The sequence below is a fragment of the Desulfovibrio sp. genome (genome assembly GCF_009712225.1).
Classification (GTDB): domain Bacteria; phylum Desulfobacterota; class Desulfovibrionia; order Desulfovibrionales; family Desulfovibrionaceae; genus Desulfovibrio.
The window spans coordinates 333852-389361 of sequence record NZ_WASP01000003.1; the positions used below are offsets into that span (position 1 = coordinate 333852).

Consider the following 55510-nt stretch of genomic DNA (forward strand, 5'->3'; position numbering starts at 1 on the left):
ACACAAAACCGGCCTCGCCCCACTGCCCGTTTTCGGGCAGTGGGGGGCTCCTGTTTATATCTGTGGAAACATCTGACTAATCCCAACAAAAACACGTCATTTACCTATTGACGATGCGTGGCCCTGCATTACTTTTAATGGGCAGGCGGCGCGAACAGGTGTACTCTGGACGCACGTCAAGGAAACGACCCGACGGGGAGCACGCATCATGGCAGTATCGTACAAGGATTATTACAAACTTCTGGGAGTAGAGCGCGCAGCGTCAGCTGAAGAAGTATCCAAGGCTTACAAAAAGCTGGCCCGCAAATACCACCCCGACCTCAACCCCGGCGACAAGCAGGCAGAGGAGAAGTTTAAGGAAATCAACGAAGCCTATGAAGTGCTCAAAGACCCGGAAAAGCGCAAACTGTACGACCAGCTTGGCCCCAACTGGCAGCACGGCCAGCAGTTTCAGGGCGAACCGGGCTTTGAGAATGTGCATTTTACGTTCAACGGCAAAAACTTCGACGGTTCGGGCTTTTCAGACTTTTTTGAAACCCTGTTTGGCGGCGGAGGCCAGTTTGGCGGTCCCTTTGGCGGTCAGGCCGCCGGGAGAGGGGCCAATTTTGGGCCCGACCCCTTTGGCGGTTTTTCGTCGCGCCAGCGGCGTGGCCGCGATGTAGAGGCAGAGCTTGGTCTGAGCCTTGAAGAAGTGCTGCGCGGCGGCCCGCGCTCTGTAACCATCAACATGCCCGCTGGTGCAAAAACCCTAGAGGTCAACGTGCCCGCTGGCATACGCGAAGGTGCAAAGCTGCGCCTCGCCGGTCAGGGTGACCCCGCACCGGGCGGCACGCCGGGCGACCTGTTTTTGCGTGTGCGCTATCTGCCCCATTCAGTTTTCAAGGTGGATGGCGATAACCTGCAATGCGACCTTGCCCTGACCCCGTGGGAGGCCACCCTGGGCGCACGGGTTGAAGTGCCCACCCTTGAGGGCAGCGTAGAAATGCAGATTCCCGCCGGTTCCAGCTCAGGGCGCAAGTTCCGCCTGCGCGGCAAGGGCCTGGGCGCTGGCGACAAGCGCGGCGATCTGCTGGTAAAAATCATGGTTCGGGTTCCCGCCCAGGTTACTGACGAAGAACGCGAACTGTGGAGCAAGCTGGCCGAAATTTCGGCCTTCAAGGCCCGCTCGTAAGACTCGCCCCAAGGCTTGAACAGATCACATCTGGCAGCCGCCAGCGGGCACACCCCAGCGGCTGCACACAGGGTTTGCATGCGTATTCCAGCGGCGCCGCCGCAGGCGGCAACCGATACGGTTACTGGTGGAGGACACAAATGAGCATGACCCCAAAAAAATCTTCACTGCCCGTGCCTTCAACGGTCATGGTCTGGCAGGAATTCATCGAAGCCACGGGCATAGCGCCCGAACGGCTTCAGGAACTTCTGGGACTTGGCTGGATAGAAGCCCGCACCAGCGCGGCGCAAGACTTCCTTTTTCGCGATGTAGACATCTACCGGGTACGCAAGCTTGAGCGCATATGCTGCGACTTTGAGCTGCCCGTGCTTGGCGGCACCATCATCGTGGATCTTCTGGAACGCATCGATTCCCTCGAAAGACACGTGCGAAGATTACAGCATTTTGAAGAAGAATAGCCGGTTTGAGAGCATGCAGCCTCCCGGCCAGAAATAACAGAAATTTCGTCCGCCACCGCGCGGACAAGGTGGAGGAAGCTTATGGATATCAACAAATTTACCGATAAAGCCCGCGAGGCTGTAGGTCAGGCCCAAAGCATTGCCGCAGGCATGGGGCATCAGGAAACAGACGCCGAGCATCTGGCCCTTGCCCTTGTGCAGCAAGAAAAAGGCATTGTGCCCCGCATTCTGGAGCAGATGGGCGTACAGCCCAAGGCTCTCAGTGTTGCCATTGAGGGGGCGCTGCGCAAACGGCCTTCTGTCTCTGGCGGCGGCATGGATCCCAACAAGATCATGATTACCCAGAGGCTGGCAAAAATTCTGGGCGACGCGCAGAACGAAGCCAACCGCATGAAGGACGAATACGTCAGCGTAGACCACCTGTTTGCAGCGCTGACCGATGTTTCGCCCTCCTCGCCCCTTGGCGAAGTGTTCAAGGAATACAAGATCGCCCGAGCCCGCTTTGTGGCAGCCATGGAAGAGCTGCGCGGCGGTGCGCGAGTGACCAGCGCCACCCCCGAGGACACCTTCGAGGCGTTGACCAAGTACGCTCGCGACCTTGTGGAGGCCGCCCGTCAGGGCAAGATGGACCCGGTCATTGGCCGCGATGCCGAAATTCGCCGCGTCATCCGCATTCTCTCGCGCCGCACCAAGAACAACCCGGTGCTTATAGGCGAGGCGGGCGTGGGCAAAACCGCCATTGTGGAAGGTCTGGCCTTCCGCATTGTGAAGGGCGACGTGCCGGAGGGCCTCAAGGGCCGCAAGCTCTTTGCCCTCGACATGGGTGCGCTTATAGCCGGTGCCAAATACCGTGGTGAGTTTGAAGAACGGCTGAAAGCCGTACTTAACGAAGTGGAAAAGAGCGACGGGCAGATCATCCTGTTCATCGACGAGCTGCACACCATCGTGGGCGCGGGCAAGACCGAAGGCGCCATGGACGCGGGCAACCTGCTCAAACCCATGCTGGCGCGCGGCGAGCTGCACTGCATCGGTGCGACCACGGTGGACGAGTACCGCAAGTATATTGAAAAAGACCCGGCCCTCGAACGCCGCTTCCAGCCCGTGATGGTTGAAGAACCTACGGTGGAGGACGCAATTTCCATTCTGCGCGGGCTCAAGGAACGCTTTGAGGTGCACCACGGCGTGCGCATCAGCGACTCGGCCATCGTTGAGGCAGTGGTCCTTTCGCACCGATACATCACCGACCGCCAGCTGCCGGACAAGGCCATCGACCTCATCGACGAGGCCGCAGCCATGATCCGCACCGAAATTGATTCGCTGCCCGCAGATCTGGATGAAGTGAACCGCAAGGTCATGCAGCTTGAAATCGAACGAGAAGCCCTGCGCCGCGAAACAGACGCCGCCTCGCGCGAACGCCTTGAAAAGCTTGAAAACGAGCTGGCCGACCTGCGCGCGCAGCAGGCCAACATGCGCAAACAGTGGGAGAGCGAAAAAGGCTCTATCGACAATGTGCGTGAAATCAAGGAGCAGATCGAACAGACCAAGCTGGCTATCGAGCAGGCAGAGCGAGCATACGACCTCAACAAGGCCGCCGAGCTCAAATACTCCAGGCTGCTTGAACTGGAAAAGAAGCTGGCTGCCGCATCTGGCCCGGGAGCCGAAAGCGAAGGCCCGCGCCTGCTCAAGGAAGAAGTGCGCCCCGACGACGTGGCCGAAATTGTGGGCAAGTGGACGGGAATTCCCGTTACACGCCTGCTCGAATCCGAGCGCGAAAAACTGCTGCGTCTTGGCGACCAGCTGCACGAGCGGGTTGTGGGTCAGGACGAGGCCGTTACAGCGGTAGCCGATGCGGTGCTGCGTGCCCGCGCGGGACTTTCCGACCCCTCGCGGCCCACGGGTTCGTTTATCTTCCTTGGCCCCACGGGCGTGGGCAAAACCGAGCTTTCCAAGGCTCTGGCCGAAGCCCTGTTTGATACAGAAGACAATATGGTTCGCCTCGACATGAGCGAATACATGGAAAAACACTCTGTTTCGCGGCTCATCGGTGCGCCTCCAGGCTACGTGGGCTATGACGAAGGCGGTCAGCTTACCGAGGCAGTGCGCCGCAAGCCCTATTCCGTCATCCTGTTTGACGAAATTGAAAAGGCGCACCCCGACGTGTTCAACACCCTGCTGCAACTGCTGGACGATGGCCGCCTGACAGACAGCCAGGGCCGCACGGTAGACTTTCGCAACTGCATAGTCATCATGACCTCCAACATCGGCTCCATGCATCTGTTGGACGGCATCTCTGCCGACGGCACGCTCAAGGAAGGCGCGAGAGAAAGGGTCATGGAGGAACTGCGGGCGCACTTCCGCCCCGAATTCCTCAACCGCGTGGACGAAACCGTGGTCTTTCTGCCCCTGCGGCGCGACCAGATTGCACGCATTGTGGATCTTCAGGTCAACCGCCTGCGCAAGCGGCTTGAAGACCGCAAGATCAGGCTTGAGCTTACCGACGAGGCCCGCAAATTTATTGCCGATGCCGGTTACGACCCGGTGTACGGCGCGCGGCCCCTCAAGCGCTATGTGCAACAGGCCGTGGAAACCCCGCTGGCCAAGGAACTGGTGGGCGGCAAGATTCGCGACGGCCAGACCGTGGTTGTGGACGCGGCAGACGGCAGCCTGCAATTCCGCACCGCATAAGCGGCACAAGGCTGACAGCCAACCCAAAGACAAAAGGGGGATTCCTGAACAGGAATCCCCCTTTTTTAATGACAATTTCACCTTGCGGGTTTGCCCCTCGGATGTGTCTAACTTCTGTAGGCGTTGCCCAAGGCGTCTGCCGACAAGATGGCTGCGGCAATGCCTTCTTCCGTAATGGGAAAGGGCATGCCATGAATGGATTCTTCTGGCAGGCAGGCCTTGCGGGCCACCTTGCGTAGGTCTTCTGCGCTGATATCGGTAACGCCAATGTCCTTGAGGCACACGGGCAGGCCCACCGAGGTGCAGAATTCCAGCACTTCTTCAATTTCTTCGGTGGGCGCGTTTTCCAGCACCAGCTGGGCCAGGGTGCCAAAGGCCACCTTTTCGCCATGCAGGTAGGCGTGGGTTTCTTCCAGCGCGGTGAGACCATCATGTATGGCGTGGGCAGCGGCAAGGCCGCCGCTTTCAAAGCCAAGGCCAGAGAGCAGCGAGTTGGCTTCGATCACGTTTTCCAGTGCAGGGGTTGCCATCTTAGCCTGACAGGCCAGCACTGCCTTGTAGCCATCTTCCAGCAGGGTGCGGTAACAGGTGCTGGCAAGAGCCTGCGCGGCAAGGGTTCCCCTTGCGGGCGGGCAGTCGCCCGTGCGTGCGCCGCAGGGCAGCCCCGCGTTGACGGCAGAACACGAGCGCCGGGTGGCCCGCGCCTCAAAATAGGTGGAAAGCGCATCGCCCATGCCCGAAACCAGATAACGCACCGGCGAGACTGCTATGATCGAAACGTCCATCAGCACCACATCGGGATTGCGGGGAAAGTAGGCGTAGTCTTCCATTTCGCCGTTGGGTTTGTAGATGACCGCCGAGTGGCTGGTGGGCGCATCTGTGGCCGCAGTGGTGGGCACCACGATAAGCCCCTGCCCTGCCGCAACGCAGCGCGCCGTGTCCAGAGCCTTGCCGCCGCCAAGTCCAACGGTGCAGTGGCAGGAATGCTTGCGGGCCAGATCGCCCAGGCGGGCAATTTCATCGCGCGAGCATTCGCCCTGAAAGTCCGTTTCCACAAAGGTAACGCCAAATTTTGCCGCTGTGGCGTCCAATGCCTCGCGCACCCGCCTGACGCTGCTCTTTGTAGCTACCAGCAGGGCCGAAGTGCCGTACTGGCGCACAAAATACCCCAGATTGAGCAGTTCGTTTTCGCCCTGCACATACTTGGACGGACAGATAAACGCTCTTCTCATGGCATGCTCCGCTTCCGGTTTGTGGCCGGCATTGCAGGTTAGAGGCGGTTGCCCCTAGGCTTCTGTTTTCACTCCCAGCAGTGCGCGGGCGTAGTCCTCGCCGCTGAAGGGGCGCAGGTCTTCCATCTTTTCGCCCAGGCCCACATAGGTGATGGGCAGGTGGTGCTGCATGGCCACGGCAATGGCCACGCCACCCTTGGCCGTGCCGTCGAGCTTGGTGAGAATGAGCTCGTCGATGCCTGCGGCTTCCTTGAAAAGCTTGGTCTGCGAAAGGGCGTTCTGCCCGGTGGTGGCGTCGATCACCAGAATGGTGCGGTGCGGTGCCCCCGCGTGTTTTTTGCCCAGCACCTGACGGATCTTGGTCAGTTCTTCCATCAGGTTGACCTTGGTTTGCAGGCGGCCTGCCGTGTCCACATAGAGCACGTCAACGCCTTCCTGAAGAGCGCGGTCCATGGCCTCGTAGGCCACGGCTGCGGGGTCGGAACCGGCGGTACGCGCATGGAACAGCGCGCCCACGCGCCCCGCCCATACCTGCAGCTGCTCAATGGCGGCCGCACGGAATGTATCGGCTGCGGCAATCATCACCTTTTTGCCCTGCATGCGGTCACGGTGAGCCAGCTTGGCAATGGTGGTGGTTTTGCCCACGCCATTGACGCCGATCATCAGCACCACTTCGGGCGGGTTAACGGCGGCAATACGGCGCGGCGCGCGAAAAATCTCTTCCACCTCGGTCATGAGCAGTTCGCGCACCTTGACGGATTCGGTAACTTTTTCCTTGCGGGCGCGTTCTTTCAGGCGTTCAACCAGCTCGATGGAAGGCTCGTAGCCAAGGTCGGCCATGATAAAGAGTTCTTCCAGCTCTTCCCAGAAGGCGTCGTTGAGTTCGCCGTGCCCGGCAAACAGCGCGTCCAGCCCCTTGGCAAACTGCTCGCGCGTGCGCGAAAGCCCCTGGCTGATCTTGAGAAAAAGGCGGTTGCGCTCGTCTTCCTCGTCTTCCATATCCAAAGCCAGAGCCAGCCGGTACTGCAATTCAGAGCGGAATTCTTCCACCTGCCGGTAACCCATGCGGGTGAGCCATTCCTGAAAATCGCGCACAAAGTTCTGGGCTTCGGCTTCCGGGGCATCAAGGGCGCGCAGCAAAAAGAACAGACGCTGCCACAGCAGGTCGCCAGTTTCATCCACGCCTTCAAGCACAATGCCAAGCCATACGGAAAGTCTGGGTTCCGCCTCGCGCAGGCGCAAAGTAAGGGCTTCATCTGCGGGGCTGACCACAAGGGGCTGCCCCGCCTGCTCCATTTCTGGCGCGGCGGCTTCGGCAATGGCTTCTTCGCCAGATTTTACAGCGTCTACGTCTTGCTGTGGAGCGGTGGCATCGGCCTGTTCCGCACCGCCAAACATTTTTTTAATGGCTGAAAAAAAACCCATACTATCTCCTTATCTTCCACCCTCTTGAACCGAGGGCTTGCTTTCCTTACGAGGCTGCCCTTCCAGGGCTTCCAGCACTTCACGCAGCGCCAGCACGCATTCTTCCACGGCCTGAGCCGCAACCGCGGCATCCGCATCATTCACGGCCCACTGCATGGCGTGTGCGGCAGAGGCCAACCGCTCCGCGCCTACGCAGGGCGCTGCTTTTTCCAGTATCCGCCCAAGGCGGCACAGGTTTTCCGCGTCTTCTGCCGTGTAAAGCCGCAACAGCAAACTTGGTGCACAGGCAAAGGTTCTGCCAAACAATCCTGCGGTGATGCGCCAGGCTTCAGGCCTGCGCAGCAAGAAGGCGCGGCCAAGCTCCGCGCTTATAACTGTGCCTGCCGCAATGCCGTCGCTCTGCGGGGCGGGTGTCATATCGGCAGTTGCCATTTCTGTCTGCGCCTCTACCGCTGGCATTACCCCACCAGCCGGAGCAGGGGCAACGGCAGGCGCAGGGTCGGGAGCAGGAGCAGGAACAGATGTCTGCCCTTCGCCAGCCAAAGCCGCGACAGCAGAATCCGCCTGTTTTGACGCGTCCGCACGAAATGGTGTGCGCACAAAAAACAGAACCCGCACGCGGGTCAGATCACCCCAGTGCCACAGCAAAAGCAGCAACACCAGCGTGCAAAAAACAGCAGAAAGGCTGAACCGCGCCACTTCCCTGCGCGCCTTTTGCGCCAGATCTTCATCAGTGATGCGGGGCGAAAGGTATACTTCAACCGAGCCCACGGGGCGGCCTTCCATCTTGAGCGGGTTCATGCCCTGCACGCTGTTTTCGGGAATTTCATCATCCCACGGCACGGGTTCCCACTGATAGTTGCGCCGCTGCCCTTCCAGCATGCCCTTGTTGGTCTGCACCTTGATGGCATAGATGGATTCGTCGGCCATGGCGGCCATAACAATGGTGCGCGCGGCCAGTTCGTCCAGCTCCCAGGCGGGCAACGAAAGCAGGGCCGCCAGTTGCGCCGCCATGCGCCCGGCATCGCTGCCAAGACGGTTTTCGGCCTCCTGTCTGTCCTCATTGACGTTCCACACGCCCATGAGCAGGAACAGCAGCAGTGCGGCGGCCCAGACAATCAGGGCCAGCCTGCGGCGCATAACATGATTTATATGGGCCATACACGTTGTCGCGAGAACCGCATCCCCGCGCTCCTTACTGTTAGTGTGGTCTGCCGTGCAGACGGTGTACCAGCGCGCGGACAGCCACAAGAGCATCGCCATCGCGCAGGGCCAGTAGACATAGCAGCCAGGCCGCCGCACCGCCAGCAATGGCCACGGCCAGCTCCAGCCAGATGCCGTAACCGCGTAAACACTCAAGCAGCTGCCACGCTGCCAGAGCTGTGGCCGCCGCAGCCGCGCACTGCCGCAGCACAGAGGCAGCGCCGGGCAGGCAGGCCAGTCCCGCAGATGGGCCCGTTGCCGCGCCCAATGAATTCTTTTTCAGGCTGCTGGCAAGTATGTACAGCAAAAAGCCGCATTGCAGCCACAAACCCAGACTCACGGCCAGCGCTGGAGCCATGACCCCAAGGCTGCCCGAAAGACTATGGACCAGTGCCGCCCCAACCGCAAGCGTGGCTACCACGGCCCACACAGCGCTGACAGCAGTGCGCCGCACCTCGCCCAAGGCATTGCATGCGGCCAGCAGCGACCGGTTGACCGCAAAGGCGGGCAGACCCGGCAGATAGGCCCACAGGGCAAGCCCTGTTTCATAGGCTGCGTTGTCGCCAAAGGCTCCATGGCGCAGCAAGCCTTCAACCAGGCGAGGCCCCACAGCCCACAGCCCAGCGGCAGCGGGCAGACTCAGCAGCAGGGTCAGGCGCAGCGCCGTGCGCAGCTGATCGGAAAACAGGGCAAAATCTTTGGCCGCAGCAAGGCGGCTCAAGGTTGGCAGGCTTGCCATACCAAGGCACACGCCCACCAGCCCCAGAGGCAGCTCCAGCAGGCGCTCGGCATAATACAGGGCGGCAACCTGCCCGCGCCCAAGGCTTGATGCCAGCGACATGGCCGCCAGCATGGCCAGCTGCGGGGCTGAGGCCCCAAGCAACCCTGCGGGCAGACGGCCCAGGCATTTCCATGCGAGGGATGCCGCACGCGAATGCAGCGCAGCCTGCTCTTTGTCCTGACCAGCATCTATGCTGGCAGCCCGATGAGCATGCACAGGCGGCAGCAGACGCCGCACGGCCAGCCACTGGGCAAACCACTGGGCCAGGCCGCCGCACAGCATGCCCACGGCCAGCGCGGGCGCTGCAGGCAACAGGCCCAGCCCCGCAGCTGCGGCAAACAGCAGAATAACAATGTTGAACAAGGCAGGGGAAGCCGCAGGCAGCCAGAACACTCCAAGGCTGTGCAACAGGGCCATGCCAAGGGCCGCCATACCCGCCGCCAGCGTATAGGGCAGACAGATACGCAGCAGGTATATGGCCTCCTGCCGCTCTGGCCCGTAAAAACCGGGGGCCAGCACTTCGGCAAGCCAGGGAGAGCCAACCATGCCAAGGGCGGTAATAAGGGCCAGCACAAGGCCCAACCGTGTGGCCAGAGCCTGAGCCAGCAGGCGCATGCTGCGGCTGCGCTGCAAACCGGCGGCATGACTTTGCGCCACGCCAAGGCGCTCAAGGTGCACAAGGCTGGCTGTGAGGGTCATGGAAAGCGAGCCCTCGCCCAGCATGCGGCGCAGCACATGGGGCAGGCGCATAGCCGCCACCAGAGCGTCGGCTGCTGCACCGCCTCCCACAAGCCAGGCCATGCTCATATCGCGCAAAAGACCGAGCACGCGCGAAACAAGGGCAAAGCCGCCCAACAGGGCCGCCGTGCGGGCAATGCCGCCCTGTTGCGAGCCGGGTTGTGAACCGGGCTGACCGTGCGTGTCGCCGCTTTCAGAAGCGATCATTCTTCCTCGTTTCAGCCTTGCGAAAAATTGAGGGCCTGAACTGCAGGGCAACCGGGCAGTACGCCCACATCAGCCTCGCCCCCTGCAGATGGTATGCAAGCCGCTTGCTGCTTCTGACCAACACTTGAGCCAGGAGCAGCAAGCAGCCAGAATCCTACGGACGGTGCGGATCGGGTTCAGACTTCCACGCCGCCACGGCTTCGCGCACAAGGCGGTTCTGCTCTTCGGGCATGCCGTCCTTGAACAGTTCGGCAAAAACGTGGATGCGAGTGCCGCCGCGCGGTGCAAACAACCCTTTGACCCTGCACCAGCAGGGGTTAAGAATTGTGCGCAGGTCTTCCAGTACGTTGTTGGTGATGGTTTCCATAAAGGACTGATGATTGCGGAAGGCAAACATATAGAGCTTGAAACTCTTGGACTCCACACACAGCTCATCGGGAATATATTCCACGGTGATGGTGCCGCAGTCGGGCTGACCGGTCACCGGGCACAGCGAAGTAAATTCGGGAAAGCTGATGCTGATCACGTAGGGGCGCTGGGGAAAGCAGTTGGGAAAGGCCTCCAGCAAGGCTACGCTGGGGCCACCCTCTGGGGACTGAAGCCGGCCTGTGCCGAGAACCTTCAGGTCCTGGGTCTGATCCTGGCTGCGGGTACTCATGGGATACTCCTTAAATAACACGGGAAATAACGCTGCAACACAGCGTGGGGGGCCGCCCGGTGCGGTGCGGCAAAGGCGCATGCGCAAAAAAAGGTTGCCCTTGGCGGCGCACAAATGCAAACGCGCAAGCCTGAGTCGCCAGCAGAGCATGGCGTGGAGCCGGGCGCGTATCGGACTTGTAACCCATTGCGCTTGCGGCTACAATATTCTATTCCCCACTCCAATCCGATTGCACTCCATCGGCCAGTTCACGGAGCATAGTATGAACATCCTGCTGCATGTCCATTCCTGCAAGCGGGGCCAATGCCTGCCCCTACTGCCTGTTGCCGCCACGGATACAGATTTTTGCCGCAGTCACGGCCTCATGACGCCCGAACCATGGGCAGTGCCGCACCTGAGGGTGGGTACATGCTTTTGCGGGGCCTGCGGCACGGCCCTGCTCAAGGTCACCGGGCGAACCTGGATGCCCCTGCCCCCCTCCATGGCAGCTCTTGGCAGCAAAGGAGACGAACCCTGGCAGGCGGCCCACGCGGCGCAGTGCCTGCTGCTTACGGCGCTTACCGACCTGCCCGAAGGCCCGCTGGAAGTGACTACAAGAAAAACAGGCCACAGCCTTGCATGGGTGACCCTTTCCGACAAGGGCGCGCGGGGCCAGCGGCTTGACCTGAGCGGCCCGGCCATTGCCGAAATGATTGGTTCCACCATGCCGCTCTGCCACAGCCAGGGGTTTTTGCTGCCCGACGAACCGGACCAGCTGCGCGCCCTGCTCACAGACCTGGCACTGAGCATGGGCTTTGACATTATCTGCACCACGGGTGGCACGGGGCTTTCGCCGCGCGACATAACGCCGCAAACCACTGCCGCCCTGCTTGATACGCCCCTACCGGGCTTTACACAGGCCATGCTGGCCGCCAGCCTTGCCAAAACGCCCCACGCTGTCATATCGCGTGCGGCGGCAGGTACGCTGGGGCAAAGCATCATCATTAACCTGCCGGGCAGCCGCAAGGCCGTTGTGGAAAACCTTGCCGCCGTGCTGCCCGCCCTGCCCCACGCCCTTGCCAAGTTGCAGGGCGACCCCGCCGATTGCGGCGGTTAAGGAGAACACATGCGCTTTTTTTCGCTCTCCGGCACCAGGCTTTCCACGCCTTTTGGCCAGTTTGGCGACATCTGCCGGATGATCAAGATCGAGCATTCTGTTTTTGCGCTGCCCTATGCCTGGGCGGGGGCTTTTCTGGCCGCGCGGGGGGTACCCTCTGCCCGCAGCCTGATTTTTCTGACCATTGGCATGATCGCGGCACGCTCGTTTGCCATGGCCTTCAACCGGCTGGCCGACCTCCCCTTTGACCGCGACAACCCACGCACACAGCAGCGCCCCCTTGTCACGGGCGTAATCAGCCAAAAGCAGACCTGGGCATTCTGCGCGCTCATGGCCGTGATTTTTATTGTAGCCTGCGCCGCGCTCAACAAGGTTTGCCTGTGGCTTTCCGTACCTGCGCTGCTGTTTGCTGCCATTTACAGCCTGCTCAAGCGCTTTACGGCCCTGTGCCACTTCTGGCTTGGGGCAACCCTTGGGCTGGCCCCGCTGGCGGGCTGGCTTTCGGTCAATCCTTCAAGCCTTGGTCTTGCGCCCATTTTGCTGTTTTGGGCTGTTACCTTTTGGGTGGCCGCCTTTGATATTTATTACGCCTTTCAGGATATGGATTTTGACGTGGCCTTTGAGCTGCACTCCGTGCCTGCCACCCTTGGAGCAGATACGGCCCTGACGCTGGCGGCTTTTTCTCACGCCATGACGTCCATCTTTCTGCTCCTGACGGGTTATGCCGCAAACCTTTCCTGGCCGTGGTACATTGTATGGTTTGGCATCAGCGTAATGCTGCTGGTGGAACACAGGCTCATGAAGCCCCAGGACCTGCGCCACGTGAATACGGCTTTCTTTACACTCAACGGCATCATTTCGCCGGTCGTGCTGATCGGCGTGCTGCTGGGCATTTACATCTGACGGAGGCGGCATGCCGCGCAAAAAACAGTATCAATGGAAGAACAGCGACGAGGCCGAGGGCTTTGATTCCCTGCCGCCAAGCCGCTCTGAAAAAAAACGCCAGAGCATTGCCTTGCAAAACATGGGCGAGGAGCTGACGCGCCTTGGCCCGCAGGAGGTCAAAAATCTTGACCTGCCCGCAGACCTCAAGGAAGCACTGCAACTTTACGCCCGTATAGGCGACCACGAAGGCCGCCGCCGCCAGATGCAGTTCATTGGCCGTGTCATGCGCGAGATAAATCCAGCGCCCATCCGGGCCATGCTGGATGCGCGCCGCGAGGTTTCTGCGGCAGCCACCGCCGCCCTGCACAAGGCAGAGCAATGGCGCGACCGGCTGTTGACTGCCGACGAGGCAGAGCTCACGGGGCTGATTGACACCCTGCTTGCCGCAAGACCAGCGCAGCCCGAATCAGATGCCACGGAAGAAGCGGACATCAGGTCGGGTAAAAAGCCCCTTGGGGCAGATGAGCTGCGCATCATGGCCGCAGCCGCCCGCAAGGAAGCGGCAGAAAACACAACTCCCCAGGCTCGCCGGGCTCTCTTTCGCGCCATTCACGGCATGCTGGGCTAAGAGGGTTGCCCAAAAACCAGCGTAACCCGCGCAATTATAAAAAAATAAAAAAATTGCGCAGGAATACTTGACGGTCAGCGGGTGTTAGTATAGAAACCTTCTTCGTTGCTACGACGCCCTTGTAGCTCAGTCGGTAGAGTGCATCCTTGGTAAGGATGAGGTCAGCAGTTCAATCCTGCTCAAGGGCTCCACAAAAATCAAAGGACTTACGGATAAACCCGCAAGTCCTTTTTTTTCGTCCCCAGTTTGTCCCCAGTTCGCCGCATGCCGGTCTTTACGCCGAAGCTGTCAATACGAATCCCCCTCGCTGTGCATCAGCAGGCAGCGCCCCAATAAACGACAAAAACCCCGCAAGCGGGGTTTTTACATCATTACGCAAAAGTACGCAGGTAAGGCCGCAAAGTCTGGCCTACGCTCCGTCAGGAGTGCTGATATCTGCTGTGCTGCGGTTAGTTCTGTCGCAAGTCAGAATATCTCCCGCGCAAACTCTTTCATGGCCGCACTTTCGGCACCTTCAAGAATATTTACGGTGTGGATAGCCTGCAACCCGGCGCTGGCCAAAAAACGCCCTGCGCGGGCAGTGTTGGCCCTGGGGCTGTCTGGCTTGGTAATGAGGCCCAGCACGCGCTGGTTAAAGGTGCGCGCAAAACCGGGGGGAAAGGCAGAGGTTGCACGGGTGGCATCCTGCACAAAAACAAGGGTACGGCACTCCATGGCAGAGGTAATGAGGGCGCGGTAAAACCGCCTGTTTTCCATAAATTCTGCTGGCGGCAACACAAAAGGGCCAGCGTATTCCACCGCCAGCGGGCACAGACCAGCAGGCGGCGCAAAGCCCAAGGCGTGGACAAGACTACGCCTGCCCACGCCCTTTTCTCCAATCAGCATTACGCGGTGCATACAGCCTATGAACGGGTCAGTTCTGTCAGGTCGTAGTGCAGCACCGAGCCAAAATAGCGCAGTACTTCACGCAGGGCGGCCTCTACGCTGGCAACGTCGCCGGTAAGCAGCAGCGAACCGCCAAACCGGTCAAGAAAGCCAATGCCCACCGCTGCGGCCTTGGTGGCAATGTCGGCGGCGATGATCACGCCCTCGCTGGGTGTGATGGTCAAAATGCCAATGGCCGTGGCGGTTTCGTCGTCCAGCCCCAGCTTGATGTAAATATCGCGTTGGGGGCTGGCTATCAGATGCGCCAGGGTTATCTGCCTGCCTGGCACATATTCCTGAATGACGCGCTGCTTTACTTCTTCCATGGGCTTTGTCTCCGCCATCGTTTGCGGCTAACCTGCGGTTTGCTTGCGGCTTGCCGGGGGTTACAGCAGCTGCCGTTTCAGATCTTCGCTGGGTGAGGGAATGACAATCTTGCTCACCACGGGGCCGCCGTCGGTCACGTTGGCCGCGCCAGCGTCCACCGAAGACTGCACGGCGCTGACCTCGCCGGTCATGACCACAAAGGCCTTGCCGCCAAGCCCGGCCGAAAGGCGCAGGTCAAGCAGGCTGACCTCACCGGCCTTGGCAGCTGCATCGGCCGCCAGTACGCAGGATGCGGCAGTGTAGGTTTCAATAATGCCCAGCGCGTTGATGCGGTCGTGAATGGCGGTTCCATTCATGGCCGGAATGACGCTTTCGTGCACATTGGGGATCACGAACGAATCCACCACCATGTCCGCTCCCAGGTGCAAACCTGTTTGTACGGAGCTCGTCACTGCGCCAGTGTCACCGGTAACAACAATAAGATAGCGGCCCGGGCAGGTGGTACGAGCCATGACAAGTTCCACATTGGCAGCCTTGACCATTTCGTCCGCAGTCTGCATGCCCATGCCGATGCTGCTCAGTTCAACACAGCCTATAGTACGTAATTTCATTGTTTACCTGCCCTGCCCCTTGATGGTTACCATACCGTTTTCCACTGCCGTGACCACGCCGTTGATGCTGGCGTGAACGCGCGCGCCCATGGCTTTTTCAGGTATTTCGCCAATAACATCGCCAACCTTTACGTTCTGCCCTGCGCTGACCACGGCCACCGCGGGCGCGCCAATATGCTGGCGCAAAGGAATGCGTACTTCTGCCGGTTCAAAATCACCCACAAAAGGCGGATGTGCTTCGTACCCGGCCAGCCCAAGCCTTTTGACAAGGCGGCTGGTGGGAATGCGGCGCTCATCCCTGAAACGCGAGGGGGTCAGGGGGTGACCGTCGTATTCCCATTTGATGCCTGCGCCCATGAGCTCTTTTTTCAGCAGGGCGTTTACTTCGCGGGGCGAAATGCCCATGGGGCAGGCAAATTTTTCGCAGATGCCGCATTCGGAGCACAGCAGGGCCTCTTTGGCCACGGGCTGCTCAAGAGTCTGGCCGTTCAGAACCCGCATGAGCTTGTGCGGGTGCAGGCTGTGCCCAAGCAGGCTGCGGGGGCACATGTCTGTGCACTGCGAACACTGGCAGCACACGGTATTGGTGATACGCCGCACCTTGGCGGGATCCATGACCTTGCGCGCCACCACGTTATGGTCGGGCGGCAGCACCAGCAGGCCGCTGGTGGTCTTGGTGACAGACTGCTGGGCATCGGCCAGAACCCGGCCCATCATGGGGCCGCCGTCCACCACGCGGTACTCGCTGATGGTGGGGCCGCCCGCAAAGGCCAGCACATCTGAAACCAGCGTGCCTACAGGCACGCGCACCACCATGGGGCGGGCAACCTCACAGCCTACCGTAAGGTAACGGTGGGTGACGGGTGCGCCTTCCATGGCGTGGGCAACATTGCAAAGTGATTCCACATTGCTGACAACAGCGCCGATCTGCAGGGGAATACCCCTCTCTGGCACTACCTTGCCCAGCACTTCATACACCATGACCTGCTCGTCGCCGGCAGGGTAAAAATCGCCCAGCTCAAAAACCGAAATGCGGCCTTCGCCCAGTCGGTCGGCAGCTTCACGCACACTACGCATGGCCCCTGCGTGCTTGCCTTTGAGACAGATAATGCCGTTGGCGGCCCCAGTGCAGTCCATCATGGTTTTCAGGCCCCGCATCAGCGTATCTGCCTGAGTCTCCATGAGGAAAGGGTCGCTCATGAGCAGGGGTTCGCACGAAGCCCCGTTCACCAGTACCGTTTGGGCCGTGGCGTCTGCCTTCACATGTGCTGGCAGGCCTGCTCCGCCCGCGCCAACAACACCGGCAACGCGGATGGCCTCAACTATGGGTTTTCCCATGACTGTTCTCTCCTTTAAAGCAGATTGACTGATGGGGGCCTGCTTTCAGGTTCAAGAACGCTTCACCGTAACCAGCGGGCGCACTATCGCAGTGCGCGCTGGCGAGTGGGGCTTCTGAGCTCATGAACACAGATCAGTCAACCTGGTATCGTTCAACTTCTGGCCTGCCAGCCGGTCTGGCCGGGCTGTTTTTCTCCAGCCAGACCGGCGTTTACAAGGCCGTTTTGCCTGCAATGCGGCAAAAAGCTACCACGCGCTCTCGAGTAGCAATACAAGATCATCGCGCGACGGCAGCCGGGGGTTGCTGCGCGTGCAGATATCTTCAAGAGCGTTGGCCGCCATGGCCTCAAGGCCACGGTGATATTCCTGTTCGTCCACCTTGAGCTCCCGCACGCGTGCGGGAATGTGCATGGCGGTGTTGAGGTCGCGCACGGCATTGACGAGGTTGCGCGTGCCTTCCTCGACTGTTGCCGAGGGCAGACCGATCATTTCAGCGATTTCGCGGTATTTTACGCCAGCGTCAAAGCTGTTGAAGCTGATAACATAGGGCAGCAGCACCGCATTGGCCAAACCGTGCGGAATGTGGAACTGCCCGCCAAGGCTGTGGGCCAGACTGTGCGTGACGCCCAGCCCGCTGTTGGTAAACGCCAGACCGGCCATGCACGAACCGATCAGCATGTTGTCGCGCGCGACCATGTCGTCGCCGTGGTCATATGCACGCTGCAAGTAGTTGAATACGTTCCTGATGGCCCTTTCGGCATAAATAGCCGTAAATACGTTGCTGTAACGCGAGGTGTAGGCCTCTATCGCATGGGTAAGCACGTCCATACCCGTTGAGGCAGTGACGTGCGGGGGTACCGTGCGGGTAAAGCGGGCATCAAGAATGGCCGCATCAGGAATGAGAGATTCATCATTAAGCGGAATTTTTACGGCATTGGCCTTGTCGGTTATTACCGCAATGGACGTTACCTCAGACCCCGTGCCGCTGGTGGTGGGTATGGCCACCAGCATCGCCTTGCGCCCGCCGTCGGCCTTGTTACCGAAGTAGGCGATGGCCTTGGCCATGTCGATGGCCGAACCGCCGCCAAGGGCAACAATCATGTCTGACCTGCTGCGCAGGAAATGCCCCGTTGCTTCAACCACGGCCTGCAGCGTGGGGTCAGGCTCCACACCGGAAAAAACGCTGTAGCCAATACCCTTGCGCTTCAGGTGGCTGATGGCCTGATCGGCAAAGCCGCTCTTGACCATGAATGGGTCTGTTACCACAAAGGCGTGCCGCGCCGGAAACGATTCGAGCGTTTCCAGAGCATAAGGGCCATAGCAGATCTTCGTTTTTCCATAAAACTGGGTCACTTTATCCTCCACGGTTTGCGCGGAGACCACGGGCTGGTCTCCGCGTTACCGTACACCTGTCTCTCCGAAGGCCGGTTCTCACTTGCGCTTGGGCAGAATCATTTCCACTTCTTCGTGGGGACGGGGGATCACGTGCACGCTCACCAGCTCACCCACGCGGGAAGCGGCGGCAGCACCAGCATCGGTGGCGGCCTTAACGGCACCCACATCGCCACGCACCATCACGGTCACCAGGCCAGAACCAACCTGTTCACGGCCGATCAGGGTCACGTTGGCGGCCTTCACCATGGCATCGGCCGCTTCCACGGCGCCCACAAGACCACGGGTTTCAATCATGCCCAATGCGTCAGTCATCGTCGCCATTGTTGTCTCCTTACCTCAAGGGTGTGTTCATCCGGCTGAGCCGGAATTTTGCAACGGCCACGGGGGCCGCAGGTTTGATTTAGTGCAGGTCTTTGCCGATGGCGGCCACGGTTTCAAGCGTGACCTTTTTCAACGTTTCGGGGTCGGTAATGCCGTAGTGCTGCCGGATAATGGCGGCAACGCCCACAAGCAGTTCTTCGTCGTACTGGGCTTCGTGGGGCGCGTGCGCCTGTTCGTGGCAGCAGCACTGGCCTTCCGCCTCGCCGTAAACCACCTCGATGCCGCGCCTGATCAACTCGTCGCGCGCACCGGCGGTGATAATTTTGGAGCTGTCCATGGCAAGCTTGCCGCAGCAGACAAATTCATCAATATTATCAAGTGTTATCAGTGTCTTGCCCATACATACCTCTTCTATCCCTCAGCCGGGCTCTCGCGCCTGGCGGAGGATGCTTGACTGACGTTATGGGCGGCCATACCCGCCAGTGCCTTTGTTACAGCAGGATCAGGTTGCGGAATAACCACCTGCTGCAACAGGCTTTTGCCCAGAATGGCGGCAGAAGCAGCGGCAGCTTCACGCACTGCCTCCACATCGCCGGTGAGGACAAAGTAGGATTTGCCTCCAATGCCTTGGCCCAGCACCATGCGCACAAGGGCCACGTCGGCCCGCTTCACTGCCCCGTCGGCGGCGATAACGCCGTCGGCGGCGTTGCGGCATTCAATAACACCAAGTGCGCGGCCTCTCGGCTGCACCGGTTCGCGGCGCAAGGCACCCAACACCTGCGGCGACACGTGCGAAACCACGTAACTGCCCGCCAGATGCCAGCCAGAATCAACAGCGGCGCGAACCGATGTTTCCACGGCCTCGCGATCGCCTTCCACAAGAATGAGAAAACGCCCGGCACAGACAACAGAGGCCCGCACCAGTACGACCGGCGCAGCCTTGAGCATGATGTCAGCCAGTTCTGCGCCAGCGGCGATGCTGCGGCTGTCCACAATGCCAAGGGTATCCATTGCTAATTGACCTCCGGCAGCTTGCCCATCATTTCTTCCTGATCAAGAATACCCACAATGGCGGCGTCTACCGGCGATTCCTGATTATACAGGGCCTTGCGCGCAGAGCTGCCCGTGGTGATGAGAACGCGTTCGCCGATACCGGCACCAACGCAGTCCACGGCTACAAAGCTTTCGGCCAGCTTGTTGTGCGCAAGGTCAAGACGCTGCACCACCATGAGCTTCAGTCCGTTAAGGGAGTCTTCCTTACGGGTGGCCCAAACGTTACCGACAACAATGCCTATCAGCATGTGGCACCTACAGATTCTTCAAAATGGTCATATTGTGGTCTGCCGCGGCTTCTTCAGCCAGAGGCGTAACCACAGCGCAATGGGGTACACGCAACACGCGTGCGCCCTTAGCGGCGGCCATAGTCACATGTTCAGCCGTTACCGGCGTATGCGGCACGCTGACGCTTTCGGGCGACTGAGCGGCAAGCTCGGTCAGGCCGTAGGTTGCAAGAGTTGCCACATAGCCTTCATACAGCCGCCGCAGGGCGTAAGGCGCTGTTTGCGTATGGGCGCGCCAGGCAAAGCCCAGGGTGCGCACATCCTTGCCCTGCATGAGCAGATCGAGCACCGACCGCAGGGCAATGCTGCCCCCCCGGCCCACGGCCAGATCTGCCGTATCAGAGCACGAAAGTTCCGGCAGCACGTACAGGTCTGGCTGCGCAGAGGGCTCGTTGCCCTGAAAGTACACCTGCGCGTTGCCGCCCAGGCGGTTTTGCACTTCGCTCGTAAGCCCGTCGCTTGCCGGGGCCAGCACAAGGGCCACAGGCCCGGCTGGTTTTTCCAGCCTGTGCAGCACCTCGCTCACGATGGCGGCTATAAGCGTTTTGGTATCCACAGCCATGGTTCTGTCCTTTCGCCCGGTACCTGCACTAATCCCTGCAGTTGAGGGCTATGCCCAGGGGCGTCACCAGAAAAGGATTGGCGGGCTTGAACGTGGGCACGCCAGTATATTTTTCAATCACGCCTTCCATGCCCTCGAGGCAGCAGGTACCGCCCACAAGGTAGAGAGCGGACACATTGCGGCTCTCGATGTGCCTTTTGACAATGGAAGCCATTTTTTCCACCACGGGGCGCACCACGGGCAGAATTTCCTTTTGGCGGGCGGCATCTTTTTTCAGGTCTTCCGCCTCTTCAAAAGTGATGTCGTAGTTGCCGGCGAGCACCAGCGAAACGTGCGTTCCGCCCGTGGGTTCGTCGGCCACGTAGACAACCTTGCCCTTTTCAAGCACGGATATGCCCGTTGTACCGCCGCCAATGTCCACAATGGCCCCGTCGCGCACGTTGAGAACGCTGTTGGCCGCCGTGGGCTCATCCAGCAGGGCAGTAACCTGATAGCCAGCGCCCTCCACAACGTAACGGTGGGTGGCGCAGTCGCGCTCGCTCGTGCCGGGGGGCACGGCGATGGCGGCTTTTTCAAGCTTGCGGCCAAGGCGTTCTTCCAGTTCCTGCGTCAGCTCGCGCACAATGCGCATGCCGCCGGAATAGTCAACCACCAGACCGTCCTTGACCACCTGGGCAAAGCGCATGGCGCAGGCCACGGGCTCTTTGGCGGCATTGACAACCACCACAACGATGTAGGCGGTTCCAAGGTCAACACCCACATAGAGGGGCTCGGAAGGGCTTACCTCAAGGGGGGTGTGGCGGCGCTGTTCCAGCTCGGCCATGAGTTTGTCGGCGGCGGTAAAATCCATGATCAGCCCCTGCTGTGCCCGATGATGGTTCCGTTGGTGCCGGGCTTCCAGCCAGAGCTGTTGCCCTCGTCCGCATCAATGTGCATGGCCAGCTTGAAATCGTCGCTGACGCGCACCAGAACATTTTCGAGAATCATGGGACGCTCGGTTTCAAGGCGCACATCAACCATGTCCTTGTCCTTGAGGCCAAAACGGCGGGCATCGTCTGTGTGCATGTGAATGTGGCGGGCGGCCACGATAACGCCGGTTTCGAGCCCCACAATGCCGGTGGCCGAGGCAAGAATGACGCCAGGGGTTTCCCTGATGTCGCCGCTCTGGCGCACGGGCGGGTCAATGCCCAGAATGCGCGCGTCGGTCTTGGAAATTTCAACCTGCGAAACACCGCGTGAAGGGCCGAGAATGGCAACCTTGTCCATGACGCCCTTGGGGCCGATGAGGCGCACACGCCCGGAGCTCAAAAACTGCCCAGGTTGTGAAAGCGGACGCTCAGGCCGAAGGGCCTCGCCAAAAAGTGCGATGGCGTCATCGTTGCTCAAATGGACGTGCCGCGCCGAAATTTCCACCGGGATAGGCCCGGCGTGCATCTGCGCGCTGCATGCCTGTGCGCCCTGCCCAGCCAGAGCCTTGCGCACCACGTCCGCCAGAATGGTTCTGACGGTCTGTTCGTTTATCACTTGATTGTTCATCTTGGCTCCACATCCGGCCAGCTGCGCGTAAAGGCGGCCATACCGGGATAATGCGCGGGCGCTGCACGCGTGCAGCTCCCCTGTGTGCGGCCTCCGCCCCTGGGGCAGAGGCCGCACGGCCCTTGGGCCAGAACCACGTACCTATTACAGCCTTAACAGGTTACAGGGCGAAGGGGGGTAGGATGATTAACTTCGCCTTGCAAAAACGGGCTGCGGCAGAGGTTCTAGGCCTCGCGGGTGGGCAGGATCATCTCCACTTCGCTGTGGGGGCGGGGGATGACATGCACGCTCACAAGCTCACCGACCTTTTTGGCGGCAGCAGCGCCAGCGTCGGTAGCGGCCTTGACCGCGCCCACGTCGCCGCGCACCATCACGGTAACAAGACCGCCGCCCACCTGGCTGCGGCCGATAAGGGTAACGTTGGCGGCTTTCACCATGGCATCAGCGGCTTCGACAGCGCCGACGAGGCCACGGGTTTCGATCATGCCCAGAGCGTTGGAAGAGGAAGTCATAGTGGTATCTCCTTTAATTTATGTGCAATATATTTGGGTAGATGCAGTCAGGCATGGCCTGTCGGCAGTTACAGAACCTTTTTCAGTTCAGCCACGATCATTTCGGTAACGGCATTGATGTCCAGCGTGCCGCCAGCATGGGCGGCAGTCTGGGGAGCCACCACGGCGTCATGGTTGGCACCATGGCAGCAGCAACCGGCAACCCCAGCAGAGGGCGGATAATGCGTGGCAGGAGCGGTTGAAACGCCGCAGGCAGCAGTTGCGTGGTGCGCGGGGGCAGCGCAGCAGCCGCACTGGGAGTTGAGGTCGTAAGCCACGCGACGCACGTTCATAAGGTTGAGGGGCGTAACGTTGTCAGAGGTGGCACTGCCGCCCACTGCGCCGCAGCCCAGGGTAAAGGACGGGAAGAGCCCGGTGGAGATGCCCACAGCACCCTGGGTGGAGGGCGTGTTGACCAGCATGCGCGAAACGGGCTTTTTCAGACCGAATTCACGGATCACTTCTTCGTTGCGCGAATGAATGGCCATGGAGTGGCCCACGCCGCCGTTGTGCAGCAGGGCCGTGCACAGTTCGCAGGCTTCGTGCCAGTCTTCAACCACATAGAAGCCCAGAAGCGCGGTGAGCTTTTCCTTGGAGAAAGGATACTTGGGTCCAACGCCCTTTTCGTCCGAAATGAGCAGACGGGTTCCCGCAGGCACGTCGATGCCAGACACATGGGCGATGCTGAGAGCGTCGCGTCCCACAATGGCGGGGTTCATGCTGCCGTTGCCGCGTTCCATGACGCGCTTGACCTTTTCGAGCTTTTCGCCGGTGAGGAAATAGCCGCCCTGGGCTTCCAGAGTGGCGCGAACCTTGTCGGCAATGCAGGATTCGGTGACGATGGACTGCTCGGAAGCGCAGATGGTACCATTGTCAAAGGTCTTGCTGCTCATGATCTTGCTTACGGCGTCTTCAATATCGGCGCTGCGTTCAATGAAGGCAGGCACGTTGCCCGCGCCAACGCCCAGGGCGGGGGTGCCGGAGCTGTATGCGGCCTTGACCATGCCGGGGCCGCCGGTGGCCAGAATGAGGTCAGAAATCTTCATCAGTTCGTTGGTGCCTTCAATGGAGGGCATGCTGATGCTGCCGACCAGATCGGGCGAAACGTGGCAGCCACGCAGAGCGCCCTGAATGACCTCGACAGTCTTGGCAATGCAGTTGCGCGCGCTGGGGTGCGGCGTAAACACAATGGCGTTGCCAGACTTGAGCGCGATAAGCGACTTGTAGATGACCGTGGAGGTGGGGTTGGTGGAAGGCACGATACCGGCAATCACGCCCACGGGCACGGCAATCTCAACCACCTTGGTGCTGGGGTTGGAATGCAGCACGCCAATGGTTTTCATGTCCTTGATGCAGGCATAGACCTTTTCACTGGCAAGAAGATTCTTGATTTTCTTGTCCTGCGGGCGGCCAAAGCCTGTTTCTTCCACCGCCATGTTGGCCAGAACTTCGGCCTGGGCGGCGGCAGCTTCGGCAACAGCCTTCACAACCTCGTCCACACGTTCCTGGCTGAGCTGCGCAAATTCCGGCTGGGCCTTGCGCGCCGCGCGAACCAGGGCGCGGGCTTCCTGAATGGAAAGTAAATCCTTATCAACCATGTCTTACTCCTTTTCCTTCCGTGCCGCCCGGTCGATGGCGTCGATCAGCGTTTGCCGGTTGGCAGAGGCGACCTGTTCACGTGTAAGGTCAACCTTTGTTGCAACAGCAAGCTGACGAAGTTTGTTCATACTCATGGTCTTGCATTTATCGCGGCTGAACCCGGCGGTTTCAGGGCCTGTCTGCCCTGCTTCCGCCGCCTTGATCTCTTCTGCCGTCGAGACCGTTGCCGCGGCCCTGGCCTTTTCTGAAGCCCTGGCCGGTTCTGCCGTAAATTTCTCTGCCTGCGCACCGCTCGCAGCGGCCTCAAGCACGGGTTCTTCCGCCGTCGGTTCCACCGGGCGAAGCAACAGTATCTGCTCAAGCCCGGCGTCAGGACGCGGAATGACATGACGCGACACGCACACCACGCCTTCTATGCGCTCAAGAGAAGCCCTGGCGGCATCCACAGCCGACTGCACGGCCGCCACTTCACCAGCAATGGTGATGGTTACCAGACCGCCCGAGGCAAGCGACTTTTCGAGCAGGCGCACGTCGGCTGCCTTGAGCATGGCATCTGCCGCTTCGATGGCCCCGATCAGCCCCTTGGTTTCTATAAGACCCAGTGCAAGCATGGGCTGTTCCTCCTCGCTGTTTTTGGCCGTTAGTGTCTGACCACTTTGACAGCCAGGCCGTAGCCTTTCAGAATATCTTCCATGCGCCGCAAGTCGTCGTCTTCAAGAACAGGGTTGCCCGTGATGGCATATTCCTTGTCCAGCTGGGCATATTTGCTCACACCCATCTTGTGGTATGGAAGCAGATCAATGCCCTTGAAATTTTTTCTTTCGCCATGGCCAGCCAGGAATCTTCCCACGGCATGCATTTCGGCATCATCATCGTTGTACCCCTTCAGTACGGGCATGCGGATGTGCACGTTGCGACCGTTTTCAAGCAGCCACTGCAGGTTGGACAGAATAAGCTCGTTGCGCACACCGGTCAGTTCGTAGTGCTTTTCCGGATCCATGTGCTTGATGTCGAACAAAAACAGGTCAACCACTTCGGCCAGGGCGCTGACCACCTCGGGCTTGGCGTAGCCAGAGGTTTCCATGGCGGTATTGATGCCCTTGTGCCTGCAGGCCAGCAGCAGGTTTGCCACCGCTTCGTGCTGGGTCATGGGCTCGCCGCCGCCAACTGTCACACCACCGCCGGAGTTCTCGTAGAACATCCAGTCCTGCTCCACGGCTTCCAGCAGTTCAGAAATACCCTTGCGTTCACCGGCAATGGCCAGGGCTGCCTGCGGACAGGCGTGCACGCACTTGCCGCAGTTGACGCATTCCTTTGACCTGTCGACCACGTGTTGCGATCCGGCGTTGGTCATGCCGTGTATGCCCGCCGGGCACACTGGCACGCAGCTGCCGCAGTGCACACACAGATCTTTTTTGAACAACACTTCGAAGCGGCGGCTCTGGCTCTCGGGGTTGGAACACCACTTGCAGCGCAGCGGGCAACCCTTGAAGAACACCAGGGTGCGTATGCCCGGGCCGTCATACATGTTGTATTTCTGTATGTTGAAAACAATGGCCTTTCTTTCAATCACGGTGCTTTTCCTGCCGTATGGTCAACGCGCCTGCTGTTCCGGGCCGCGCCCCCTCCGGAGAAGGGACGCGGCATTTCGGTACTGCAGTGCTGCTAGAAGTTGTGCAGCACGGTGCGGCTGATGATTTCGTCCTGCACGTCCTTGCACAGCTCCACAAAAAAGGCGCTGTAACCGGCCACGCGCACCACGAGGTCGCGGTAATCCTTGGGGTTGCTCTGGGCTTCCAGCATGGTCTTGTTGTCCAGGTAGTTGAACTGCATTTCGCCGTTACCCAGAATGCTGGCAGTGCGGATAAGGGTAATGAGGCCCTGCTCGCCTTCGGGCGTATCCAGCAGGCCGGGCAGCAGCTTGAAGTTGTGCACCATGCCAATGTTCATGTTGTCATTGGACATCTTGGACACACTCTTGATGATGGCCGTGGGTCCCTTGTAGTCCGCGCCCTGGGTGGGGCTGATGCCATCCGAAAGGGGCAGCCAGGCCTTGCGGCCATTGGCCGAAGCGCCCAGCAGCTGACCAAAGGGCGTGTTGTTCGAGATGGACAGCGTACCGTGGCTCAGCACGGAATACAGGGTGCGGTACTTGCGGTGCTCGCGTTCGGTAAAGGCAATCAGCTCGGCGGCGATGCTGTCGGCGTAGTCGTCGTCGTTGCCGTACTTGGGCGCTGCGAGGCAGTCGGCCAGAATGGCGTCGTAGCCTTCAAAGTTGGCTTTGAGAGCCTCGTTGATCTGGTGCAGGGTGTACTTTTTGTCGTCGAACACCAGCTTCTTGATGGCAGCCATGGAGTCGGTGTAGGTGGCAAGACCGCTCCAGACCACGCCGGGGCCAAAGTTATACATGGCACCGCCAGCGGCCACGTCGAGGCCCTTTTCCATGCAGCCTTCGTACATGATGGACATGAGCGGCTTGGGAGCCAGATCGCGCTGCACACGCTGCGAAATGACCGTGGCAACGCTCGACCACTTGGTGATGTACTTGATCTGTTCCTTTACAGCGGCGTCAAACTTTTCGTAGGTGTCGTACTGGTCAAGTTCGCCCAGATCGGGGCACACCTGCTTGCCGTACCACTGGGGCACGCCGTGGTTGAGCACAAGCTCGATGCAGATGGGCCACTGGGTGTAGGCGGTGGAGGTCCACTGGTACAGGCGGCCAGCCTTTTGCGGCTCAACGCAACCCATAAGGCAGTAGTCACGCGCGTCTTCAATGCTCACGCCCTTGGCAAGCATCATCTTGATGTGGGTGTCGTCAAAGTGCACGGCGGGAAAGCCCATACCCGAGCGGATGACCGACACGATCTTTCTGAGATATTCCTGCGGCGAGGAATTGTGCACGCGTGTGGCAAGCGAGGGCTGGTAGATTCGCACGTGGCGCACCGCATCCATCAGCAGATAGGTGAGCTGGTTGGTGGCGTCGCGGCCTTCGCGGCTCACGCCGCCCACGCACATGTTCACGAAGGGCTGATAGCCAGCAAAAAACTTGGAGCTGCCCTCACTGGTGAGCCACATCATTTCAGACATTTTGATGAGCATGCAGCCCGCAAGATCAAAGGCCTCGTACTCGGTCATGCGGCCAGCTTCAAGGTCGGCCTTGAAGAGCGGGTACATGTACTGGTCCACACGGCCAATGGACATGCCGGTCTGGTTTTCTTCCACAACCAGCAGCGATTCCACGGTCCACACAGCCTGAATGGCTTCCCAGAACGTGCTGGGCGCGTGGGCGGGAACGCGGGCGTTGACTTCAGAAATCTTGAGTAGCTCGGCCTTGCGCTTGGGGTCAGATTCCCTGGCAGCCAGCTGTGCCGCATATTCAGACATGCGGCGGGCGTAACACATGACGCCCTCGGTGGTTTCGATCACCGACTTGTAGAAGTAAATCTTGTCGATATCTTCAGGGCGGTCATAGTCGAGGTGTTCCAGATGGGCCTGGGCTTCGTGCTGGATGTCCAGCATGCCCTTCTTCATAAGGATAACGTCGTAGCCGGGGTTGGAGTCGCCGCCGCCGTTGAGGGCGTGGTACGAGCAGTCGGAAACATACGACTCGCCCGAAAGTTCCCACAAACCGGCTTCGCGGTACTGGGCCTCGCAGTACTCGTCTACAGACTTGCCCGCCCAGTAGGGAAAAATCTCTTCCTGAAGCACTTTTTTGTCTTCATCGGCGAGATAGAAGGGGTCCTGGGCGCGTGTGCCGATGGAATCCAGCTCGTCCCTGAGCCAACGCCACGAAATATCAGGAGAAAAAGCGCCAGCGCGCGGCGCGCCGTTGGGTGCGCCCACGATGAGTTCGTGGTCCTGAATGACCAAGGGGGCAGTTTCGCAGCAGTAGCGAAACGCCTTGGCGCGCAGCATGATGCGCGGCATGCCGGGATTTTCACTGTCGATCTTGGTGATGGCCTTGGCGCGGTGAATGGTGATGCGCGGGACCTGCTTAAGATAGTTTTCTTTCAGCAGCAGGTGACGCTGGGTGGGGCCTTCCGGCACGCTGGCACCATCGTGATGCGCTACGGCGACGGCAGGCGCAGCCCCGGCTGGGGCGTGAGCGGCTGCGCCAATGGTGGCATTGGCAAAAATCCTGCGCAGTTCTTCACGTTCCTGCGGGGAGAGACTTTTGGTAACTTCAGCTATTTTGCTTGTAAAATCATGAAGATCCACGTTGATTCCTCCATGTTGTGCTTTCAGACCGGCCAGACTGAAAAATGTCAGTGGGGCAGCTGCAATGAGGCCAGGGCTTCACGCAGCACGCGCCGCAGCACGTCAAATGGTTCATCTGCCCGCATGGCGCCGTCTGCGGACGCTGTTTTTGCCGGGCCAAAATCTGCCAGGTGCGCGATGCCGCGCACGCCGTAGCCAATTTTTCTGCGATAAATGAGATTCAGGGGCGAAATATTTTCAGATGTGATGCCGTAGCCAGCTATGCCGCTGCCCTGGGTCATGGCGGGGGTGAGGTTTGTGGTCAGGCCCATGCCGCCAAAAGACGCGCCCGTGTTGACCAGCAGGCGGGCAACGGGCTTTTTAAGGGCAAACTGGCGGATAACCTCATCGTCTGTGCTGTGAATGGTCAGGGTTTGCGCGTGGCGCTCCTGCAGCAGCAGCTCAAGACATTTCTCGCAGGCGTGCTTCCAGTCTGGCTCAACGTAGTAGCCGAGCACAGGTGAAAGCAGTTCACGTATATAAGGATCGTGACCGGTAACGTATTTGCGCTCGGCCACAAGAACCCTAGTTCCAGCTGGGATGGCAAAGCCCGCTTTTTCGGCCAGCGCTGCGGCACTCTGCCCCACCATGTCGCGGCGGCGTCTGCCATCGCGGTGGAACAGCACATTGCAAATGGCGCTGGCCTCTGCCTCTGTCATGAAATACGCGCCGTTGTCCTGAAAGGCGCGGCGCACCTGCCGCTCAACACAGCCGTCCACAATTACGCACTGCTCGGCGGAAGGGGCCAGACCGTTGTCAAAGGCCTTGCTGGCGACAATGTCGCCTGCTGCTGCGGCAATGTTGGCGCTGCGCTCGATAAAGACCGGGCCGTTGCCCGTACCGCCGTAGATGAGGGGCTTGCCGCTGGCTCGCGCGGCTTCAAACATGCCAAGCACGCCCGTAACCATGACCAGGGCCACACCGGGGTGTTGCATGAGCTCCTGCGTACCGCTTTTGGCCACGATATCGAGGTACGAAACGGCCCCTTCGGGCAGACCGTGCGCCCTGCCAGCAGCTACCATCACATCAAGGGCATGGCGCATGCTGTCGATGGCGCGGGGATGCAGGGAAAAAATGATCGCGTTGCCAGATTTGACGGCCAGCAGGGTTTTGTACATGGCAGTTGAAACAGGGCTTGTGACGGGGCAAAGCGCCACAATAACGCCCAGCGGCACACCCACCTCACGCACAGAGCCGTGATTCAGGTCGCCATCAAGCGGCCCCACGCAGCGCACGCCGCGCAGGCTGTTGCGCACCTGCCTGGCAACAAAAAGGTTTTTGACCATTTTGTCCTGCCACACGCCACAGTCACTTTCTTCGTGGCACATGACGGCCAGCGACTGGGCGTGGGCTTCCACCGCTTCGGCCATGGCCTCCACAATGGAATCCAGTGCTTCCTGCGGCAATACGGCCAGCTTTTTTTGGGCTTCTACCGCATTCTCAGCCAGGATACGCGCCTGCTGGATGGAAATGAGATCCTTGTCGCCGATCATCCGCATCTCCCAAAAGTGCTCTGGCTAGGCCAGAGAATACCGCCGCACAATCTTGACCAGATGCCGGTGGGGCGTGGGGATGACGCACGAGCTGTACACATCGGCGCCCATGTTTTTCACGGCCTTCACACCAGCTTCAACAGCCGACTTGCAGGCGGCCACATCGCCCTGCACAAGAGCCGAGCAGTAGCCTGAAGCCACGTTTTCGTAACCGATCAGTTCCACATCAGCGGTCTTGATCATGGCGTCGGCGGCTTCCATCAGGTAGACGATGCCAAAGGTTTCGATCATGCCAAGCGAGCGCAGGCCGGGGTCGTCGTCAGGCACAGCGTCAACCACATGGGCCATGGCAATGCCACCCACACCGCGCACGGGCCGGGGCATGACATTTTGCGAGGTGAGTTTGCCGATCGAGGCGGCGGCAACCGCGCCAGCAGCCACAGATGCCTGCACGGCGGCCACGTCGCCCTTTACCATTACGGTAACAAGGGTCGAGCCCACGTTTTCATAGGCTATCAGCTCCACATCGGCGGCCTTGAGCATGTTGTCCGCACCGTAAATGGCGGGAACCATGCCCAGCGTTTCAATGAGGCCAAGGGCCTCTTCTCCTTCATACAGCATACGCGCTCCGTGAAATACAAACGTTCGGGAAAGCCGTTCGGGTCGATGAAAAATTGAACCTTATGCCAGTTGTAACCCTTCCCCTAGGGGGGAAGGTCAAGGGCTTTTCCAACTTTTTGTTCAAATAATTTTTTTCCTCGTTCAAAATTTCCCAAGTCAGTATTTTCCGTTTGGGTAATCACTCAATTTTGAAAACTGGTTTCATTGATTATTTCTGAAAATGACACGTATATATAATGATAACTATTTACACTAGTGCGATGAAATGGAAGCGCGGACAAAAAAAAGTTACTGTCCGGGAGAACATTCTTTGCGAATGGCATTGACCTTCCAGTGCGCCGCAACCTTAGGCTTTTACTAAGCAGGCGAGGCGGGCTTTTGCTGGGGCAAAGGACCTGCCGCACAATCACTCAGAGAAGGAGCATGTCATGGAGCATGTGGCTGAACCCAGCGCAACGGCCGGAAAGGGCGGAATCGCCCCGGCCCTGGCCGCAAAAATGAAACTTGCCACCGATTTCAGAAGGCGCGGCATGTTTGTCGCGACCATGTCGGGTGTTGCTTACGGCAACTATACGGCATTCATGACCCTGGCCATGACCATGGGGGTATGGTCTGTATGGTATGGGGCGGATTCTGGCCTTTCGGAATTTTCCACACTGTTTTTACTGGGCGCGCTGGGCGCGGCCACAACAGATGCGTGCAGCGCCGTATGGGCACTGCTTATAGCCACTTTCAAGGGCAAGCTGGGTGACGTGTTTCGCAGCGCTGCCAGCAAGCCAGGCGTGATCCTGATTGCGGCGGCGGTTATTGGCGGCCCTCTCGCCAGCACCTGCTACGTGCTTGGCCTGCAAAGCGCCGGGTCCATCATCGTGCCCATCAGCGCCCTGTGCCCGGCCATCGGCTCCATTCTGAGCCGCATCCTGTTCAAGCAGCCGCTTACTTCCCGTACACTTACGGGCATATTCATCTGCTTTTTGGCCAGCGCCATGATCGGCAGCACCGGTCTGGCAGAAAACGCGCCGCCGAACCTGTTTCTCGGTCTGGCCTTTGGTTTTCTGGCCGCTTTTGGCTGGGGGCTTGAAGGCTGCGTTGGCGGCTACGCCACTTCCATGATTGACCCCGAGATCGGCATCACCATCCGCCAGGTGACCTCGGCTTTCACCAACCTTATGGTGCTGGTGCCGCTGTTTGCCTACATCGGCAATGCCGACGCCTTTGCCATGATTACCACCGCCTTTACCGATACGGTCGCCATGCCCTGGTTTGCCGTGGCTGGTTTTGCGGCCTACTTCGCCTTTATGCTGTGGTATAAGGGCAACGCCATGTGCGGCACGGCGCTGGGCATGTCGTGCAACGGCGCGTTCTCGTTCTGGGGTCCGTTCTTCTGCTGGCTTGTGCTTGGACTCTGGTTCGGCATCGACGGCTACGCACTTGCGCCCATCGTGTGGGTTGCAGCTGTGGTCATGGTTGCGGGTATCTTCATAATTGCTGTCAACCCGCTAGAATTATTCAAGAAGAAAGGATAACACCATGAAGCCGTTGAACTATGCCATCCTTAAATATATGACGACTGTGAAGGACGCCTGCCCCGAAGACGTGATTGACGCGCTGGCTTCGCAGTACTGCACCTTTCGGGCGTTCAACAAGGCTGATGTGCTCACGGCGCTGCTGACCGCCGAGGCCAACGGCCTGCTGGAAGAATCGCGCTTTGACCTTGATGCCGATGGCGAACTGCGCCTGTTCTTTCGCGCCCATGCCGAAGGAATGGAAACCATCAACCGTTATATTCCCGGCTAGCTGAACAGAGGGCAGCGGCAACTGCGCAGTGAAGGCCGCGCATTGCCTTGCCCCTCAGGTATTACCCCTGTGGGCTGGCGGCGTACCGGGCGAAAAAATCTTCGCCCGGTGCCCGCCGGGTTAACGCGACATCAGGTACAGCCTGAAAAATCAGGCGGGGCAGCCCCGCCACAGATGAGATACGATTCTTTTCGTATAGTGCGGAGCAGCCTCACCCGCCCGGTCTGAAGGCCGGAACACGCGCAGCGCAGACCTTGTGCACAGCGCCCCGGGCCAACTCCGTCTTTTATCCCCCCCAAAAGAATCCGGGTGCGGCCATGAAAACACAAGGCTATACAATCAGCCAGATGAGCGATATTTCCAAGATATCAAAAAAAGCCCTGCGCTTTTATGACGATCTCGGGCTTATCTCTTCAAAGCGGCACGGAGCCAACAACTACCGTTACTATACACACGAAGATCTGCTTTCTGTTCCCCCACTCAAATACTACAAGCAGATGGGCTTTAACCTTGGGGAAATACGCGCGGCGTTTGAGGTGGGCAGCAACACCTCGCTTTCGGCCCTGCGCAAAATGTTCATGGAAAAAATCCAGCTGCTGCAGGACGAAGAAAAAATTCTGCATCTTCGGCTTACCTCTGTGCGCGACTGGCTTGAACTGCTGCACGAGGCCGAGATGGTGCTGGAAAACAATCTGCAGAGCGTTTCCGTAAAGTACATTGCGCCAGAGCAGTTGCTGTTTCAAAAGCAGACCTTCACGTCAGACATCAAATCTGCCATCATCAACATTGATTTTACCAATCATGTTGAGTCGTTGGGCAACAACATCACCGGGCCGGTCATCATCTATTTTTCGTCCACCAGCGACAGGCTGAACAGCTCCGAGCAGCAGATTCAGATGCTGCAACGCACCATCTTTCCCTGCCCGGAAGAACAGACCCACGCATTTGGTGGCTTTCTGGCGGCAAGCTGCTACCACATCGGCTCGCACGAAACCATCAACCAGACATACAAAAAGATTCAGCGCTGGTGCTCCGCAAACAACTATGTCTATGACGCGGGAGCATACGAACGCTACATCACCGATTTCTGGACAACAAACAACGAAGAGCTGTTTGTTACCGAAATCATTGTGCGGGTCAGCAGGCCGGGTATGGTTGTGCACCGCCAGATAGCGCGTGACGATGATGACATGGTTCTGTGCAGGGACGATGACGACTAGTCCCACGCGTTTTGCGCGTTGGTAGCGCGGCAATACCGCATGTACCTGCGCGATGTGCGGAGCAGGCAATTTCGCTGGCCTTTTTGCGCAACCGCTGCTACACGCCATTTTACAAGGCTTGGGCACGACATGGAAATTGCACGCCGACACGTGCAACCAATCCGTGCAATAGCGACCTGCCACAGGGATAACGGAACTGCCTATGAACACATGCAATACATGGCAGAAGGAAATTCAGGATGCCCTGAATCTTCTGGCCAGCAACCGTGCTGAAGACAGCGCCGCCAAGCTGCGCACTGTGTTGCGCAGCTGCGATAACGACCCACACTGCTGTGCTCTGGCGCTCGACGGCCTTGGCCGTGCCCTGCTTGCGCTCAAGCGTCCCCTTGAAGCATGCCAGACCATGGAACAAGCTCTTGCCGCGGCCCGAGGCGCTTTTGGCAACAACTCCATTTTGACGCTGGGAATATTACAGAATCTGGCCCATGTGCAGCTGGAATCGGGCAAGGCAGGGCAAAGCGAAATTCTTGGGCGCGAGGCAGCCAGCCTGTGCGAAGCTGTTTACGGTGCCAATTCTCCCCATGTGGCCGAAGCACTGCTGCATCTTTCTGCAGCCTGTTACCGCCAGCAAAAGCTCGCTGATGCGCAGCACTGCCTGCAACGGGCCGTGCAGATATGGCAGGCGCAGCCAGAGCCATCGCCCCGGCTGGGAACCTGCCTCAACAATCTTGGCCGTATTGAAGAAGAGCGAGGCAACCATGCCCAGGGCATTGCCCTGCACCGCAAGGCTGTAGTCCTGAGGCGCAGTCTTTTGGGCGAATGCCATGAAGACACGGCATTTTCGCTGGGCAACCTTGGTGTGGCCCTGGCTGCAAGCGGCCAGTGGCACGAGGCGGCAGACGTTCTTGAATCTGCGCTGGCTTGCTACGCTCGCCTTGGCAGACACAAAAGCCCCGAGGCCGATGGCTACAGAAAAAACCTGGTCGTCTGCCGCAAGGCATTGGGACAGCAATCCCCCTTGCGCACTGGCAAAACCACGCATAATGCGCCCAGCCGCGCCACGCTGTTGCACGAAATCATTGAAAAAGAACTGGTCATGTTTCTCGCCACGCCCAATCAGGGCGGCACAGCCAGCTGCCAGCAGAATCCGCAGGGCTTCCGCATCATGCGCCGCATGAGCCTGACGCCCTTGAGCGATGCCACGCTGGCACACTACCTGGATGACCTGCACCGTGCAGAAGCTCAGGGCCGCAATTTCATGATCGAAAAATACGCCCGCATGGACAGCCTCATCCCGCCCTTGCAGGCCAGCCCGCTGGTAGACGAAATTGTGCGCGCCGAAACCGCCTTCATCCAGACGGCCTCGGCACAGTACCCGCATGTGATCCGCCACGGCGGCAACAGCGCGTTTCAGAATTACCTGCGCTGCGAGGCAGAAACCTACTCGCCCGCCACGCTTGAATCTTACTCCGCCGATCTGCGCCGCGCCCGGCAGCAGGGGCGCAACCCGGCCATTGAGCGCTTTCGCTGTCTGGCCGACCTGCTGGGCAAACCCAGCCTTGAGGCCTTTGAGCAGGAAGCCCGCGCATTGTAAAACGGCGTGATTCTTCCACACGTGATTACATTTGGCATATCCAGCGCTGCATGTGGGCAGGGAACAGTCCCGCGCGGGGTAAACTTATCCCTTGCTCCCGGCATACAGGCTACCGTAGCGCACGGGCAAAGTACCAGCACAGACAGCGCGCCACGGTATGCAGGTAAAAGTATGCGCAGCTAGGTTTGCGCCCGGGCCATGGTAAGTCCAGAAGCTATACGCCGGGCCCAGAGGCTGAACGCATCCATGGCATCGTCGTACGAACCGCGAAACGGCGCCTTGGTTCCCACGCGGCGGTCAACGGCTGCGCCAAGGCGTTCGCCGCTGGCGGCATCAACTAGCTCCATCTCAACCTCCACCTTGCCCACATCTGCATATTCCCCCGTGGCCATCTTGGTCGCCCCGGCTATGGCCGCCCCTACGGGCAGCACAGAAAGCACACCGCGCACAGGGCTGCCGGGAACCACATCTGTTATTGCCACACGCAGTCGCATGCTTTCAGGCCCAGCAACACTTGCCATCGGATAGATCGGGGCAATCTCCTTTACCAGTTCCTCGTGAAAGGTCTTTGCAAGCTCTGTCAGTTCTTCCAGATCGAGCGATCTGGCATCAGAATCAGCCCGCAGCACAACCTTTACAGGGTCGATAACAATATTTTTGTAGCCCCGCATGTCAGCGTCCGGCTTGCGGTAAACCATTACCGCGCCATCCACCTCGCCGGGCTTGAGATGCTCGTAATGCTGCAAAAAACCCGTCTGCCCCACTGCCTGAGCCCTGTGCGCGGCGCAGGCAGGCATCAAGCCAAAGACAAAAGACACAATTATAATCAGTGTTTTCATAATAGTAGCTCCTATCTCACGAACAAATGCGTCACATTGACGCATAGTTCCAAACATGCTGATACCAAGCGCAAGCGGTCAGCTCGTTCTAACTGCAATGTCTAGCTGCGCCTGCCGTACACGACTACCCGCCCCCTTTTGAGCGTGCCAGACCGTGTTTTATATTCCAGAATAATGCGGGTTATGTACCTGCTGCCACGCGGCAGTTGCAATGCAACGGTTTCGCCGCCTTTTCTGATAAAGCTGCGCACCGGCATCTCCCGCCGCTGACCGTCGCCAAAAACGACCACCACTTTTCTGAACTCAACCCCCTGATCGAGCACTTTGAGCTTGATGAAATTATACCTGTTGTGGTCACTGACCCAGATACTTTCCCGCTCTCCCAAGAGATTGACTGTCTTCTCTCCCAGTTTTTTCCAGTCACCGGCAACGGCCTGATTGCTCAAAACAAAGACGCACAATAACATTGCCAGCAACATTCTTTTTTTCATCAACAACCTGTCCCGTTTCTGTTAGCGGCCGCTGCAGCCCTGCCGCATGGTCTGCCAGGTGAAGGCGTAAGCATGATGGATTGCCCAACCTGTGCGTTGTATTCCCTGCTGCCAAGATGTAACCAAATGATTACAATTTTCTCCTAACTTTCCAGGGGCGTACTTGTCAAGGCAACGCCTAATACAGATCAGACGCAGATTGAGCGCAGATTGGGCACAGCTCTCCTGTTTGCTGCCAAAGGCAGGCAACCTCCTATTATTTATATAACCAACTGACTACAAAGATAAATACACCGCTTTTGAGCTGATCCCATCATAAAATGTGCCATAAAAAAGGCCGCCCTAAACGAGCGGCCAAATTGGTGAATGTATGGGATAAAAAATATGGGCAGCTAGGGCAGCTGCGGCGGCTGTGGCACCAGAGCCCGGTAAGGACTGCGCATACTGTACACAAAATTTGCCATGCGCAGGTCGCCACTGACCACAAGCATGAGCAACAGCTTGGACTGCGTATCTTCGCGCACAACGCCATAGCCTTTCACGCCCTTCTGCTCAAAGGTAAATTCCCACTGTCCGTTGCGCAAAACAGGAGCGGTACCGCCCAGCCGCTGGGCATTGCCCTTGGCGGCCTGCTCGCCCTCGCCCGCATTGGCGGGTCCAACAATAACCAGGGCAGAGCTTTTGTGGTCCTTTTGGCCCATCACCACCTGAACGGCTTCCTGCACCTTGACCGGCCCGCTCACCACCACCCAGTCGGCTGGCAGTTCAAGGCTGTAATGTTTTGTGGTCAGGGGCACGGCCTGCGCCTGCACGGCCATAAAAATGACCAGCACAAGCAGGGTCAGCGCACTCACGGCACCACGGCAAAAGCGATTAGGCATGATTTTCTCCGTCAGTTTTCATGTATGTGCGCACTGTACGGCGCAGCCGCCCCGCTGTCCACACGGCAGACAAGCCAATCCCCTTGCCGGGGAACGGGCATACCTGTAATATGGAAAGCTGAGGATTATATGCTGAAATTACACGCACTGCGCACACGTCTTTACGAAAACCGCTTTGAGCTGCTCATGGGGTCGCTGTGGTGCATCTTCATTCTGAACATCCTGTTTCCCGACAACATTTACCGGGGCTACGCGCAGGCCATCTACCTGCCCATCCAGCTGCTGGCGGCCCTGGTACTGTTTGACAACAGGCCGCGCATACTGCGTTTTGCCCTGTTTCTTGGCGGCCTGCTCATTGCTGCCAGAGCTCTTGATCTGATTTTTGTCAAAAGCCTGAAAATTGAAATGCTGCTGCTCTACCTGTTTTTCTTCGGCAGCATCATGTTTGAGGTATTTCGGCAAATCGCGCATGCCAAGATGTTTACCTTCAAGATGATCTACGCTGCGGTGTGCGGGCTGCTGCTCATTGGTTACTGCGGCTATTTTCTGTTTTTGACCATCGAATTCAGCCAGCCGGGTTCTTTTCGTGGTCTTGGCCCGGGCGATCAGGCCATCAACGACCTGTTCTACTTCAGCTATGTGACCATTCTTACCATCGGCTACGGCGACATAACGCCCAAAACGTGGATAGCCAAAAACGCCACGGTACTGGTGGGCTTTACGGGCTATCTCTATTCCATTGTGGTCATCGCACTTATCGTGGGCAGGGCCCACCGCATACCGCGAGCCAGTGCTTCACCAATCAAAAAACCGGGGCCGCTGTTGGGGCATCCGCCAGTGCCGGGTCAGGCTGCGCCGCAACCGGGGCAGGCTGTGCCGCACCCCGTACAGGCTGCACAAACAATTCAGCCCCAAGCCGAATCCCCCAGGCACGAAGACTAGCCCACTCCCCCTGCTTTCTGCCGCGCGGGCTACCGAGCAGCCGTCCGCTGCCAATCAGGCCTTGCGCTTGAACATCCACACGGCAACCCCCACGGCCACCATGCTGATGCAGGCGATCTTGCCGAGGTTTACGGCTGCCGCCGCCACGGTAATATCCTTGAGAAACACGCCCTGAACAATAGCGGTAAAGTGCCGCATGGGATTGAGCTGGCTGGCATACTGCAAAAAGGGCGGCATGTTGATGACCGGCGTAACCGCGCCGGAAATAAGAATGCACGGCACGCCCACCGTAAAAGCCCCCAGAAAGGCCTGCTGCTGCGTCGCGGAAAGTGAAGACACCATGAGCCCGATACCGCCCGAGGCCATGGCAAAAACCAGCATGGCCACATACAGCAGCACCAGCGAACCGGTAAAAGGCACGCCAAAGCCAAAAACAGATATGAGCAGAAAGATGGTTCCGTGCACCAGCCCCACCAGGCAGCCCGGTATGAGTTTGGCCAGGGCAATCTCTGTGGGCGTGGCAGGCGAAACCAGCAGCTGGTCAAACGTACCCACCTCGCGCTCGCGCGCCACGGAAAGCCCCGTTACCACCAGCCCAAGCATAAAGCTCAGCATGCCAATAAGGTTGGGCAAAAAGAACCACTGAAATTCCAGGTTGGGGTTAAACCAGCAGCGCACGCGCACATCCAGCCGGGGTGCGCTGGCGGCAGCCCCCAGAGCCGCCTGCCCCATGACCGTTGATTCACCAATGCCGCGCACGATGGTTTCAAGATAATACGAGGCAATCTGCGCCGCGTTGGAGCGCCTGCCGTCAAGAATGACCTGCATCTGCGCGGGCGTGCCCGCATCAATGCGACGAGAGAATTCTTCGTCAAAAACCACCACAAACAGGGCCTGCTGCCTCTCGATGGTGGGCCGAATATCCGCCTCGCCGTTCAGAAAAGTAACGCTGCGAAAGGTGTGCGAACCCTGCAGCCTGCGCACTACCTCGCGGCTCCAGTTGCCGCTGTCGTGATTGAGCACGGCCACATCCACATTGCGCACCTCCATGGTGGCCGCCCAGCCAAAAATAACTATCTGCATGAGCGGCGGCACAATGATGAGCATGCGCGAAACCTTGTTGCACAGCAAAACCAGCAGTTCCTTGCGCACAATGGTGGCCATGCGCCGCAGGTTGAGCCGGGGCAGGGTTAACCTTGCCATTACGCATCCAGCCTTTTGACAAGGTTACGGTACACAAGCCCCAACAGCACCGAGGCCAGCAGTCCCATAAAGAGCAGGCTTGGGCCAAACACCGCCCACACGTCGCCGGTCAGAAATATGGTGCGCAGACAGGTATTGAAATAGCTGGCGGGCAAAAGCCGGGTAAGAGCCTGAAGCACCGGCGGCATGCTGTTGATGTCAAACACAAAGCCAGAGAGCAGCAAGGCTGGCAAAAATCCGGAAAACAGACCGGCCTCCGCCGCCACCAGCTGCCCGCGCAGGGTTACGGAAATAAGCAGCCCCTGACCCAGCGCGCTCAGCATGAAGACAGAAGACAAAAGCACAAGCACCCACAGCGAACCGCGAAATGGCACGGCAAAAAGGGTTACCGCCGCCACGGCGCACAGGGCCATGCTGAACATGCCCATGCAGAAATACGGAATCAGCTTGCCCAGCAGCAGCTGCATGCGGCTTACCGGTGTGGCAAACATGGCCTCCATGGTTCCGCGCTCCCATTCGCGGGCAAATACCAGCGAGGTAAGCAGGGTGCCGATAAGGGTCATGATGACCGTGATGGCGCCGGGCACAAGAAACTGCACGCTCTTGGCCGCCGGGTTGTACCAGAAGCGCGGCTGGATATTGATGGGCAAGGCTGCGGCATTGCCACCGGGCAGGGCCGTGCGCTGCCACGACATTATCAGTCCCTGGCTGTAATTCTGGATATACTGGGCGGTGTTGGGTTCCGATCCGTCCACCAGAATCTGCACAGATCCAGCACTGCCGCGCGCCAACTGCTCGTCAAAATCCTGCTGGATCACCAGAATGCCCTGTACCGCAGAATCGCGCATCATGCGCCCGGCTTCGGCCATGGTACCTACTGGCCGCGTGGCAAACCAGGGGGAATGGGCAAAATCAGCTGCAAGACTCAGGGAGTGCCGCCCGCCGCTCTGGTCCAGCACGGCCAGCCGCAGCACGCCCGCATCAAGCGTAATGCCGTAGCCAAAGAGCAGCAGAAAAATAAAGGGCAAAACCCCGGCCACAAGATAGGACGAGGGATCGCGCACAATCTGCTGAAATTCTTTGCCTACCAGGGCAAAAAGCTGTCGTATCCAGATACTGCGTTGCATGGTTGCTGCCGGTTGAATGTTGCAAAGCTGAAAATATGCGTGCCGTCCAGCTGTTGGCCCTTGTTGGCCGCCTACTGCGGATGCTCCCTGTCGTATTTTTCAATGCTGGCGATAAAAGCTTCTTCCAAGGTGGGATCTTCCACTTCTGTGCACGAGGCCTTGAGCTCGTCGGGCGTGCCCATGCTGATCATGGCCCCCCGATAGATCAACGCAATGCGGTCGCAGTATTCGGCCTCTTCCATAAAATGGGTGGTCACCAGCACGGCCGCCCCGGCGGTGGTCATGGCCGAAATATGCTTCCAGAAATCCCGGCGGGTACGCGCGTCCACGCCCGAGGTGGGTTCGTCAAGAAACAGCACGGGCGGTTCGTGCAGGGTGGCGCACAAGAGGGCCAGCCGCTGCTTTTGCCCCAGGGGCAGCGAACCCGTGCGGCTGCGCAGGTAGGGCTGCAATTCCAGGGCCTCGGCCAGACCGGGCAGCAGCACGTCGCGGCGCTCCCTGCTCAGACCGTACAGTTCGGCAAAAATGGTAATATTCTCGCGCACGGGAATATCCGGGTACAGCGAAAACTTCTGTGCCATGTATCCAAGACGCGAACGGGCCTCGCTGCCCGCCCGCAAAAGATCCACGCCGTCCACTGCGCAAGTGCCCGCGGTAGGCCGCGAAAGCCCGCACAGCATGCGGAAGGTGGTGGATTTGCCCGCGCCGTTGGGGCCGAGGAGGCCAAAAATTTCGCCAGGCCGCACGTCAAATGAAATATCGCGTGCCGCCACAAAGGCCCCAAACTGTTTGGTGAGGTTGCGGGCCGAAATGGAGTACACGGGGCTGGATGTAGTGGAAGAGGAAACGGAAGAGGTCGGTGCTGCAGAAGCCGCTTGCGCCGCCGTGGCATTGTCCCCAGCCCCGCCGTTGTGGGCCACATGCAGCTTGCCGTAAGGCGAGGGACTCTGGTTTATGCCGCCCACGGCGCTCATGTAGGCGTCCTCCAGCCGGGGGGCCACTTGCTCACCGCCCTTTTCCAGAACCCCGCGGCGCAGGGATTCGGGGGCATCTGCCGCCAGTACCAGCCGTATACGGCTGCCCTGAATGAGTGCGTCCTCTATGCCGGGGCGCATGGTCCAGAGGGCCAGCTCTTTTTTATGCGTACCCGCATCGGCCCGCAGCAGAAAAACGCGCCCTTCGGCCCCCGCGGTAAGTTCCTGCGGCGGCCCTTCAAACAGCACCCGTCCATTGTCCAGCATTATCACGCCGGGGCAGCGTTCGGCCTCGTCCAGATAGGCGGTGGACCACACAACGGTCATGCCGTCCTGACTCAGATCCTGCACCATGCGCCACAGCTCGCGGCGCGACTGAGGGTCAACGCCTACGCCCGGCTCGTCAAGCAGCAACAGGCGCGGCGATCCCAGCAGGGCACAGGCAATGCCCAGCTTCTGCTTCATACCACCAGAGAGCCTGCCCGCAAGGCGGTCGGTAAATGGGGCAAGGCTGGTGAAACCCAGCAGCTTTTCAAACACGCGGTCGCGCTCTGCCCCTTCCAGCCCTCGCAGACTGGCGTGCAGGCGCATATTGGCCATAACGGAAATATCTTCGTACAGGCCGAAACGTTGCGGCATGTAGCCAATGCTGTTGGGCTGGCTGCGCATGAGCTCGGTGGGGCTGTATCCAAAAAGGCTGGCCCGGCCCTCGCTTGGCGGCATGAGCCCGGCCATGATGCGCATGAGCGTGGTTTTGCCCGCAGCATCAGGCCCCACAAGCCCTGTGATGCGGCCAGCGGGAATAACGGCGTTGACGCCGTCCAGAGCGGTTACGGCCTCGCGCCCTTTGCCAAAGCGCATGACCAGCCCCTCGAGGCAGACGGCCTGACCATCGGCAACGCACGAGGTCATGGCGCGGAAGCGTCCTGTAAAATAATGGTCACGGGCATGCCCTGCCGCATGACGTTATCGGGATCTTCTGCCTGCACGCGCAGGCGATAGACCAGAGCCGTGCGCACCTCGCGGGTTTCAACTGTCTTGGGCGTAAATTCTGCCGTGGGCGAAATAAAGCCCACCGTGCCGGAAAAATTTTTTCCGGGTGCGGCATCCACCTGAACTTTTACATTCATGCCGGGTTTGACGCGCCCAAGATTGGGTTCGTCCACATAGGCCCGCAACCACAGGGGATCGGTGAGCGTGAGCGTGTACACGGTCTGCCCCGCCTGCACAATGGCCCCGGCCTCACGAGCGCGTGTAAGCACTATGCCCTTTTGCGGAGCCACCAGGGTTGCGTCGTGCAGCTGGATTTCCGCATGGTTGAAGGCAGCCTCTGCGGCGGCCACAGCGGCTTTCTGCGCCTGCACTTCTTCTTCGCGGTAACCGGCAAGCAGCATGTCGAGCTGGTCCTGATTGGAACGCAGCTTGGAACTGGCCTCGGTATACTGGGCGCGGGCGTTGTCCAGATCTTTTTGCGAGATGGCGTTGGTGGCGCGCATGGCGGCCACACGGTTCAGATTGATCTGCGCGTTTTCGGCCAGCGCTGCAGAGCCGCTCACCGCGGCGCGTGCCTGGGCGATTTCCTCCACCCGATAGCCGCGCTCAAGCCGTATCAGTGAGGCCCGCTGTTTTTCAAGCTCTGCGGCGGCCTGATCCCGCTGCTGGGTAAGCAGATCGTTGTCCAGCAGGGCGAGAGGCTGGCCGGGGGCAACGATATCGCCCTCGTCCACCAGCACCTTTGCGATGCGCCCGTTGACACGAAAGCCCAGATCAACCTGCCTGATATCGACGTTGCCGTAGAGCACAAGGCGGTCGCCGTTATGACCAACCCACCACTGCCACAAAAGAACCACAGCCAGCACCACAGCCAGAGCCGCGCCAATGCCAATAACCTTACGGGGTACAGCCATATTCCTCCCTGCGTGCAATCGCCGCAAGCGGTTGCCGCACCTCACAGTTTTCAGCCAGGGGCGTGCGCCCCCATGCGAACCAGAATAGCCAGTGGCGGCAGCCTTGTCCATGCCGCGCATCACATATGAACCAACTGTTGATGCAATAGTTGATTTCCCCGGTCTTGTGGTGCAAGCAGGTGTTGTTGGCAACAAAGCCACATATTCAACCCTGTAGGGGGCGACATGACAGAGCATTTGCCTAGATTCCGGGTGACATGTCTGACCGCGGCCATCTGTCTGCTTGCGGCGCTGGCTTTCCCACCACACGGCGTTGCCGCACAACAGGCAGGAACCTTTCCCGACGCCGCCACGGTGGAAAACATCGCAGCGCAGGGCTATGTGTACGGACTGCCCACCGTGATGCACTATGCCATTACCTATGAATATTCCATAGACACCACATCGCCACAGTACAAAGCCCCGTTCAATCACCTGCTCAACGGAGCACGGGTTTTTACCTACAAGGATACGGTGGTCATAACGCCCAACAGTGACACCCCCTACTCCTTTGCCTGCCTTGACCTGCGGGCCGAGCCGGTGGAGATCAGCGTACCGCCTGTGACCGACGGGCGCTATTTCAGCGTGCAGCTGGTGGACGCAAACACCTACAACTTTGGCTACATCGGCAGCAGAACCACGGGCAATAAAGGCGGAAGCTACATGATAGTGGCCCCGGAATGGCAAGGCACCGCCCCTGCGGGCATGGCCGTATTCCGCTCCAGCACGCAGTTTGCCCTGGCGCTGTTCCGCACCCAGCTTTTCAGCCCCGCAGATATTGAAAACGTCAAAAAATTCCAGACAGGCTATGCAGTGCAGACGCGTTCGGCCTATCTGGGGCAAACCCCGCCCCCGGCCCTGCCCATACCACTCTTCCCCAACATTGGGCAGAATTTTGTGAAACCGGAATTTTTTGACTATCTGGCCTTTGCCATGCAGTTTGCCCCAGCCGCGCCGGAAGAAAAAACTATCCGCGCCCAGCTTGCCAGCATTGGAGTGGTGTCAGGCAAGCGTTTTGACTTTACCGCCCTGCCCAAGGATTGTCAGGAGGCGCTGCTGCGCGGGCTCAAAAAAGGCGAAGCCATGGTTGACGCCTCTATCAACGGCCCCGGCATACGTGTTAACGGCTGGAAAGTAAGCTCGCCCTTTGGCAACCGAGAATACTTCAACGGCAACTGGCTGAAACGGGCTGGCGGTGCCAAGGCGGGCATTTACGGCAACGATGCGGAAGAAGCCGTGTACCCCATGACAAGAACACTGGCCGACGGTACGCCCCTCGACGGCAGCAGGCACAAATACCGCATCACCATTCCCGCAGGGCAGTACCCCCCGGCCAGGGCGTTCTGGTCGGTGACCATGTACGACGGCAAAACCCAGCTGCTCATCAAGAACCCCATTGACCGCTACCTCATCAATTCTCCCATGCTGCCGGACATGAAGAAAAACGCCGATGGTTCACTCACTATCCTGATCCAGCGCGATTCGCCCGGCAAAAAGTATGAAAGCAACTGGCTGCCCGCGCCCGACGGCCCCATCTTTCTGGTGATGCGCCTGTACTGGCCCGAAACGCAGGGCATGTCGGTGCTGCCCCTGGGCAAGGGCACATGGCAGCCACCCCGGGTGGAACTGAACGATTAGACGCGCAACCACGCGCAAGGGACCAGCATGTTTTTTTATAGAACACGCCGCTTGTCCACGGCTGTGATTACGGCAGTGGTGATAAACCTGTTCATGGTTCTGGGCTTTGCGTCGCAAGGGGCGCAGGCTCAGGACTATGGCTGGTTTTTGCTTGATTTGCCCGCAGGCTGGCAGGCAGAAGCCCCGGCAGACATGGGCGGAACGTGGATTTTATCGTTGAGCGGGCCGGATGAAGCCGTACACGCGCGCATATTGGTGGGCAAAACGGCAGGCCCGCCAGACGCGGCCGATGTGGCCGCCCTGCTGCGAGCGGCAGCCGGTGTGCGCGAGCCGGTGCGGCGGGCTGACAACCAGTATGTTTTCAGAGGCAAGGACGCCCTTGGTGTGGAAACTGCCGGAACTGTGGGGGCAGACCCGCAGGCAGGCCTGTATATGGCGGTTTTGTGCAGCGGCGAGGTTGAGCAGGCAGAAGATATGCTGGCTGCGCTACGTGGCGGCACCAACCCGGCCATGCTGCCCCAGCGCCACGTGGTGCGCGGCAGCCTTGAGCCGCGCTTTATACCTGCGGCTCCGTAGGCATTGGTTTACTGCTGCAACACAGGCTTGCGGCTGCGCTGTATGGGCTTGCCCAGCCCCATGGATTCGGTGGCGCGCAGCACTTCCGCCGCTCTGGCATCGTCGCCGCGCAGCAGCACAAGCACCACATACAGTTTGCCGGAACGCTCCATCTTGGTGCGCATGCCCCGGCCCTCCAACCGCTGGCGCAGGGAATCCACGGAATCCGCATCCTTGAATGCACCCACCTGAAACACATAGTCGAAGAGCCCCGACACCTGCGGTGCCTTGACTATTCCCGAAGGCTGGGCTGCGCTCTGACCCTGCGCGCCTGCATTTGCGCCCTGGGGCACACCGGCCTGCACAACACCCGCAGGCTTTGGCTGCACGGGAGTCATGGGCGGCATGGGTTTGAGAGGCGCATCGCCCGTGGCGGCATCGTTGCGCAGCACCCGTGAAAAACGCAGTTCTTCCGCTGCCAGAACTTTCTGCCGGGGTTCTGCGCCTTCTTCGCCTGCTTTTGCTGCGGGGCCGCCGGGGTTGGGACCATCGTCATCCATTGCAGTGGCGGGTGAAACCGCACCGCTGGCAGGCGCCGCCTGTTTGGCGGCCACCGGTTGCGGATGCGCCTTCCAGTAGGCTCTGCCGCTCATGACGCCGCCAAGGTATGCCAGCACCACCGCCGCCACCACAAGAAAAACTGCCGCCAGCAGGGATGAAGGGCGCAGGCACAGACATTTTTTTTCAGTTGCCTGATCCGATGAATTCTGACGGCTCTGTGGAGGCATGTAATCTCCTGATGCTGGGGTTTGTTGCTCAAAAGTCGCAGCAGGGCTGCAAGGCCGTTGGCGGTGGCAACCATACCAATGCATGCGGCAGGCGTAAAGTGTCCCTCTTCTCCTTGCCTTCTGGCATGCGAATGCCCGCAACAGGCGGTCTGGCCGCTTGCGGGGCAGCCCCGCGCTCTGCTATTATGACTCCAAGCAAAAAAATATGGAGTAATGCCATGACCAAGGCCCTATGGTTTTTTCGCATATATGTGGTCATCTGTCTTGTGCTGGCTGGGCTTTCTGGCAATGCCGCATTGGCAGCGCATATTGCCAAACCCGGTCCCGAGCCACAGATTCTGTCCCTCGTCAACGCCACTGGTGAAGACGTGCTGAGCATGGGCTTTCAGACTGGCCGCAACATGCACTTTGTGCGGCTCGACATGCCTCCTGGAGGCAAGGACGATATTGAAAACCCGGGCGCGCTCACAAACCTGCGCATTGACACGGGCCTCGCCCTGTGGCTGTTCAAGGATGTGCCCCTGAACAAGGCGCAGACCATGACCCTGCGCATGGGCGACAAGCCCGTGATTGAACTGGCCGCGCCCAAGGCCGAGCCCCAGCGCCTCTCGGGCGAGGTGCAGAGCCTGCTGCCCGGTCCCGATGCGGGCCCGGTGTGCGCCCTTGACCGTTTTCGCCCCGGCATGCCCATGAAGGACGTGTGCGCCCTGCTGAGCGCCACCCCGCAACGCGACGACAACGATGCCGTGCTTGCCAGCCTTGGCTTTGCGGGCATGGTATGGGCAGCGCGCCTGGAACCTGCCCAGCCCGAAGGCAAGCCCGCCAGCAAGGCCGCTCAGGTACTCGACCACATGGAGCTGCGCCGCAAGCTTGACCACGAAACCGTCGACAAGCTGATGCAGGCCCTCTACGACCAGAAGTACAGCCCCTGGCAGGCAGAGCTACCCGGTCTGGACATCAACTTTACCCAGATGCCCTCCATGGATCTGGCCAAGCAGAAGGATATGCTACGTCAGGTGCTGGAGTATTTTCTGGCTGCTGGCAAGGGCGAGGCCACAATCATGCTGGCTCCCACAGACATACTGCCCAAGCTGGCCGATGCGGACGCGCCCAACGGCGATGTGCAGTTGTTTACCATAACCCTGCGCCCCACTTCAAAAAATATTGTGGTGGATGTGGCCGCCTACCGCGAGAGTGAAGAATCACACTAGAAACCTGATTTCGAGCTCCCAGACAAGGACACAAAAAAGGCATCCCCGGCCAAACCGGGGATGCCTTTTAACTTTACCGTCAAAGGTGGTGGGACTAGCCCAGCCGACCTTCCTTCTTGGCGGCGCGCATGCTGCGCAGCCAGTTGTACCAGCCTTCAAGGCCATCGCCCTTGCGGCAGGACACTTCAAAAATATCAAGATCCTTGTTGAGCTTGGTGGCAAAATTGCGGGCGCGCGCAAGGTCAAAATCCACATAGGGCAGCAGATCTGTCTTGTTGAGCACAAGCGCCCTGGCAAGGTTGAACAGCAGGGGGTATTTTTCCGGTTTGTCGTCGCCCTCGGCTACGCTCAGCAGGGCCACCTTGGCGTCTTCGCCGCAGTCGAATTCCACGGGGCACACAAGGTTGCCCACGTTTTCGATAAAAAGAATATCCACGCCGGTGAGGTCGAGGCTCTCCAGCGAGGTAAGGATCATATTGCTGTCGAGGTGGCAGCCGCCGTCGGTATTGATCTGCACGGCCTGCGCGCCGGTGGCGGCAACGCGGCGGGCGTCGTTGTCTGTCTGCAGGTCGCCTTCCACCACGGCCATGCGAAATTCGCCAGCCAGGTCGCTCAGGGTGCGTTCAAGCAATGTGGTTTTGCCAGCGCCGGGCGAACTGATGAGATTCAGGGCCAGTATGCCTTTTTCAGAAAGCAGCCGCCGCACATGCACGGCCATTTTTTCGTTTGCTTCCAATACATTACGAACCACAGGAATTTGCATTCAGTTCTCCTTGCTTGCCGCCTGTACGGCGTGGTCATGAGCCAGAAACAAAAAGATCAAGACGAAGACGGTATTGAAAGAGCAAACCTGCGGCTCCTGTAAATCAGGAGAGCAAAGGGCTAGCTGGCTTCCAGACGGTTGAGGTACAGTTCCCTGCCCTGCTCAACCACATGCCCAAACTGCTCGCCGCAACCGGGGCACGGCAGCCACAGGGCATCCTGCCCCTCGCCGCCAAAAACCTTGCCGCAGGCCGAACAGCGCAAGCGTAGAGGAAGCTCGTTGAGCTCCAGCCGCGCGCCCTCGTGCGGGGTTCCGTGCACCATGGTTTCAAAACAGAATTGCAGCGATTCGGGCACAACTCCAGAAAGCGAGCCGTAGGTCACGCTCACAACTTCCAGGCGGGTGCAGCCCTGACGGGCTATTTCATCCTCTGCCATCTGCAACAGGCTTTGCGCTATGGACATTTCGTGCATTGGGTCATGCTAGCCCAAAGACCCGGTTCCGTAAAGGCCAGAAGCGAATCTTGCTATTCGACACAAATAATGTACATTTTGCCCATGCGTCGCTCAAAATTTTCTGGCGTCTTCTCTTTCTCTGCCGACTGGACAGCTAGCCGCAGCAAAACGCACTTCTTCGTCTGGGAACTTCCTGACGGAGCATACGCAGTGCAAGAGCTCAACGCCGCGTTCCAGCCTGTTGCAGAAGTGGAACGTATTAGCGCCAAATCATTTCTCCGCGAATTCAAGGCAGAGCCCAACATTCTGGCTATGCCTGTGGTTACGCCGGATTTAAGCCATTTTGAGGCGAGACCGGTCGCGCCCCAGCCCGATGCCAGTTCGTCTGCCCCCCAACCCGTGCGCAAAACAGCGGAAGTCCCAGCTGCCAACCCCGGTTTTGCCCCTCTCGAAATGGCCAAGCCCAAAGGGAAACTGCCCGATTCCGTACAGGTTGTAACGGGCAAGGCCGATCAGGCCCCCCTGCCCTTTCCCACGCGCGCAGCCACGGGTGTCACCGCCGTACGCTACGAAGAAGGCCAGCCCCCGGCTGCACCAGCCGCGCAGGCTGTTCAGGCCGGCCCCAAAAAGGCCTATGACCTGGAAGCCGCCCGCAAGGCCAAGGTGGTGGAAACCAAGCTGAGGGAAACATTCCGGCAAACCCTGCTACGCCTCAAGCGCCCGCGCGAACGCAAGGCCGCTCTGCTAGCCCTTGAGCAGCTGGCGCACACCAAGGAAGGGATCACGCCCTCGCACAAGCACATGTTTCGCGATTTTGGCGTTCGTCTGCGTCAAAACTCACAGCCAGACCTGGCCCTGCTGTTTTCACGCAAGGCAGTGGAACTGGCCCCCGAAGACGATCACGCCCACTTCAACCTGGCACGCATTCTGTGTTCACTTGGCATGTACGATGAAGCCGCAGCCCATGTTGCTGCGGCCCTGAGCGTGTCGAGCGAAGAGCCTCTCTACTTCAAGCTGTTGGAACATATCCGCGAGCTCAAGCAGGCGCGTAGCGCGGCCAAGGCCGCGCGTCAGCGCTGAGCGGCTGTTTCAACCCAAGTCATTGGCAGGAGCCTTTCGGCATGAACAAAGTTATTCTCAGTCTTCTTGTGGCTGTCTGCGTTCTGGGCATGGCGCTTATCATGCTTAACGAACGCCTCCGCAAGCCCGAACCCGCAACCCCTGCTGGCATTATCGCGCCAGTTACCCCGCCTGATGCGGCCCCGCCCGTTGGGGCAGGCAGCCCCGTTGCCGCTCCCAATGTCGCAGGCGGCCCAGGTACCAGCATGCAACCTCAGCCCTATCTGCCCCCGCAATCGCAGGCTGGCATTCCAGACCGAAATGCCAGCAGCGAGGCCCCGGCCCGAGCGCCCATTCCCAGCCTGAAACAGGACGAGAAAAGCGCCCCAGTCAGCAGTCTTGCATCGTCCGACCCGCAGCCTGCAGTGGCCAAGCCGGTGGTACAGCCCAAGCCCGTTACTCCGGTTACCGAAAAAACCACGGCTGCGGCTGAACCCACCAAGGAAAAGGCCGCCAAGGCCGCTCCCCAGCACAAGACCATCACCAAGTTTGTGGTGCTTGCGCGTGACAAGGGCGCCACTGTGCGTCTGGTGGGAGCTGCCCCCATTGTATACAAAAACATGCAGCTCAGCGGACCGGACCGTCTGGTTATCGACCTTGACGGCAAGTGGCAGATCAAGGCTCCGGGCGTACCCAAGAACCCTGCGGTTACCAACGTGCGCCTTGGTAAGGACAGCGACAAGACACGCATAGTCATTGACCTTTCGGGCAAGGTTCAGCCCAAATTTATTCTTTCCAAGGACGGTCACACGCTGGATATCCGGCTGGATCACTAGAAATTCTGCCTGCTGGAACAATAAAACCCCCGGCTGTTCATCGAACAGCCGGGGGTTTTTGCATGCTGCCCAAGGCAGTCTTTCAGCGCATGCCTAGCTTTCCATTTCCTTGCCGCGGGCATTGGCAGCCAGCACGGAATCCACCAGCAGGCCGATGAGCCCCTCGCGGTCAAGCACGTTCACACCGGCAATGGTCAGCCCGCCGGGTGAGCACACGTCGTCGCGCAGCTGCATGAGCGGCTTGGAGCTTTGCTCGACCATTGTGGCGCAGCCGCCAAAAAGAGCCGCAACCATATCGCGCGATTCTTTGTGCTGAAAGCCAAGGGTAACCCCTGCCTGCACCAGCCCCTGCATCATGGCAAACACGTAGGCCGGACCTGCGCCAATGAGAGCCGAGAAAGCCGTAAACTTGCTTTCAGACAGCTCCACGCACACGCCAAGTGCGTTAAAAAACGCCAGCACATCGGACTTGCGTGCATCGGGCAGGGTGGGGTCTTCAAAGCACAGGGCAAAAACACCCTTGCCCACCAGAGCCGGAGTGTTGGGCATGCAGCGCACCACAGGGCAACGGCCTTCCACTGCGTCGCTCAGCCGCTGGCGGCTCACACCGGCAGCAACCGAAACCACGGTCTTTTCAACCGTCAGCCCCGGGCGCATCTGCTCCAGCACTTCAGCAGCCTGATAGGGCTTGACGCCCAATACCAGCACGTCGGCGGCCTGCGCCACGGCCAGGGGGCTTTCAAGCACGCGTACGCCAAGCTCTTCAAGAGGGCGCATGCGCGCAGCGGTTCTGTTGTATCCACACAGACTGTAACCACCCTTATGGGCAAGACCGGCCATGATGGCCCCGCCCATATTGCCGCAACCGACGCAACCGATAGTGAGCGCCATAGTATTACTCCGTGATTTCCAGGCCGCTGAAGAAGTAGCCTATTTCAAAAGCCGCGGTTTCAGCGGCGTCCGAACCGTGTACAGCATTGGCTTCCAGGCTTTGGCCATACTTGTGACGCATGGTTCCGGGTTCGGCCTGAGCCGGATTGGTGGCCCCCATAAGGGCACGCCAACGCGGAACAGCGTCTTCGCCGCGCAGCACAACGCAAACCACAGGGCCGGAGGACATGTATTCGGTCAGGCTGTCAAAGAAGGGGCGTTCCTTGTGCACAGCGTAAAAGCCGGCGGCCTGCGCCTTGGAAAGGTGCAAGCGCTTGAGAGCCACGATCTTGAGGCCGGAAGCTTCCATGGCAGCCAGAATTTCCCCGGTCAGATTGCGCGAAACTGCGTCAGGCTTGATAATGGCGAAAGTGGATTGCATGCTTACTCCTATTCCATATTATTGTTGAGGGAATGGGTACCTGCCGCAGCAGCGGCATTGTCCTGGGCCAGTTTCCAGATGATGCGCCGCAGTGGCACAACCGCCGCACCTTCCCTGTCCTCCCACTGGCGCAGGGCGCTCAGGGTTTCGGGATAGGGATGACCAATGGCCACAGCCATACCTTTTGCGCGGGCGCGGGCTGCCGCCGCGTCCAGCGCTACAAGGATGGCCGCAGTGTCGCGGCGCGTATCCAGAAAAACATCGCGTGCAAGGGCAACCAGCCCGGCTTCTCTGGCGGCAAGCGCCAGCTTCGGGTCCGAACGCGTCACGCTGTCGAGCACGGCCAGCCCGTGGCCGTTCAACATGCCCACCAGCGTTCTGCACAGCGAAACATCGCCTGTAAAGGCTGATCCCATATGGTTATTCAGGCCAATCACCGTGGGCAGTGCCCGCAGGTTACTGAACAGTACCGTTCTTATTTCTTCCGCGCTCATACCTGTGAGCAGCGCGCCGGGGCCGGGATCGGGCCGTCGGTGGTCAGCCCTCGGCAGTGGTTCCATGGGCTGATGCAAAAGGCAGTCAAGCCGCCTGGTTGCTGCAATTTCAGCCACTTTACTGGCGTGCGGAGCTCTGGGCCAGATGGAAAAAGTCACGGCAAAGGGTAGCGCGGCGGCTTCGTCCGCAGCTTCGGCCCCCTGCCCCATGTCGTCAATAACCAGAGCCAGCGCCACTTCTGGCAGGGGCTGCGCAAGATCTGCCAGCTGCCCCACATGCCCAGGAAACCTAACAACATAGTATACCAGATGATTGAGTAGGATTTCAAGAGCCCCGTGGGGGGACCACCGCACATCCGCCCGCGCGCCCGCAGATTTTAGCGTTCCGGCCCGTGCGGTTAGGCCTTCCAGCAGGGCCAACCCCAGCCGCAAGGGGGCGCAGGGCCCACTGACGGTAAATTGCCGCACACCGCCCACCCCTGCCAGCGATGGCAGCTGCTGCGCAAGTGAGCCTGCCACGGGGGGCGTGAGCGCAGCTGACGTTGCTGCAGAAGCATGTTCGGGAAGAATGGCAGAGGAACCTGACAATGAAGGCGACACCGCAGCCCCGGCCTCACCGCCAAACACGGCATCGTCGCCAGGCTGATCGCCCGTAGCGCCATTTTGCGGCAGCAGCACGCGCTGCCACTGTGCCAGGGGCAGGGTCTGGGGCAATGCCTGGGCAACCAGCGTGTCTATCAGATCCAGCACAAGGGTTTGGTCAAAGGCCCGCCACACCGTATGTGAGACAGCAAGGGCGAGGGGGAGAGACTGCGGCTTGGCAATGCCCGGGGCAGCAATATCTGTGGCAGAACGGGAGGCAGAGTTGAGGAATGACGGCGCGTCGGACGCGTCTTGCATGCGCCACTGCACCCAGCACGAAAAAACGAGGCTGAGCACAAGCCACAACACGCCGCCCACGGCCAGCCCTGTAGAAGCAGACAGCCTTTCGGCTGGCCGCGAAGGGCTGACCGAAAGGCTGTCTGAAGATTTTGTGTCGCGCAATGGCAACACCCTTGTTTATACCTGCCCGCTCGCCTTGCGGTGAAAGGGGTTAGTTTCTAATTTCCCGCATTTTGGGAAGGCTCTTGACCATCTGCAGGGCCATGCGCAGCTGGTTGTCACGCGCCAGCTGTTCGGCGGCGTCTTCCTTGCTGCCCTTGGTCTTGGACGACTTTTTGTCCTTGCCGTTTTCGATATGACGGTTCAGATCCTGCTCGCGCACCATCAGGCGGGAGTTCTCCTTTTCGTCAGTGCGGGGCGCTTCAAAGGGCACTTCCACGTCGGGCACAATACCTTCGGCCTGAATGGAGCTGCCGCTGGGCGTATAGTACAGGGCCACAGTCAGCTTGAGGCCAGAACCGTCGGAAAGGGGAATAATGTTCTGCACAGATCCCTTGCCAAAGGAACGCTCGCCCACGGTGAGGGCGCGCTTCTGGTCACGCAGCGCGCCAGCCACGATTTCGGAGGCAGAGGCGGAACCGGCGTTGATCAGCACCACCATGGGCGCATGGATGTCGTCGCCCTGCTTTTTGGCTTCGTACACGCGGTCGGTATTATCGCGACGTCCCTTGATGGAAACGATCACGCCCTTGTCGAGGAAGGTATCGGAAACACTCACGGCCTGGTCAAGCAGCCCGCCGGGGTTGTTGCGCAGGTCGAGCACAATACCCTTGACACCGCCAGCGTTCTTGGCTTCCTTGTCGGCAGCCTTGAGGGCATCTCTCAGTTCTTCGGTGGTGCGCTCAGAGAACCGTGTGAGACGAATCCAGTAGTAACCGTCTTCCAGTTTTTTGGATTTCACGCTGATAAGCGGGATAGCATCACGCACAATGCGTACGGTCTGCGGAGTTTTGGCATCGCTGTGCATGATGGCCAGTTCCACTTCCGAGCCCTTGGGGCCACGGATGCGCGAAACCACTTCCTGCAGCGAAAGTTCCTGGGCGGGCTGGCCGTTGATGGACAGGATGATATCGCCCGACTTGAGACCGGCACGGTAGGCAGGGGTGTCCTCGATGGGGGTCACCACTGTAACCTGTCCGTTTTCCATAGAAATTTCTATGCCAATACCAAAGAATTCGCCGGAGGTCGTCTCCTGCATTTCTTTGTATTCATCAGCGGTCATAAAGGTAGAATGCGGGTCAAGGCCCTGAAGCATGCCCTTTACCGCGCCATTGATGAGGTCGCCCTGCGTCACATCGCGCACATAATAACGCTCAACCAGATCCAGAACCTGACTGAAGCGCTTGAGCGCGTCAAATTTATTGGGGGCTTCCTTGGACGCTTCTTTTTTTTCGGCACACATGGGCGCGCCCGGCAAGGCAACCATACCGCCCACGGCAAGCAGAAGCACCAGAACACTAAGACGGACAAGAAGACGCATATCAACGATCTCCACACATACGTAATGGACAAAGACAGCGCCGCAAGCCAACAGCCGCAGCGCAGGGGGTGCAGCAGCGTCAGCCAAAGCAGGGGCCGCGCACCAGCCGGATAGTGACCCTTTTCACGTCAAAATGCAACGCCAAAAGGCGTAATTTGCGCACTGGCAAACCACTGTGAGCGGCAGCACAACAGAGGTTTCGGCTTGGGGACCACGCCATCGCAGCCCTCTTAAACACCATGCGCCGGGTCAAACCTTCGAGAGTATCGTCAGTTCTTCCCGGCGCATATCGGTCGCATGATCAGGCACAGTCAGCCAAGGGCAGCCTCTGCCTGTCAATCGGCCATATCAGTCTGAAGTCAGGCCGACCTTTTATCAGATATTAGTCTTCAACCTTGAAAAAGGCAGCAGCACCACCGCCACACACGGGGCAGGCATCGCAGGGGCCTTCGTGGGTGTAGCCGCACACCTTGCACACGTAGTAATCGGTGGCGGGCAGGCCAGCGGGATTTTCTAGAGCCTTCTTGTACAGGTTGGCGTGGATTTCTTCCACCTGGTTGGCAAAGTCAAAATACTTGGCAACCGCAGCCTGACCTTCGGCCTTGGCCTGCTCGATCATGGCGGGGTACATGTTGGTGAATTCGTAGGTTTCGCCTTCGATGGCAGACTTGAGGTTGGCCACGGTGTCGCCGATTTTGCCTGCATTCTTCAGGTGGGCATGGGCATGGACGGTTTCTGCGGCTGCGGCTGCGCGGAACAGCTTGGCAACCTGATGCAGGCCTTCCTTGTCGGCTGCGGCGGCAAAGGCGAGGTACTTGCGATTGGCCTGGGATTCGCCAGCAAAAGCGGACATAAGGTTTTCGTGGGTGTTGCTCATTTGGATAGTCTCCTTGGTGAAGAAGTTGTTTTTATCAGGAACAA

Annotated in this window: 55 protein-coding genes, 1 tRNA gene and 1 pseudogene; 17 read left to right on the top strand and 40 right to left on the bottom strand. The window is 59.4% G+C overall.

Going from position 1 to position 55510, the window contains the following annotated elements; translation table 11 throughout:
• Positions 1–208 precede the first annotated feature (208 nt).
• From F8N36_RS02655 to clpB, 3 genes are all read left to right on the top strand, one after another.
• Positions 209–1171, top strand: a complete 963-nt coding sequence (locus F8N36_RS02655; protein WP_291331189.1) for a DnaJ C-terminal domain-containing protein — start codon at positions 209–211, stop codon at positions 1169–1171.
• A 140-nt stretch (positions 1172–1311) separates the two neighbouring features.
• On the top strand, positions 1312–1629 hold the full coding sequence (locus F8N36_RS02660) for a chaperone modulator CbpM (protein ID WP_291331190.1): 318 nt from the start codon (positions 1312–1314) through the stop codon (positions 1627–1629).
• Between the two features lie 81 nt (positions 1630–1710).
• The gene (clpB, locus tag F8N36_RS02665) at positions 1711–4314 is read left to right on the top strand and encodes an ATP-dependent chaperone ClpB (RefSeq protein ID WP_291331191.1); all 2604 of its coding nucleotides are present in this window, start codon (positions 1711–1713) and stop codon (positions 4312–4314) included.
• A 107-nt stretch (positions 4315–4421) separates the two neighbouring features.
• On the opposite strand, the gene F8N36_RS02670 is transcribed toward clpB, so the two are convergent.
• The 5 genes from F8N36_RS02670 to queF all read right to left on the bottom strand — a co-directional run bounded on the left by F8N36_RS02670 (position 4422) and on the right by queF (position 10558).
• Positions 4422–5546 (bottom strand): glycerol dehydrogenase, encoded by a 1125-nt coding sequence (locus F8N36_RS02670; RefSeq protein ID WP_291331192.1) that lies wholly within the window; start codon positions 5544–5546, stop codon positions 4422–4424.
• Between the two features lie 54 nt (positions 5547–5600).
• Positions 5601–6971, bottom strand: coding sequence for a signal recognition particle-docking protein FtsY (ftsY, locus tag F8N36_RS02675; RefSeq protein ID WP_291331193.1), 1371 nt, complete (start codon positions 6969–6971; stop codon positions 5601–5603).
• Between the two features lie 9 nt (positions 6972–6980).
• On the bottom strand, positions 6981–8132 hold the full coding sequence (locus F8N36_RS02680) for a hypothetical protein (protein WP_291331194.1): 1152 nt from the start codon (positions 8130–8132) through the stop codon (positions 6981–6983).
• A 40-nt stretch (positions 8133–8172) separates the two neighbouring features.
• Positions 8173–9900: a murein biosynthesis integral membrane protein MurJ gene (gene murJ, locus F8N36_RS02685; protein WP_291331195.1), complete on the bottom strand. Its 1728-nt coding sequence runs from the start codon at positions 9898–9900 to the stop codon at positions 8173–8175.
• 154 nt (positions 9901–10054) lie between these two features.
• Positions 10055–10558 (bottom strand): preQ(1) synthase, encoded by a 504-nt coding sequence (gene queF, locus F8N36_RS02690; protein ID WP_291331196.1) that lies wholly within the window; start codon positions 10556–10558, stop codon positions 10055–10057.
• A gap of 262 nt (positions 10559–10820) precedes the next feature.
• On the opposite strand from queF, the gene F8N36_RS02695 reads away from it, so the two are divergent.
• From F8N36_RS02695 to F8N36_RS02710, 4 genes are all read left to right on the top strand, one after another.
• A complete protein-coding gene (locus tag F8N36_RS02695; RefSeq protein ID WP_291331197.1) occupies positions 10821–11654 on the top strand; it encodes a MogA/MoaB family molybdenum cofactor biosynthesis protein in 834 nt (277 codons plus the stop codon).
• Positions 11655–11663: 9 nt separating this feature from the next.
• Positions 11664–12557 (top strand): 4-hydroxybenzoate octaprenyltransferase, encoded by an 894-nt coding sequence (locus F8N36_RS02700; RefSeq protein WP_291331198.1) that lies wholly within the window; start codon positions 11664–11666, stop codon positions 12555–12557.
• A 10-nt stretch (positions 12558–12567) separates the two neighbouring features.
• Entirely contained in the window at positions 12568–13167 is a 600-nt protein-coding gene (gene yjgA, locus F8N36_RS02705; protein ID WP_291331199.1) for a ribosome biogenesis factor YjgA, read from the top strand.
• A gap of 115 nt (positions 13168–13282) precedes the next feature.
• A tRNA-Thr gene (locus tag F8N36_RS02710) sits at positions 13283–13358 on the top strand.
• Between the two features lie 274 nt (positions 13359–13632).
• Here F8N36_RS02710 and F8N36_RS02715 read toward each other — a convergent pair.
• The 20 genes and pseudogenes from F8N36_RS02715 to F8N36_RS02810 form a co-directional block, all read right to left on the bottom strand.
• A complete protein-coding gene (locus F8N36_RS02715; protein ID WP_291331200.1) occupies positions 13633–14052 on the bottom strand; it encodes a EutP/PduV family microcompartment system protein in 420 nt (139 codons plus the stop codon).
• Positions 14053–14069: 17 nt separating this feature from the next.
• Positions 14070–14417 (bottom strand): BMC domain-containing protein, encoded by a 348-nt coding sequence (locus tag F8N36_RS02720; protein WP_291331201.1) that lies wholly within the window; start codon positions 14415–14417, stop codon positions 14070–14072.
• A 60-nt stretch (positions 14418–14477) separates the two neighbouring features.
• Entirely contained in the window at positions 14478–15029 is a 552-nt protein-coding gene (locus F8N36_RS02725) for a BMC domain-containing protein (RefSeq protein WP_291331202.1), read from the bottom strand.
• A 3-nt stretch (positions 15030–15032) separates the two neighbouring features.
• Complete coding sequence (locus F8N36_RS02730) at positions 15033–16367, bottom strand: 4Fe-4S dicluster domain-containing protein (protein ID WP_291331203.1); 1335 nt, start codon at positions 16365–16367, stop codon at positions 15033–15035.
• A 246-nt stretch (positions 16368–16613) separates the two neighbouring features.
• Complete coding sequence (locus F8N36_RS02735; RefSeq protein ID WP_291331204.1) at positions 16614–17720, bottom strand: 1-propanol dehydrogenase PduQ; 1107 nt, start codon at positions 17718–17720, stop codon at positions 16614–16616.
• A 78-nt stretch (positions 17721–17798) separates the two neighbouring features.
• A complete protein-coding gene (locus tag F8N36_RS02740) occupies positions 17799–18083 on the bottom strand; it encodes a BMC domain-containing protein (protein WP_291331205.1) in 285 nt (94 codons plus the stop codon).
• Between the two features lie 79 nt (positions 18084–18162).
• Positions 18163–18483: a hypothetical protein gene (locus F8N36_RS02745; protein WP_291331206.1), complete on the bottom strand. Its 321-nt coding sequence runs from the start codon at positions 18481–18483 to the stop codon at positions 18163–18165.
• A gap of 11 nt (positions 18484–18494) precedes the next feature.
• Positions 18495–19094, bottom strand: a complete 600-nt coding sequence (locus tag F8N36_RS02750; protein WP_291331207.1) for a BMC domain-containing protein — start codon at positions 19092–19094, stop codon at positions 18495–18497.
• Positions 19095–19096: 2 nt separating this feature from the next.
• A complete protein-coding gene (locus F8N36_RS02755) occupies positions 19097–19384 on the bottom strand; it encodes a EutN/CcmL family microcompartment protein (RefSeq protein ID WP_291331208.1) in 288 nt (95 codons plus the stop codon).
• A 7-nt stretch (positions 19385–19391) separates the two neighbouring features.
• Entirely contained in the window at positions 19392–19985 is a 594-nt protein-coding gene (locus F8N36_RS02760; protein WP_291331209.1) for a hypothetical protein, read from the bottom strand.
• Positions 19986–20013: 28 nt separating this feature from the next.
• Entirely contained in the window at positions 20014–20835 is an 822-nt protein-coding gene (gene eutJ, locus F8N36_RS02765) for an ethanolamine utilization protein EutJ (protein ID WP_291331210.1), read from the bottom strand.
• A 2-nt stretch (positions 20836–20837) separates the two neighbouring features.
• Positions 20838–21521, bottom strand: a complete 684-nt coding sequence (locus tag F8N36_RS02770) for a phosphate propanoyltransferase (protein ID WP_291331211.1) — start codon at positions 21519–21521, stop codon at positions 20838–20840.
• Positions 21522–21745: 224 nt separating this feature from the next.
• Entirely contained in the window at positions 21746–22033 is a 288-nt protein-coding gene (gene eutM / locus F8N36_RS02775) for an ethanolamine utilization microcompartment protein EutM (RefSeq protein WP_291331212.1), read from the bottom strand.
• 68 nt (positions 22034–22101) lie between these two features.
• On the bottom strand, positions 22102–23670 hold the full coding sequence (locus tag F8N36_RS02780; RefSeq protein ID WP_291331213.1) for an acetaldehyde dehydrogenase (acetylating): 1569 nt from the start codon (positions 23668–23670) through the stop codon (positions 22102–22104).
• A gap of 3 nt (positions 23671–23673) precedes the next feature.
• Positions 23674–24282 (bottom strand): BMC domain-containing protein, encoded by a 609-nt coding sequence (locus tag F8N36_RS16315; protein ID WP_366247025.1) that lies wholly within the window; start codon positions 24280–24282, stop codon positions 23674–23676.
• 29 nt (positions 24283–24311) lie between these two features.
• A complete protein-coding gene (cutD, locus tag F8N36_RS02790) occupies positions 24312–25244 on the bottom strand; it encodes a choline TMA-lyase-activating enzyme (RefSeq protein ID WP_291331214.1) in 933 nt (310 codons plus the stop codon).
• Positions 25245–25336: 92 nt separating this feature from the next.
• The gene (gene cutC, locus F8N36_RS02795) at positions 25337–27889 is read right to left on the bottom strand and encodes a choline trimethylamine-lyase (protein WP_291331215.1); all 2553 of its coding nucleotides are present in this window, start codon (positions 27887–27889) and stop codon (positions 25337–25339) included.
• Positions 27890–27936: 47 nt separating this feature from the next.
• Positions 27937–29421: an aldehyde dehydrogenase family protein gene (locus tag F8N36_RS02800; protein ID WP_291331216.1), complete on the bottom strand. Its 1485-nt coding sequence runs from the start codon at positions 29419–29421 to the stop codon at positions 27937–27939.
• Positions 29422–29445: 24 nt separating this feature from the next.
• Positions 29446–29769 (bottom strand): BMC domain-containing protein, encoded by a 324-nt coding sequence (locus tag F8N36_RS02805; protein WP_366247028.1) that lies wholly within the window; start codon positions 29767–29769, stop codon positions 29446–29448.
• A 24-nt stretch (positions 29770–29793) separates the two neighbouring features.
• Positions 29794–30042, bottom strand: a pseudogene (locus tag F8N36_RS02810) (BMC domain-containing protein); the annotation flags it as partial.
• A 428-nt stretch (positions 30043–30470) separates the two neighbouring features.
• Here F8N36_RS02810 and F8N36_RS02815 point away from each other — a divergent pair.
• From F8N36_RS02815 to F8N36_RS02830, 4 genes are all read left to right on the top strand, one after another.
• Positions 30471–31568, top strand: a complete 1098-nt coding sequence (locus F8N36_RS02815) for a hypothetical protein (protein ID WP_291331217.1) — start codon at positions 30471–30473, stop codon at positions 31566–31568.
• Positions 31569–31572: 4 nt separating this feature from the next.
• Positions 31573–31839, top strand: coding sequence for a hypothetical protein (locus tag F8N36_RS02820; RefSeq protein WP_291331218.1), 267 nt, complete (start codon positions 31573–31575; stop codon positions 31837–31839).
• Positions 31840–32156: 317 nt separating this feature from the next.
• Positions 32157–33059 carry a MerR family transcriptional regulator gene (locus F8N36_RS02825; RefSeq protein ID WP_291331219.1) on the top strand — a complete coding sequence of 301 codons (903 nt, stop codon included), beginning with the start codon at positions 32157–32159 and terminating at the stop codon, positions 33057–33059.
• 202 nt (positions 33060–33261) lie between these two features.
• Positions 33262–34653: a DUF4125 family protein gene (locus F8N36_RS02830; RefSeq protein ID WP_291331220.1), complete on the top strand. Its 1392-nt coding sequence runs from the start codon at positions 33262–33264 to the stop codon at positions 34651–34653.
• Between the two features lie 179 nt (positions 34654–34832).
• On the opposite strand, the gene F8N36_RS02835 is transcribed toward F8N36_RS02830, so the two are convergent.
• The 3 genes from F8N36_RS02835 to F8N36_RS02845 form a co-directional block, all read right to left on the bottom strand.
• Positions 34833–35492, bottom strand: coding sequence for a DUF3313 domain-containing protein (locus F8N36_RS02835; RefSeq protein ID WP_291331221.1), 660 nt, complete (start codon positions 35490–35492; stop codon positions 34833–34835).
• A 101-nt stretch (positions 35493–35593) separates the two neighbouring features.
• A complete protein-coding gene (locus F8N36_RS02840) occupies positions 35594–35959 on the bottom strand; it encodes a hypothetical protein (RefSeq protein WP_291331222.1) in 366 nt (121 codons plus the stop codon).
• A gap of 416 nt (positions 35960–36375) precedes the next feature.
• Entirely contained in the window at positions 36376–36864 is a 489-nt protein-coding gene (locus tag F8N36_RS02845; RefSeq protein ID WP_291331223.1) for a hypothetical protein, read from the bottom strand.
• A gap of 129 nt (positions 36865–36993) precedes the next feature.
• Between F8N36_RS02845 and F8N36_RS02850 the strand changes: the two genes are divergently transcribed.
• Positions 36994–37806 (top strand): potassium channel family protein, encoded by an 813-nt coding sequence (locus F8N36_RS02850; protein WP_291331224.1) that lies wholly within the window; start codon positions 36994–36996, stop codon positions 37804–37806.
• Positions 37807–37860: 54 nt separating this feature from the next.
• Here the strand turns inward: F8N36_RS02850 and F8N36_RS02855 are convergent, their stop codons facing one another.
• The 4 genes from F8N36_RS02855 to hlyD form a co-directional block, all read right to left on the bottom strand.
• Positions 37861–39009, bottom strand: coding sequence for an ABC transporter permease (locus F8N36_RS02855; RefSeq protein WP_291331225.1), 1149 nt, complete (start codon positions 39007–39009; stop codon positions 37861–37863).
• Positions 39009–40136: an ABC transporter permease gene (locus F8N36_RS02860; RefSeq protein ID WP_291331226.1), complete on the bottom strand. Its 1128-nt coding sequence runs from the start codon at positions 40134–40136 to the stop codon at positions 39009–39011. Before F8N36_RS02860 ends, F8N36_RS02855 begins: the two co-directional genes overlap by 1 nt.
• A gap of 71 nt (positions 40137–40207) precedes the next feature.
• Entirely contained in the window at positions 40208–42022 is a 1815-nt protein-coding gene (locus F8N36_RS02865) for an ATP-binding cassette domain-containing protein (protein WP_291331227.1), read from the bottom strand.
• The gene (hlyD, locus tag F8N36_RS02870; protein WP_291331228.1) at positions 42019–43017 is read right to left on the bottom strand and encodes a secretion protein HlyD; all 999 of its coding nucleotides are present in this window, start codon (positions 43015–43017) and stop codon (positions 42019–42021) included. The genes F8N36_RS02865 and hlyD overlap by 4 nt, the downstream gene beginning before the upstream one ends.
• 225 nt (positions 43018–43242) lie before the next feature.
• Here hlyD and F8N36_RS02875 point away from each other — a divergent pair, with 225 nt between their 5' ends.
• The gene (locus tag F8N36_RS02875) at positions 43243–44694 is read left to right on the top strand and encodes a DUF1254 domain-containing protein (protein ID WP_291331229.1); all 1452 of its coding nucleotides are present in this window, start codon (positions 43243–43245) and stop codon (positions 44692–44694) included.
• A 27-nt stretch (positions 44695–44721) separates the two neighbouring features.
• Positions 44722–45270, top strand: a complete 549-nt coding sequence (locus F8N36_RS02880) for a hypothetical protein (RefSeq protein WP_291331230.1) — start codon at positions 44722–44724, stop codon at positions 45268–45270.
• Between the two features lie 8 nt (positions 45271–45278).
• Here F8N36_RS02880 and F8N36_RS02885 read toward each other — a convergent pair whose 3' ends face one another.
• Entirely contained in the window at positions 45279–46037 is a 759-nt protein-coding gene (locus F8N36_RS02885; protein ID WP_291331231.1) for an SPOR domain-containing protein, read from the bottom strand.
• A 218-nt stretch (positions 46038–46255) separates the two neighbouring features.
• On the opposite strand from F8N36_RS02885, the gene F8N36_RS02890 reads away from it, so the two are divergent.
• Positions 46256–47248 carry a peptidoglycan glycosyltransferase gene (locus F8N36_RS02890; protein WP_291331232.1) on the top strand — a complete coding sequence of 331 codons (993 nt, stop codon included), beginning with the start codon at positions 46256–46258 and terminating at the stop codon, positions 47246–47248.
• Between the two features lie 94 nt (positions 47249–47342).
• Here the strand turns inward: F8N36_RS02890 and hypB are convergent, their stop codons facing one another.
• Together hypB and F8N36_RS02900 are read right to left on the bottom strand one after the other, a co-directional pair.
• A complete protein-coding gene (hypB, locus tag F8N36_RS02895) occupies positions 47343–48011 on the bottom strand; it encodes a hydrogenase nickel incorporation protein HypB (RefSeq protein ID WP_291331233.1) in 669 nt (222 codons plus the stop codon).
• 119 nt (positions 48012–48130) lie between these two features.
• The gene (locus tag F8N36_RS02900) at positions 48131–48484 is read right to left on the bottom strand and encodes a hydrogenase maturation nickel metallochaperone HypA (RefSeq protein ID WP_291331234.1); all 354 of its coding nucleotides are present in this window, start codon (positions 48482–48484) and stop codon (positions 48131–48133) included.
• Positions 48485–48568: 84 nt separating this feature from the next.
• Here F8N36_RS02900 and F8N36_RS02905 point away from each other — a divergent pair, with 84 nt between their 5' ends.
• Both F8N36_RS02905 and F8N36_RS02910 read left to right on the top strand, forming a co-directional pair.
• Complete coding sequence (locus F8N36_RS02905; protein WP_291331235.1) at positions 48569–49546, top strand: tetratricopeptide repeat protein; 978 nt, start codon at positions 48569–48571, stop codon at positions 49544–49546.
• Between the two features lie 41 nt (positions 49547–49587).
• Positions 49588–50361: an AMIN domain-containing protein gene (locus tag F8N36_RS02910; RefSeq protein ID WP_291331236.1), complete on the top strand. Its 774-nt coding sequence runs from the start codon at positions 49588–49590 to the stop codon at positions 50359–50361.
• Between the two features lie 93 nt (positions 50362–50454).
• On the opposite strand, the gene proC is transcribed toward F8N36_RS02910, so the two are convergent.
• The 5 genes from proC to F8N36_RS02935 form a co-directional block, all read right to left on the bottom strand.
• On the bottom strand, positions 50455–51252 hold the full coding sequence (proC, locus tag F8N36_RS02915; RefSeq protein WP_291331237.1) for a pyrroline-5-carboxylate reductase: 798 nt from the start codon (positions 51250–51252) through the stop codon (positions 50455–50457).
• Between the two features lie 4 nt (positions 51253–51256).
• Positions 51257–51673: a nucleoside-diphosphate kinase gene (gene ndk, locus F8N36_RS02920; protein WP_291331238.1), complete on the bottom strand. Its 417-nt coding sequence runs from the start codon at positions 51671–51673 to the stop codon at positions 51257–51259.
• Between the two features lie 8 nt (positions 51674–51681).
• Entirely contained in the window at positions 51682–53211 is a 1530-nt protein-coding gene (locus F8N36_RS02925; RefSeq protein ID WP_291331239.1) for a divergent polysaccharide deacetylase family protein, read from the bottom strand.
• A 49-nt stretch (positions 53212–53260) separates the two neighbouring features.
• On the bottom strand, positions 53261–54589 hold the full coding sequence (locus F8N36_RS02930) for a S41 family peptidase (protein WP_291331240.1): 1329 nt from the start codon (positions 54587–54589) through the stop codon (positions 53261–53263).
• Between the two features lie 382 nt (positions 54590–54971).
• A complete protein-coding gene (locus tag F8N36_RS02935; protein WP_291331241.1) occupies positions 54972–55466 on the bottom strand; it encodes a rubrerythrin family protein in 495 nt (164 codons plus the stop codon).
• Between the last annotated feature and the right edge of the window lie 44 nt (positions 55467–55510).

What these genes read in the sequence shown, in the direction of transcription:
- F8N36_RS02655 (WP_291331189.1), top strand. Translation starts at nt 209, where the DNA reads ATGGCAGTATCGTACAAGGATTATTACAAACTTCTGGGAGTAGAGCGC.
- F8N36_RS02660 (WP_291331190.1), top strand. Translation starts at nt 1,312, where the DNA reads ATGAGCATGACCCCAAAAAAATCTTCACTGCCCGTGCCTTCAACGGTC.
- clpB (WP_291331191.1), top strand. Translation starts at nt 1,711, where the DNA reads ATGGATATCAACAAATTTACCGATAAAGCCCGCGAGGCTGTAGGTCAG.
- F8N36_RS02670 (WP_291331192.1), bottom strand. Translation starts at nt 5,546, where the DNA reads ATGAGAAGAGCGTTTATCTGTCCGTCCAAGTATGTGCAGGGCGAAAAC.
- ftsY (WP_291331193.1), bottom strand. Translation starts at nt 6,971, where the DNA reads ATGGGTTTTTTTTCAGCCATTAAAAAAATGTTTGGCGGTGCGGAACAG.
- F8N36_RS02680 (WP_291331194.1), bottom strand. Translation starts at nt 8,132, where the DNA reads ATGGCCCATATAAATCATGTTATGCGCCGCAGGCTGGCCCTGATTGTC.
- murJ (WP_291331195.1), bottom strand. Translation starts at nt 9,900, where the DNA reads ATGATCGCTTCTGAAAGCGGCGACACGCACGGTCAGCCCGGTTCACAA.
- queF (WP_291331196.1), bottom strand. Translation starts at nt 10,558, where the DNA reads ATGAGTACCCGCAGCCAGGATCAGACCCAGGACCTGAAGGTTCTCGGC.
- F8N36_RS02695 (WP_291331197.1), top strand. Translation starts at nt 10,821, where the DNA reads ATGAACATCCTGCTGCATGTCCATTCCTGCAAGCGGGGCCAATGCCTG.
- F8N36_RS02700 (WP_291331198.1), top strand. Translation starts at nt 11,664, where the DNA reads ATGCGCTTTTTTTCGCTCTCCGGCACCAGGCTTTCCACGCCTTTTGGC.
- yjgA (WP_291331199.1), top strand. Translation starts at nt 12,568, where the DNA reads ATGCCGCGCAAAAAACAGTATCAATGGAAGAACAGCGACGAGGCCGAG.
- F8N36_RS02715 (WP_291331200.1), bottom strand. Translation starts at nt 14,052, where the DNA reads ATGCTGATTGGAGAAAAGGGCGTGGGCAGGCGTAGTCTTGTCCACGCC.
- F8N36_RS02720 (WP_291331201.1), bottom strand. Translation starts at nt 14,417, where the DNA reads ATGGAAGAAGTAAAGCAGCGCGTCATTCAGGAATATGTGCCAGGCAGG.
- F8N36_RS02725 (WP_291331202.1), bottom strand. Translation starts at nt 15,029, where the DNA reads ATGAAATTACGTACTATAGGCTGTGTTGAACTGAGCAGCATCGGCATG.
- F8N36_RS02730 (WP_291331203.1), bottom strand. Translation starts at nt 16,367, where the DNA reads ATGGGAAAACCCATAGTTGAGGCCATCCGCGTTGCCGGTGTTGTTGGC.
- F8N36_RS02740 (WP_291331205.1), bottom strand. Translation starts at nt 18,083, where the DNA reads ATGGCGACGATGACTGACGCATTGGGCATGATTGAAACCCGTGGTCTT.
- F8N36_RS02745 (WP_291331206.1), bottom strand. Translation starts at nt 18,483, where the DNA reads ATGGGCAAGACACTGATAACACTTGATAATATTGATGAATTTGTCTGC.
- F8N36_RS02750 (WP_291331207.1), bottom strand. Translation starts at nt 19,094, where the DNA reads ATGGATACCCTTGGCATTGTGGACAGCCGCAGCATCGCCGCTGGCGCA.
- F8N36_RS02755 (WP_291331208.1), bottom strand. Translation starts at nt 19,384, where the DNA reads ATGCTGATAGGCATTGTTGTCGGTAACGTTTGGGCCACCCGTAAGGAA.
- F8N36_RS02760 (WP_291331209.1), bottom strand. Translation starts at nt 19,985, where the DNA reads ATGGCTGTGGATACCAAAACGCTTATAGCCGCCATCGTGAGCGAGGTG.
- eutJ (WP_291331210.1), bottom strand. Translation starts at nt 20,835, where the DNA reads ATGGATTTTACCGCCGCCGACAAACTCATGGCCGAGCTGGAACAGCGC.
- F8N36_RS02770 (WP_291331211.1), bottom strand. Translation starts at nt 21,521, where the DNA reads ATGAACAATCAAGTGATAAACGAACAGACCGTCAGAACCATTCTGGCG.
- eutM (WP_291331212.1), bottom strand. Translation starts at nt 22,033, where the DNA reads ATGACTTCCTCTTCCAACGCTCTGGGCATGATCGAAACCCGTGGCCTC.
- F8N36_RS02780 (WP_291331213.1), bottom strand. Translation starts at nt 23,670, where the DNA reads ATGGTTGATAAGGATTTACTTTCCATTCAGGAAGCCCGCGCCCTGGTT.
- F8N36_RS16315 (WP_366247025.1), bottom strand. Translation starts at nt 24,282, where the DNA reads ATGCTTGCACTGGGTCTTATAGAAACCAAGGGGCTGATCGGGGCCATC.
- F8N36_RS02800 (WP_291331216.1), bottom strand. Translation starts at nt 29,421, where the DNA reads ATGATCGGCGACAAGGATCTCATTTCCATCCAGCAGGCGCGTATCCTG.
- F8N36_RS02805 (WP_366247028.1), bottom strand. Translation starts at nt 29,769, where the DNA reads ATGGCCCATGTGGTTGACGCTGTGCCTGACGACGACCCCGGCCTGCGC.
- F8N36_RS02815 (WP_291331217.1), top strand. Translation starts at nt 30,471, where the DNA reads ATGGAGCATGTGGCTGAACCCAGCGCAACGGCCGGAAAGGGCGGAATC.
- F8N36_RS02820 (WP_291331218.1), top strand. Translation starts at nt 31,573, where the DNA reads ATGAAGCCGTTGAACTATGCCATCCTTAAATATATGACGACTGTGAAG.
- F8N36_RS02825 (WP_291331219.1), top strand. Translation starts at nt 32,157, where the DNA reads ATGAAAACACAAGGCTATACAATCAGCCAGATGAGCGATATTTCCAAG.
- F8N36_RS02830 (WP_291331220.1), top strand. Translation starts at nt 33,262, where the DNA reads ATGAACACATGCAATACATGGCAGAAGGAAATTCAGGATGCCCTGAAT.
- F8N36_RS02835 (WP_291331221.1), bottom strand. Translation starts at nt 35,492, where the DNA reads ATGAAAACACTGATTATAATTGTGTCTTTTGTCTTTGGCTTGATGCCT.
- F8N36_RS02840 (WP_291331222.1), bottom strand. Translation starts at nt 35,959, where the DNA reads ATGTTATTGTGCGTCTTTGTTTTGAGCAATCAGGCCGTTGCCGGTGAC.
- F8N36_RS02845 (WP_291331223.1), bottom strand. Translation starts at nt 36,864, where the DNA reads ATGCCTAATCGCTTTTGCCGTGGTGCCGTGAGTGCGCTGACCCTGCTT.
- F8N36_RS02850 (WP_291331224.1), top strand. Translation starts at nt 36,994, where the DNA reads ATGCTGAAATTACACGCACTGCGCACACGTCTTTACGAAAACCGCTTT.
- F8N36_RS02855 (WP_291331225.1), bottom strand. Translation starts at nt 39,009, where the DNA reads ATGGCAAGGTTAACCCTGCCCCGGCTCAACCTGCGGCGCATGGCCACC.
- F8N36_RS02860 (WP_291331226.1), bottom strand. Translation starts at nt 40,136, where the DNA reads ATGCAACGCAGTATCTGGATACGACAGCTTTTTGCCCTGGTAGGCAAA.
- F8N36_RS02865 (WP_291331227.1), bottom strand. Translation starts at nt 42,022, where the DNA reads ATGACCTCGTGCGTTGCCGATGGTCAGGCCGTCTGCCTCGAGGGGCTG.
- hlyD (WP_291331228.1), bottom strand. Translation starts at nt 43,017, where the DNA reads ATGGCTGTACCCCGTAAGGTTATTGGCATTGGCGCGGCTCTGGCTGTG.
- F8N36_RS02875 (WP_291331229.1), top strand. Translation starts at nt 43,243, where the DNA reads ATGACAGAGCATTTGCCTAGATTCCGGGTGACATGTCTGACCGCGGCC.
- F8N36_RS02880 (WP_291331230.1), top strand. Translation starts at nt 44,722, where the DNA reads ATGTTTTTTTATAGAACACGCCGCTTGTCCACGGCTGTGATTACGGCA.
- F8N36_RS02885 (WP_291331231.1), bottom strand. Translation starts at nt 46,037, where the DNA reads ATGCCTCCACAGAGCCGTCAGAATTCATCGGATCAGGCAACTGAAAAA.
- F8N36_RS02890 (WP_291331232.1), top strand. Translation starts at nt 46,256, where the DNA reads ATGACCAAGGCCCTATGGTTTTTTCGCATATATGTGGTCATCTGTCTT.
- hypB (WP_291331233.1), bottom strand. Translation starts at nt 48,011, where the DNA reads ATGCAAATTCCTGTGGTTCGTAATGTATTGGAAGCAAACGAAAAAATG.
- F8N36_RS02900 (WP_291331234.1), bottom strand. Translation starts at nt 48,484, where the DNA reads ATGCACGAAATGTCCATAGCGCAAAGCCTGTTGCAGATGGCAGAGGAT.
- F8N36_RS02905 (WP_291331235.1), top strand. Translation starts at nt 48,569, where the DNA reads ATGCGTCGCTCAAAATTTTCTGGCGTCTTCTCTTTCTCTGCCGACTGG.
- F8N36_RS02910 (WP_291331236.1), top strand. Translation starts at nt 49,588, where the DNA reads ATGAACAAAGTTATTCTCAGTCTTCTTGTGGCTGTCTGCGTTCTGGGC.
- proC (WP_291331237.1), bottom strand. Translation starts at nt 51,252, where the DNA reads ATGGCGCTCACTATCGGTTGCGTCGGTTGCGGCAATATGGGCGGGGCC.
- ndk (WP_291331238.1), bottom strand. Translation starts at nt 51,673, where the DNA reads ATGCAATCCACTTTCGCCATTATCAAGCCTGACGCAGTTTCGCGCAAT.
- F8N36_RS02930 (WP_291331240.1), bottom strand. Translation starts at nt 54,589, where the DNA reads ATGCGTCTTCTTGTCCGTCTTAGTGTTCTGGTGCTTCTGCTTGCCGTG.
- F8N36_RS02935 (WP_291331241.1), bottom strand. Translation starts at nt 55,466, where the DNA reads ATGAGCAACACCCACGAAAACCTTATGTCCGCTTTTGCTGGCGAATCC.